Below are 57,671 nucleotides of genomic sequence, written 5' to 3' on the forward strand. Positions count from 1 at the left end.
CAAAAACCATCTTTTAAATAATCATTTTCTAAAGACGAATGCGATTGTATTTGTGAGAATCCGCAGTGATGGTTAGTTAAAATCAAGCCTTGATCGCTAATAATTTCGCTGGTACAACCACCATTAAAATGACCAATGGCATCTTTAAGGCTTGAATTATTAACATCGTAAATATCTTTTGCAGTCAATTTACTACCAAGATTTGTCATTTCTTCTTCGTTCATACCTTCTAAAAGTGAAGGGATCCACATACCACCTTGTTGAGCAGAAACGTTAATTGTAATTAAAAGTAAAATGAATTTTAAAAATTTCATAATTAATGTTTTTTTTTGAATAGTCTCAAATATAAAAAATCGAGTGCTAAAAGTTGTTAAAAAGCATCATATTTATTGATTGCTCATCGTTCTTTAATTTTCTAGCTATATTTATAAAATGAAACGCGCATTTTACAAAAGCTTATCATTTAAAGCAATGTTTAATAGCGAACAGCATGTGACCACTTAAAAAAACCACTAAAAATTAACAGATGAAACACCAGTCTAAATTACCTAACGTTGGCACGACCATTTTTTCTGTAATGAGTGCATTGGCTAATAAACACAATGCTATTAATTTATCTCAAGGGTTTCCTAATTTTAAAAGTGATCAAAAATTAATAGATTTAGTGTCTAAAGCCATGAATTCTGGTTACAACCAATATGCGCCAATGCCAGGGAATTTGGATTTAAGAGAAGCGATTGCAAAGAAAATGGAGTTGCTATACAAATCTACTTACAATCCAGAAACTGAAATCACCATAACTGCAGGTGCAACACAAGCTATTTATACTATAATTTCGACTTTTATAAGACCAAAAGACGAAGTGATAATTTTTCGCCCAGCTTACGATTGTTACGAACCTGCAATAGCAGTTAATGGCGGAAAAATCATTTCTATTCAATTAGACGCTCCAGATTATAAAGTAGATTGGGATGAAGTATCAAGTCATTTTTCAGAAAAAACAAAAATGATAATTATTAACACACCACAAAACCCAAGCGCATCTGTATTGTCTAAAATGGATCTAATTCAACTTCAAAAACTTACAGAGGATACTAATTGCATAGTGTTGAGTGATGAAGTTTACGAACATATTCTTTTCGATGGTTTAGAACACCAAAGCATTTGTAAGTTTTCTGGGTTAAAATCGAGAAGTTTTATAACAGCGTCTTTTGGGAAAACGTTTCATAATACAGGATGGAAAGTTGGTTATTGTTGTGCACCAAAAATATTGATGGACGAATTTCGAAAAGTACATCAGTTTAATGTGTTTAGCGTAAACCATCCAACACAAAAAGGATTGGCAGACTATTTAAAAGAACCGAATAACTATTTAGGACTTTCGAAATTCTATCAAGCTAAAAGGGATTTGTTTTTAAGTTTAATAAAAGATTCTCGTTTTAAATTTAAACCGGCAAAAGGCACGTATTTTCAAGTGTTAGATTTTTCGGAAATCACGCAAGAAAGTGATGTTGCTTTTGCAAAACGATTAACGATCGAACATGGATTAGCATCAATACCATTATCGGTATTTAACGATAATAATAAAGATGATAAAGTATTACGTTTTTGCTTTGCAAAAACAGACGACACTATTAAGCGAGCAGCAGTTATTTTAAATAGGATATAAATTAGTATATTGAAAAGGTATACAGTATTAAGTTGTTAGGAACAAATACTAACCAAAGAAGCAGCATTACTAAAACTAGAAAAGCGTTTATACAAACTTTAATATGTTAGAAGAATTGAAAATTGCAATAGTACAATCTAATTTGGTTTGGGAGAATGCCATACAAAACCGTATTAATTTTAGATCTAAAATTAATACTATAGTAGAGCCAGTAGATCTTATAGTTTTACCAGAAATGTTCACTACTGGTTTTAACATGAACGCTAAAGACATTGCAGAAACAATGAAAGGTGAAACTGTCGTTTGGATGCAGGATTTAGCCAAACAAAAACAAGTTGCAATTGTTGGAAGTATTGCCATTATAGAAAATTCTAAGTATTACAATAGATTGCTATTTGTGAAACCAAATGGCGAAATAATACAGTATAACAAAAGGCATGGTTTTTCGCTTGCGGGTGAGGATAAAGTCTTTACTACCGGAATTGAAAAAGTGATTATTGAGTACAATGGATGGAAAATTTGTCCGCAAATATGCTACGATCTTCGTTTTCCAGTTTGGGCAAGAAACACCGAGAATTACGATGTGTTACTTTACGTTGCCAATTGGCCAAAACCAAGAATTGCAGCTTGGGATGCTTTATTAAAAGCGCGAGCAATAGAAAACATGAGTTATTGTATTGGAGCAAACAGAGTAGGATTGGATGCTAATGGTTATGAGTATCCAGGACATTCTGCAGTTTACGATGTTTTAGGCGAAAAACTCACGTTGGACAACAGTAATAAGGAAACAATAGAAATTGTGACAATAAAGAAATCTCATATCGAAAAAAACAGAATGCATTTAGGGTTTTTAAACGATAAAGATGATTTTAATCTAATAGCTTAAGAGTTGTTATTTCGTCAAATCCAGCTGTACCTTCAATAATATCTGGGTGGTAACTTACGCGTTCTGGCTGTATCCCTTTTAGGTAATCTCCAGTATCGTATTTTCCGTTTTTATTACTATCATAAATAACACGTAAATAGAAGTTTTTAGGATCTAAAAAGTTGAAATTTACAGGTTGGGCTTTTTCAATATATTGTTCTGCAATAACTTCAAAGTTAGAATCTGTAAGTTGAACAATTACAGGATACTTTGCATTTACAAGTATAATTCTTGAGTTGAAGTAATTGTATTCGTTTTGCGTTCTAACACTATAATTAAGTGTGTCGTTGGTATTATTAAATAAATCTGTTAGTGCGTTTGGAAGTATTTCTATTGTATAGGTGTTATCTACCGTTTTATTAAACTTAACTGCATAGCTGTTTTTTAAAGTGTCGTATTCCGTTTTAAAAACGACTAAAGTAGAATCTTTATCACGAATAGCAATTTTAGTTTCATCAATAGTTTCAAATGGAATATTAGAAGTTAAAAAGAAGTCTTTTTCTACTCCAATATTACCTTTTGGGTTCGATTTTATCATAAGAGAATCACGCTCTTTATCTTTTATTCTTACTGTAAATGTATCGATTACTTTAAGATTGGTAATTTTAAAAATTAAGGAATCGACTTTTAATTTTGGATTGTAATAGTATAAAAGCGAATCGGTTTTTTCATCTTTATAATAACGCCCTTTAAAACTATCGGTCACTTTAGAAAGTAATTCTATTTTGGTATTTTTATAATCGCCTTCATAACCAAAAATAATTTTCTCACCACCAACTAAACTTGGTTTAGAAGCTCTATATGTAGGTTTTTCAGAAAATAATTCAAGCTTAAAAGTTTTAGAAGTGTCTTGAGGTAGCGTAATTGGTGTTTCAAAAAATGCTATTTTTTCAGCTTGTTGTTGAAATTTATTATCGCCATTTTTGTCTTTTAATGCACGAAGCATGTATTTACCAGCTTTAATATTTTCAATTTTAAAATTTGTAGTGCTATCTAATGTATTGGCAATATAATTTGGTTGTGTTTTATATACTAACGAATCGTTGTAAGTAGAATCTAATGTGTATAAACCAACTGAAACAAAATCATCCGCTTCAAATTTTAGAGCATCTTTTATAATTCCTTTTACAGAGAGAGAATCTATAAAATCGCCAGTTGAAAATACGTATCTGTAATACTTAAACGCATTTTCCTCGTTATTATCGACAATACTGTTCCCGAAATTAAATGCATATGTAGTGTTAGCTTGTAAAGTGTCGAAAATTTTAATGGTAATATATTTACTCGCAGAGCCAAGAGGAGTAATTTCTGGTTGCGTTTTCATTGGCGGTGAAATAACCAATTGCTGAGAAAGGTTTTTGGTTTTTATATACTCATCAAAATATATTCTAATTTCTTTACCTTTAAAGTTAGTCGTATAGTTTTCTGGCTCAGATTTTACAATAACTGGTGGTAAAATATCTTTTTCTCCACCACTAGGAGAGCCTCTATTGGCACAGCTAGCAATTATTAGTGCTATAGAAATAAAAAATAAAGTATTGTGAAATCTGTTTTTCATGCTTTAATTAATCTAAAAGAATTCCTTATTGGCTTTGTCATAAGGTTTCCGTTGAAATTGTCATTCCCGTGAAAACGGGAATCTAAAATACAGAATTTTCGTTTTTTGCCCAAAGCCCAAAGTGAAATTACAAAAATATTTCAATGGCAACACCTCGAGGAGAACTAGTTTTAAAAAATTCTTTATTTGTTCGCAAAATAACAACATATTTGTAAAGTAACATAAATAGTCCCTTTTTAAACAGTGTATTTATAAAGAATTTAACATTGTTATATTAAAAGATTTAATGATGTTAGGCAATTGCCATTGTTGCAATGCTAATTTTTATGTTTTTGGCTTTGTTTAATTCACGCATACAAGCTTCTAGAGTTGCTCCCGTAGTAATAATATCGTCTACCAAAAGAATGTGTTTTCCAGCTATTTTTTGCGTATTTGATAGCGCAAATAAATCGTTTTTACCTGTCCATCTCGAAAACCTATTTTTGCTAACTTGAGAGGTTGTGTTTGTTACCTTTATCAATACATCGTCTATATAATCGGCTTTCAAAGCGCTCGCTAGTTCTTCACCAAATTTCGAAACTTGATTGTAGCCTCGACTTCTCAATTTCTTTTTATGCAAAGGCACAGGAATAACGAGATCTATGGTAGAATAGTCTTCACAATTGTTAAGTTCTGTTCCTAACCAAGCACCTAAAAAGGTCCCAACTTGTTGTTGTTCTCTATATTTTAGTTGGTGTATTAGTTGCTGTGTAATTCCTTTTTTTTCAAATCGAAGTAAAGCTGTACCTCTTTCAATTTTGGCTCTTCCGTAGAACAATTTCGAAATAAAAGGATCTTGGGTTAAATGATAGTTTGTTAGTGGAAGCTTATGCCTACAACTTGTACAAAGGTGTTTCTCGTTATCAATTAGTTGTAATTGACACGTTAAACAAACCTCAGGGAAGAATATATTTACGAGTGCTTTAAACATGTAAGTTCTAAAATACGCTAAGTATTTGTTTTTCAGAGGTATTATATTTTTTATTAATGCAGGATAATTATACTTTTATTTAATCGTTAATACAATGCGCTTGATTATTAAGTAAAATTCTAAGGCAAGATCTCGTGTAGAACAACCATTTAATTATACTTGAAATAGTCATTCCTATTTTAGATAAACCGATCATCATTAGTTTTGTTTAATTTGTACTTAAAGTATAGCATAATCAGAAGAAATAAAATCTTATATTCGTTTAAAATATCTCTAAACCACTCCTTTTTTTGAATAAAATAATTTTTTTAAAAGAATCACTTAAAAGTTTGAAAACTTCGGGAACATTATTTCCAAGTTCGAAATTTTTAGTTTCAAAATTATTGAAAGAGATAAATTTTGAAACAGCAAAATTAATAGTAGAGTTTGGTCCAGGAAACGGTAAAATAACCCACGACATTCTAAACCGCTTACATCCAGACGGGAAACTTATAATTTTTGAAATTAATGATAGCTTTTATAACGAGTTGCTAAAAATTAACGATAGTAGATTAATTGTTGTAAAACAATCTGCTAGTACCGTTTTAGAAGTAATAAACACAAATAATTTTGAAACTGTAGATTATATTGTTTCTAGTCTTCCGCTAACTAACATTCCTAAACCTATTACAAAGTCTATTTTGGCTAATTCATATAAATGTTTGAAGTCAAAAGGGTACTTTTTTCAATACCAATATAGTTTAACTTATTATTCTGCCTTAAAAGCCACTTTTAAAGGTAAAGTTTCTTTAGGTTTCGAGTCCTTAAACCTTCCTCCAGCATTTATTTATACTTGCCAAAAAGACTAATCATTTTTGGTTGCACACTTTTATTTATCGTTTATCTTTGCGCTATTATGGCAAACAACGACGATCAATTTAAAAAAGTAATCTCTCATGCAAAAGAGTATGGTTACGTGTTCCAGAGTAGTGAAATTTACGATGGATTAAGTGCAGTTTATGATTACGCACAAAATGGTGCAGAACTAAAGAAAAACATTCGAGACTACTGGTGGAAAGCCATGGTGCAAATGCATGATAATATTGTTGGTATTGATACTGCAATTTTTATGCATCCAACCACTTGGAAAGCTTCTGGACACGTCGATGCGTTTAGCGATCCATTAATCGATAATAAAGATTCTAAAAAAAGATATCGTGCAGATGTTTTAGTTGAAGATTATTGTGCTAAAATTGAAACTAAAATTGATAAAGAAGTAAAAAAAGCAGCGAAACGTTTTGGCGATACTTTTAATAAAGACGAGTTTATTGCTACTAACGGAAGAGTGCTTGGCTACCAAGAAAAAATAGATGGTATTTTACAGCGTTTAGGAAAATCTTTAGAAGCTGAAGATTTAGCAGATGTTAAAGCATTAATAGAAGAGTTAGAAATAGCAGATCCTTTAAGCGGAAGTCGAAACTGGACAGACGTTAAGCAGTTTAACCTAATGTTTGGTACAAAGTTAGGTGCAAGTGCAGAAACTGCAATGGACTTATATTTAAGACCAGAAACAGCTCAAGGTATTTTTGTGAACTTTTTAAACGTACAGAAAACTGGACGTATGAAAATTCCTTTTGGTATTGCACAAACGGGAAAAGCATTTAGAAATGAAATTGTAGCAAGACAATTTATTTTTAGAATGCGTGAGTTTGAGCAAATGGAAATGCAATTTTTTATAAAACCAGGAACGCAAGGTAAATGGTTTGAGTATTGGAAAGAAACGAGAATGAAATGGCACTTATCTCTAGGAATGGGACCAGACAATTATCGTTTTCATGATCATGAGAAATTAGCACATTATGCAGATGCTGCAACAGACATTGAGTTTAAATTTCCTTTTGGTTTTAAAGAACTGGAAGGTATTCACTCGAGAACAGATTTCGATTTAAAAGCACATGAAAATGCTTCAGGAAAAAAACTACAATACTTCGATCACGAAGAGAATGCAAGTTATACGCCTTATGTTTTAGAAACCTCTATTGGTTTAGACCGTATGTTTTTAGCTATATTTTCTAATGCACTTGAAGAAGAAACATTAGAAAATAATACCACAAGAACCGTTTTAAAATTGCCAGCAGTTTTAGCTCCCGTAAAAGCAGCCGTTTTTCCTTTAGTAAAAAAGGATGGTTTGCCAGAAGTAGCAAAACAAATTATTGAAGATTTAAAATGGGATTTTAATGTGTTTTATGATGAAAAGGACGCCGTTGGAAAACGTTACAGAAGGCAAGATGCTAATGGTACTCCATTTTGTATAACAGTAGATCACGAAACTTTAGAAAATAACACCGTAACAATACGTCACAGAGATACAATGGAACAATCGCGTGTTAAAATTGAAGATTTAAGAGATATCATTAAAAAAGAAGTTGATGTAAAAAATTGGTTGATGAAGATGAAATAATCCAATGCCTTTAAAAAAGGAATCTTATAAATTAAAACTCTCAAGCATTAAATGTTTGAGAGTTTTTTTGTTTTCACGCATTCAAAAGTAGCATTCGCTCATTATTACTTTTAAGAATGCAATAGTTGTTTTAGTTTTGAAGAACTATTTTAACTAACTATGAAAATCATTTTAAACCTTTTTGCTGTATTTTTTGTTTTGAATTGTTACTCCCAGAAAAATATGGATACTATTTATGGGAATCCTAAGTCTGTTAAACTAGAAATTTATTTTCTTGAAAAAAGTGTGCCAAAGGTATATACAGAATATCATGGAGATATATTTCGAAATATTTCAAGGTATAGAATAATGAACATAAAAAACCTATATAGAAGGAATAAAGTAAGTTATATAAATTATCAAATGTTTTTCAATGAAAAAAAACTAAAAGAAAAAGAAATTTGGTATAATTATCCTGATGAAATTGAAAGGGGAATTTATTATTCTTATGATAAAAATGAAAACTTAATTGAAAAGAAAGAGGTTTTTTTTGATGATGTTTTTTATTTACAAAAGAAATACTATAGTAAGTCAAATAGAGTTATTGCTAGTAGCAGGTATTTTAGTGATACTCCAAATGAGTTTATTCATTGGTATTATTTCAGAAATAAAGATGGCAAATTAATCAAAATTAAAAGTATAAACGATGAAGGTAAAATTTCAACCAATAATTATGAATTAAATCAAAAGGGAGAAGTGGTAAGAGAATTTGGAATTAGACAACCAAATTGGAGATTCCCGCAAAATAAATCTAATAGTTTTAATAAAGAAATAACTAAAGTTGAATATATATATAACAAAAATGGAAACAGAATACTTCAGTTAAATTACAACACCACTTCTAATAGAATTTACTCAAAACATGTGTCTAAGTTTGATAATCAAAATAATCTAATTGAAAAAGTAATATTTGTAAAACAAAAAGATACAACTAAGCAAAAATTAAGGAGATATAAATACAATAATGATAACTATAGAGTTTATGAAGAAGACATAGATTTGGATGGTTTTATTAGTACATCAATAATGACATCTTATAACAACGAAGATTGCATTATTAAAACGATTCATTTTGAAAACGATACTACTTCTATTTTTGATTTTAAATACAAATTCGACCGCAAAGGTAACTGGACTAAAATCACAAAAATAGTAAATGGAGAACCTCTTTATATTTGGACTCGAAAAATAAAATATTATTAAAAAGCTTCCAATCTTAAATAGATTGGAAGCTTTTCTTGAAGCATTAATTTTAATAAACTAATTAATGACTATGTCCACCTTCACCATCATTTAACAACATCGTTGTTCCTTTTACAAGTATTTGCTTGTCTTTTAAAGCTTCAGAATTTAAAATTTCTACATTAGTTTCAGTTTTTTTACCAATCTCTAATTTAACCTTTTCAAGATGAAATTCATTGCCATGTTGTTCTTCTAGAACTAATACAAAAAAGTCATCTTCAACTTCAATTATAGCCTCTTTTGCTAATCCTATTCCTTGGTAACTATCAATAATAATAGTTGCCTCTACAAACATACCTACAATAAAGTTTTCTTCATCATTATCCACATGTCCATGTACTTGAACGCGTCTAGTGTCTTGGTCTATTGTAGTGCCAACTAAATGCACATCTGCTTCATAATTTTTATCTGAAGCTTCAGGGATTTTAAATATAATTTTTTGATCTTTCTTCACTTTCATAATATCCTTTTCAAAAACAGAAAGTTCTAAATGAATATGGTCTGTATCTACAATTTCTAGAATAACATTGCTAGGCGAAACATAAGTTCCATTGCTAACACTTACCTTAGTTACGTAGCCATCAATGGTTGCATATAGGTTTATGGTTGAAGATATAACACCTTCTTCTACGCGATTATGGTCAATATTAATCATCTGTAGTTTTTTACGCAATCCATTATAATGTGCAAGATTGCTTTTGTATGCGCTTTCGGCTTTTAAATAGTTTTTTTCTGAAGTGATATTTTCCTCAAACAGCGTTTTTTGTCTGTTAAATTCAGATTTTAAATAATTTAATTGCTCTGCAACTTCTAAATAGTTTTGTTGCATTTCCACAAATTCAGTATTCTTTAAGGTTACTAAAAGTTGACCTTTTTTTACTTTATCTCCAACCAATAAGGGCGTTTTAGTAATAAAACCACCAATTAAAGTGGTAATGCTAGATTTGTTGTGTGGTGGTACATCTATCATTCCATTTACTTTTACGGTTTCGTTAAAGCTGAATGTGCCTAAAGTCCCAAATGCCATTTTCTCGCCTTCAAATTGCGCTTTGGTAATAGTAATATCGTCCGAATGTGCTTTAGTTTCAGTAGTTATATTTTCTTTGTTTTCCGAATTTCCGCATGCTACTAAAACCATTGAGAATAATAATAAATATATGTTTTTCATCTTTATAATGTTAAGTAATTGATAGTGATTACAGTTTGATTGTATTGGTTTAATTGCTCTAGATAATTAAGCTGAATGTCCTTAGCCGTTTCTAAACTTTGAATGTATTGAAAGAAGTCAATTTCACCTTCTTTAAACGTTCTACTGGCTGTTTTTATAATTTCTTCGGAAAGTAGTTGACCTTGAGTTTCATAATAATTAATAGCTTCTTCATATTGCTGAAGCTTTGCCAGTAAAGAATTGTATTCTGCATTTAATTGATTTTGATAGTCTTCTTTTTGCTCCAAAATAACATCTTGTGCGATTTTAGAGGCTTTAATTTTAGAACGTTGTCCACCGTACAAAATGGGGATTTTAACACCTAATTGATAACCTTTTATATTATCGTTTAAACCATCGTTAGTCCCTTGAAAGTATTCAGCATTTATATCTGGTAACAGGCTTTGTTTTTCTAACTTAGTTTGTGCTTTCTGGTAAAGAATAGAAGCATCAAAAACAGATAATCCAGCATTATTATTTGTAGATAAACGTTCAACTTGCAGTTTTACAAGTTGACCAGTTTCAATAGTAATAGAATCCACTTGTACCACTTTTTTAAGTTGTTCTTTAGATAAATTTACTTCTTGAAGCGATTGTTTATAAAGTGTTTCTAGTTGTTTCTGTTTAGATTGCGCAGTAATCATTTCTAAATAATTAGTTTCGCCTAGCTCAAAACGCCGTTTTGATTTTTTAGCGAAATCTTGGTATAAACTATCTAAATACTTATAGCTTTCAGCTTTATTCTCAGCATAACTTAGTTGGTAATAATTAGCGTAAACTTGTTTTTTAATTTGCTGTAATTGTAAGTCATAATTAGCCTCTTGTAATTCTACTTTAGATTGATTCCGTTTTTTTTCAGCAAAATAAACCGTTGGGAATTTGAAGTTTTGCGAGATTCCAAAAACCTTAAGTGGCTTATTATTGATTGCTAAATTACTTTCGTCATAATTATAATATACATTAGTTTTATCAAAAGTAAAAGCAGAACCAATTAAAGCGCTAGATTGGTTAATTTTTAATTTTTCGGCTTTTAAACTCGCGTTATTTTCAATCGCTAATTCTAAAGTCTGGGTAATAGTTAAAGGCTTGTTTTGAGCTTGAACACTAAAAGTTAAAAGCAAAATAGCTACAGAAATTATAGTATTCTTGTTCATTTTAAGTTCTTTTTTTTCTTCAAACCAAGCATATAAAACGGGTAAAACTATTAAGGTTAGTAAAGTTGCAGTTACCAAACCACCAATAACGACAGTAGCTAAAGGACGTTGTACTTCGGCTCCAGCATTTGTTGAGATTGCCATTGGTAAAAAACCTAAAGCAGCTGCAGCTGCTGTTAGTAACACAGGGCGTAAACGTTCGCTGGTACCTTTTTTAATACGCTCATTAATATTAGAGACTCCTTCAGCCTTTAATTCTTTAAAATGCTCGATTAACACTATTCCATTTAGAACAGCAATACCAAAAAGCGCTATAAAACCAACGCCCGCCGAAATACTAAAAGGTAAGTCTCTAAACCATAATAATAGCACGCCACCAACTGCAGATAAGGGAATAGCGGAGTATACAATAAGTGCTTCTTTTATAGAATTAAATGCAAAATAAAGCAATATTAATATTAATACTAAAGCGACAGGAACAGCAACTAATAATCTGTCTTTTGCACTTTGTAAATTTTCAAATTGTCCTCCATAAGTAATGTTGTAGCCTACAGGCAGTTTTACTTTGCTTTCAATTATCTTTTGAATATCGCTTACTACAGATTGTAAATCTCTATTTCTTACGTTAATTCCAACCACAATACGGCGTTTAGTATCGTCGCGAGATATTTGAGCCGGACCAGTAGTATAGCTAATATCTGCCAATTCGCTTAGCGGAATTTTGTTTCCATTTGGAGTATCTACATATAGATTTTGAAGACTTTCTAGGTTTTTTCGTTTGTTTTCTTGAAGACGAAGGACTAAGTCAAAACGTTTTTCTCCTTCAAAAACACTACCAACACTTTCTCCTGCAAAACCCATAGAAATGATGTTGTTTAAATCGGAAATATTGAGCCCATAACGCGCAATTTTACTTCTATTGAATTTTACACTCATTTGTGGTAAGCCTTTTACTTTTTCAACCGAAATATCTGCAGCACCTTCCACAGTTTCAATTAATTCTTTTATTTCATAAGCTTTGTCTGCTAGTACAGATAAATCATCTCCAAAAATTTTAATAGCAACATCTGCACGGACACCGGTAATTAGCTCATTAAAACGCATTTCAATAGGTTGAGTAAACTCAACTTCCATACCTGGAATAACAGCTAAGGCTTCTTTAAATTTATCTGCTAGTTCATCTTTACTATTAGCAGACGTCCATTCTTTTTTAGGTTTCAGTTTTATAATGACATCACTTTCTTCCATAGACATGGGATCTGTTGGTACTTCGGCTGCTCCAATACGTGTAACCACTTGATCGACTTCTGGGAAATTATCCAATAATATTTGTTCAATTCTAGTTGTTATTTCTATAGTTTTACTTAGTGATGTTCCTGTTTTTAATACAGGCTGAATAGCAAAATCGCCTTCATCTAAAGTAGGAACAAATTCGCCTCCCATTTTACTAAAGACCCAAACACTTGAGGTTAGTAGAATAGCCGAAAGAATGACTACTATTTTTTTGTTACCTAAAGCCCAGTGAATTATTGGTTGATATTGTTTGTTTAAAAACGTCATTATCCTAACTGAAATGTTTTTAGCAGATTGTTTACCAGGTTTTAGAAACAAAGACGATACCACAGGAACATAAGTTAAACACAAAATCATAGCTCCAATTAAAGCAAAGCTAAAAGTCATTGCCATAGGCTTAAACATCTTACCTTCAATGCCACTTAAAGAGAGAATTGGGATAAATACGATTAAGATGATTAATTGCCCAAAAATGGCAGAATTCATCATTTTAGAAGCGCTTTTTAGTGTTATTTTGTCAATTTCGGCTTGTTTATCCTTTCTGTCTAATTCTAAAATATGACCAGTTTTAGACATAATTTGGAAAGCAATAAACTCTACAATTATTACAGCTCCGTCAATTATTATCCCGAAATCAATAGCACCTAAACTCATTAAGTTTGCATCAACGCCAAACTGATGCATGAGTATAATAGCAAATAATAAACTTAATGGAATAACTGAAGCGACTACCAAGCCTGAGCGCCAATTACCAAGGAGTAAAATGACAACAAAAATAACGATTAACGATCCTAGTATTAAGTTTTCGGCGACCGTAAATGTGGTTTTTGCAATAAGTTCACTACGTTCTAAAAAACCGTTAATATAAACACCTTCTGGTAAGGTGCTTTGTATGGCAGCTACACGCTCTTTTACGGTATCGATAACTTGTTTAGCGTTTCCATCTTTAAGCATCATAATTTGACCTAACACTTTTTCGCCTTCACCATTTCCAGTAATTGCTCCAAATCTAGTTGCACTGCCAAAGCCTACATTAGCAACGTCTTTAATATAAGTTGGAGAGCCATCATTTTTTACTACAATATTTTCAATATCTTGTAATGAGGTTACTAAACCTTCACCGCGAATAAAAAAGGCTTTATCATTTTTCTCGATGTAACCACCACCAGAAACACTATTGTTTTTTTCTAAAGCCTCGTAAATTTCTGCAATTGAAATATTCATTGCTGTTAATTTATTTGGGTTTATAGCGACTTCGTATTGCTTTAAAAAACCGCCCCAAGTATTAACTTCTACCACACCAGGAATTCCTGAGAGTTGACGCTTTACTATCCAATCTTGAATGGTACGTAAATCGGTTGTGGTGTATTGGTCTTCAAAACCAGGTTTTACATCTAAAATATATTGGTAAATTTCTCCCAAGCCAGTTGTTATTGGTCCCATTTCTGGTGAACCAAAACCTTCTGGGATTTGCTCTGATGCTGATTTAATTTTTTCAGCAATAAGCTGTCTTGGTAAATAGGTGCCCATATCATCTTTAAAAACGATGGTCACAACCGATAGGCCAAATTTTGAAACAGAACGGATTTCTTCAACTCCTGGTAGATTGGCCATTTCGAGCTCTACAGGATAGGTAATAAATTGCTCTACATCTTGTGTAGATAGATTTCGAGATGTTGTAATAACTTGTACTTGGTTATTAGTAATGTCTGGTACTGCGCCAATTGGTATTTGCGTTAAGGAGAAAATACCAAAACCTATAATAAAGGCTGTAAATAGGAAAATTATCAGCTTGTTATTTAAGCTGAATTTGATAATGTTTGTTAACATAATTCATGAATTTTAAGAAATAATAAAGGCCTATTTTATATAACAGGATTAAAATCTAAAATGAATTATGCGTGTTTAGGCGGCTGAAAAACAGACGTTTTTTCGGAATCTGTTATTGTTTCATTATAATGAAAATTAATAGGAATTTCGATAAACTCGTGATAGGTAAATTCGAAATTATTAGCAACGCTTATAAAAGAAGTATTAATATGCGTGCATAGGTGATGACCGTCTTTAAAAGGTAAGTCTTCATGTTCTTTGTGATCGTTTTCGTGGTTGTCTCTAGCGTCTCCATAATGTTCAGCTAAAAATTGAAAAAACGTATCTCCATACATTTCTTCATGAAATTCGGCATGTTCTAGCAATACACTAAACTTAGAAAAATCTTCTAAGTTTATGTTGAAACTCTGGATGAGAATCAAAAACGAATATGTAAATGCTAATACTTTGCTCATAATTATATGCGAATTTACAAAATTAGCTGTGCCAAAAGGTAACAAAGGTTACAAATGTCTTAAAAGTAAGCCTTCAGCTGTACATTTCCAGTATGAATAGTTTTACTAGTTTCTGTTTTTCGTCCAAAGTAGGTGAGGTTCAAATCTAAAAATTTAGTTATTTTTTGTTGCGCTAAAACACTCCAAGTTAGGTTTTTACCTGGCTGTAAACCTTCTAACATTTGATAACCAACAGGAGAATTTGCATTCCCTTCAAAAGTATTCGAAAAAATATTAAATTCACCAGAAATAGCAGATTTTACATTCTTAGTAAACGCAAAAGAGAAGCCATATTTTTGCTGGTTTAGAGTTTCTAAACTACCAATAGTATTTGCTTTGTTTGTATATTGGTAGAAAACATCGAAACGCATAGTATCGTTGAATAAATAAGATAGTTTTGGGTTGAATCGTTCTTCTTCTATTTTGAAATTTTTAGTAATAAAGTTTTCACTTTCACTTTCATTTTTATCGAAACCTGAAAGAAAGTTAACAAGCCAGCTTGTTGCAAATTTATGATTGAAATTTAATTGATGGCTACGCAAATTATTAGCAATAAAACCTACAGATAAGACATTTCGCGATTGGTTACTTAAATACGTGTAAGATGTTGTATAACGTTGTTTTCCACGATTATAAAATAATACATTTCTAAAATTAAGCTGAAGCCCTAATTGGTTATCTTCATCACTCTCAAACGGATTGATGTTAAAGGCATTGCCTTCACGTTTAATTTTTCGGTCTATTAAATAACTACTTTGGTTATAAAAATGAGACCATAATTTTTTGCTTTTACGCTCTTCATTAACCCAACTTCCTGGATTTAAAGTTACCGACTGACTTAATCTATTTTGATGAGTTTTTATAAAGACTTGATTGGGTAATAGAACACGGATATATTTACCTTGATCTTGAAATTGAGCAATTTCAAACTCCTCTAATTCTTGAATTCCATTACCATTATAGTCAATCCATATGTATGCGCCTTGACCTGGTTCTACTTCTACGTAAGTAAAATCTTGTTGAGCTAAAGTTCCAGAATTTGTTTCGAAAACCGTATTCCAATTCACTATATTTTTAAAAAATTGCTGACTGTAGATTAACCGAGAATTAATAGATTGCTCGTCTTCTATGTTTTGATCTGTATTTTTTAAAGTTCTATAATTGGCAAAAAACGAAAGATTTGTGCGCTCATTTTTTATTATGTGAGAGTTTAAATAATAGGTATTAGATTTGTTTACACGTTCTAAATTGTTATTTCGCAAACTATCGTTTACGCGATATTTATAACCAATCTCGGCAAAAACGCCAGTGCTATCACCAACACCAGTAAAAATTTCGTAAGCTTTAAAACGCTGACTTAAATCGGTAAAAGTATCGGTTTCAGTTTCTTTTTGTTCGTTGTTTTCGGCAGAAAATCTACCGCCAACCCAGCTCTTTTTAAAACTATAACGCGCTTCGTTATAAGTCCGTAAAAAAGTTGAGGTTGTTTCTGTAGCATTACTATTTAAAAGACTTGTATTAGTGGTAAGTGCTAGTTTTTTATTTAAAAATAATTTTGCGTTTACAGTATGTTTGTTTCCACTAAAATTATTGGAAAAACTAAGGTGTTCAAATAAATAATTAGCTATCCCTTTTTTATTGTGAAATGCCGTGGTGCCAGCCGAAAATAAAACCTGATTATCAAGATTAGAATTTAAACCATTAGTTGTAGTTGCGTTAATATTCCAATCGCGATTAAATTCTGGATTATACAAGCCTTGAATATTTCTAAATTCTTTCTGAATAAAATCGGTGTCTACAAAAGCATCTAAGTTCCATAAACTATCTTGTTTAATAAGCGATTGTTTTACATTTAGCTTTGCCGCAAAACCATTATTATCATTGTCGTCCAGGCTAGAAAATAAATTTAAATCGTTTTTACTTCCTGCAAATTCGAAATTTATAGCTGTTTTTTCTGAAGGTGTGTAACTTCCATTTACTACAGCAATTTGAAGTTTTACAGGCGCAACTAATTGTATAATTGGTTCAAAATCACCTTGAGGTTCACCTAAAATAGGTTCTATATATTCATAAATAGTATTAATAGCGTTAATACTGCTTATTACATAATTACCTAGATTATCTCCAACATTTGTAAAACGAACACTAAATAAAGTGTCATCTGCAGTATTAGAAAATACGAAGGCTTCTATATTATTTATAATTTCTTTTTTATAGAGAATGCGGTTTTCATTAAAGGCTTCTTCTACGCTAGAAGGTGCAACCATTTGTGTTCTATCATCACCTGCTTCGTTTAAAACATTGACTTGGCTAGTGGATAAACTTTGTTGTAGTGGGTTATTTTTTGCATCGTTTTCAGAATACACCGATGCTCCAATTTTGAGTTTTTCTGTTTGGTGATTTCCGCCTGCATAAGCTACCAGGCGAGAATAATTTCTATCGCTAAATTGGTAATCTACGGTAATTCGCATTTCGCTGGTTATCGGGAATGTAGAATTAAAAATAATTTCTCCAGCATTGTAATCGATAATATAATCTTCGTTTTCACCTCTTTCTACAACAATTCCGTTAACGTAAACGATTTCACTACCAGAAACGATGAGTACAAATAATTCACCATTTTGTCCTTGCAGTTTATAGGGGCCTTGGTTACCTTCTTGAGCTGTAAATTGGCTTGTTGTAAATTGGCCACGAACCAAAGCACCAGCTGCAAAGAGGTTTGTTTGAGTATCGTCCTCGCCTAATCTTACTTTTAATGACAGCCCTTGAACGCGTTTAGAGAACTCAGCAAAATAAGAGTCGTTATTTTCTAAATCTACATCACCAGCTCTAACGTTCCATTTGGCACCAAAAATTTCTACAAAAACCTGGTCGAATTCGTCTAATCGTTGAGAATAACCACTTTCTTGCAATGGAATATTAGCATCCTGAATAGAAGCTCGAAGCGAAACTTTATCGTTAAGTTTTCCAGTAATTTGTAGATCTAATTCACTATTCAATACCGAGTTTTGATTGTTTCCAATAGATACTCCTCTAGAAATACTACCGCTTGTGGTTAAGCCATCAAAAGGTGTAAATTCATTATTGGTATTATTCTGTTTTATTTGATACAGTTTATTGGCTTTATCACTGTTTTTAACTATAATAGCATCACTAAATTGTTGATAGGTTTTAGTAATATATTCTGGGTATTTTAAGTAGTTAATGATTATTGAATCGGCTGCAATAGATCTATTGAATGTTAAAATAGCTTTAGAAAAATCTACAGAATAATGGGTAGAATCGATAAGCGTGGAATCTTTAAGCTTTATCGAGAAATTATTAGGATTTATACTTACGCTATCAATGGCAATAGTTTCAGTTATAGCTACAGTTTTTTGCTTAAAATTATTGTTACGCTCCTGTGAGAAGGCAACAATTCCGAAGAAAAAAATAAAAAGAGTAACTGTAAACTTCATATAATAGTTAAACTAAAAAATTGACAATATATTTTGTTAATAGTTTATGTTTAATTTAAGATTAAATTGATGCTGTAAAAGTAACGCATTATTTATTTTAGCTGAAACAGAAACTAATTAATATGAAAATCATCTCTTACAACGTAAATGGTATTAGAGCCGCACTAAAAAAAGGCTTTATAGATTGGCTAATAGGCGCCAATGCGGATGTCGTGTGCTTACAAGAAATTAAGGCAATGGAAGAGCAGTTAGATTTATCGCTTTTTGAAGACGCTGGTTATAAATACAACTATTGGTACAGTGCGCAAAAAAAGGGTTATAGTGGTGTCGCGATTTTAAGTAAAACCAAGCCAAACCATATAGAATACGGAACAGGAATTGATACTATGGATTTTGAAGGGCGAAACATTCGTGCAGATTACGATGGTGTTTCTGTAATGAGTATGTATTTACCTTCTGGTAGCAATATACATAGACTTGAATTTAAACTGAATTATATGGCAGAAATTCAAGACTATATAACTAATTTAAAAACAACTATTCCTAACCTTGTCATTTGTGGAGATTATAATATTTGCCATGAAGCAATAGATATTCACAATCCTAAAATGAAAAACGTTTCTGGTTTTCTTCCAGTAGAACGCGAATGGATTGGTGATTTTATCGATAGCGGACTAATAGATTCTTTTCGATATCTAAATCCAGAAAGTGTAGAGTATAGTTGGTGGAGTTACAGAGCGAATTCAAGAGCAAATAATAAAGGTTGGCGTTTAGATTATGCGATGGTAACAAAAACATTACAAGAAAAAATAAAAAGAGCCGTTATATTAACGGAAGCGAAACATAGCGACCATTGTCCTATATTAGTAGAATTAGAAAATTTAAATTAATAATAGAGTAAGTACTGAATCCTACGATTAATAACTGAACACTAAAACATCCCTCATGAAAACCAAATTCACAATTTCAATCTTATTGTTAATTATTGCAACTTCTTGCGTTTCTCCAAAAGTGTATAAAAACTTAGAAGATAAATATGCTACATTAAAAAAGGAAAATAGAAGCTTGCAAGATGAATATAACGACCTGTTAAAAGCAAAAACTAAAGCAGAAAATGAATTAAGAGATTCTCAAGAAGAGTACGACGGTGCAATTACAGACAGAAATACATGGGAAGGAGAATACAAAGCATTGGTTAATGAATTTCAAGACTTAAAAGAGTCTTACGATGCTTTAGAGTCCAGTAGTTCTGCATCCATAGCTGCTAACTCAAAAAAGAACAGAGAATTATTAGCAAAATTGGAAGCAAAAGAACAAGCGTTAACTTCGGAAAACACGAGGTTAGAAAAACTAAAAAAAGAACTTGAATCACGATCAAATAGAGTTGCAGAGTTGGAAAGTGTTATTGCGGCTAAAGACGCAGCAATGACTAGTTTAAAAAATGCGATTTCAAATGCTTTAACAGATTTTGAAGGTAAAGGACTAACCATCGAGCAACGCAATGGGAAAGTATATGTTTCTATGGAAAATAAATTACTGTTTAAATCGGGTAGTTGGGCTGTTGGAGTAGAAGGAAAAAAAGCAGTGAAACAATTAGGAACTGTATTAGGGGATAATCCAGATATAGCAGTTTTAATTGAGGGTCATACGGATGATGAATCATTTATTGGTACAGAACAAATTAAAGGGAATTGGGATTTATCTACAAAAAGGGCAACATCTATTGTAACCATTTTGAGAGAAAACAAAAATATTAACCCTGAAAATCTAACTGCTGCAGGACGTGGTGAATTTGCGCCAATTGCAAGTAATAAGACAGCCGAAGGTAAAGCTAAAAACCGACGCATAGAAGTAATCTTAACGCCAAAGTTAGATGAGATTTCAAAGTTGTTAAATGAAATATAATTTAGGCGTGATTTTCAAACCTTAACAAACATTTAGACCTTTCTACTTTTTTGAGTAGAAAGGTCTTTTTATATTTATAAAATAATAATTAGTAACCATCATTATGAAATACACAACACTTCCATCTACAAGTATAAAAGTGAGTAAAATTTGCCTAGGTTCTATGACTTGGGGAAACCAGAATACAGAAGCCGAAGGACATTTACAATTAGATTATGCCTTAGATCAAGGTGTTAATTTTATTGATACTGCAGAATTATATCCTGTGCCTGCAACAGCAGAAAAGCAAGGAGCGACAAGCAAAATTATAGGAACCTGGTTAAAGAAATCAGGTAACAGAGATAAAGTAATTTTAGCATCTAAAATTGCAGGGCCAGGAGATTACACAGCACATATTAGAACAACAGGTTTTAGTAAGCAAAGCATTAAAGATGCTGTAGATAATGAGCTAAAAAGATTACAAACAGATTATGTAGATTTATTCCAATTACATTGGCCAGAAAGAAATACGAATACTTTTGGAATAAGAGATTACAAACACAATCCAAACCCAGCTTGGGAAGATAATTTTAATGAAGTTTTAGAAAGCTTAGATGGTATTATTAAAACAGGTAAAATTAGACATTTTGGTTTGTCTAACGAAAAAGCTTGGGGAACCATGAGGTATCTTGAAGAATCCAAAAACAATAATTTGCCAAGACCAATAACTATTCAAAATGCGTATTCTCTGATAAATCGTGTTTACGAAGGTGATATGGCAGAAATATCTATGCGAGAAAATATTGGTTTATTAGTATATTCACCAATGGCCTTTGGAGTACTTTCTGGAAAATATATAAAAAAGACTGCAGCAGCAAATTCAAGATTAAAGTTGTTTCCTCGATTTGCTAGATACAGTAGTGAACAGGCAACCAATGCGACTCAGAAATATTTAGACTTAGCAGAAGCTAACAGTATGTCTTTAGCTCAAATGGCTTTGGCTTTTGTAAACCAAAGAGAATTTGTTACTAGTAATATAATAGGAGCGACAAATTTAGAACAACTTAAAGAAAATATTAGTAGTATAGATATAGATTTGAGTGATGATATTTTGAATAGTATCAACGAAATACATACTGTAATTCCTAATCCTGCACCATAAAATGGAATTTAATGATTTAAAACCGGAGCGCTGTTAATCGGTAAAAACCGCATTTAATCTATAAAAGTAAACTTTTTCGGGTTGTAAATTTTTTTTTTCTAGCTTAGACCTCTTTTAAAAAACTAACTGAAAATAGCAACGATGAGAAAATTTACACTTCTTTTGGTCATTATAACTTTGTTCTTAAGTTATAGTGCCAATGCACAAATCACTACATATCCATACTCAGAAGATTTTGAAACTGGCGACGGAGGATGGGTTTTGGATAACACAACCAATGGGTCATGGGCCTTAGGAACACCAGCAGCAGCAGTTATTAACAGTGCTGCATCTGGTTCTAACTCTTGGGCAACAAACCTAACAGGTGATTACAATCTAGGTGATTCTTCAACTGTCACTAGTCCAATATTTGACCTTTCAGCCTTAGCTGCACCAGCTATTTCTTTTAGTATTTGGTGGGAATCAGAGTTTAGTTGGGATGGCACAGTATTACAATCTTCTATAGATGGTGGAACAACATGGGTTAATGTTGGTGCTTTTGGAGATATAGGATGGTATACTGATAATACAATAGGTGGAAACCCCGGAGGTCAGCCAGAAGGTTGGACAGGACGAAACGGAACAGGATCAAACGGCTGGATTACAGCTAATCATGCATTAACAGGTTTGGCAGGAGAGGCTAGCGTACAATTACGTTTTGCTTTTGGTTCAGATGGTTCCGTGCAAGACGAAGGAGTAGCTTTCGATGATGTTAACGTCTTTGAAGTAACATGTCCAGAGCCATCAAACGCTGCTTTTGTTAGTGCAACTGCTACAACTGCTAATCTATCATGGACAGCAGGTCCGGTAACAGCATGGGAAGTTGTTGTTCAACCTCAAGGTACAGGATTACCTTCAGTACCGGGTGTTTCAACGACAAACAATCCATATGTTGCTATGGGATTAACACCAGCAACAAATTATGAGGCTTATGTAAGATCAGATTGTGCAGGAGATTTTAGTATTTGGGTTGGCCCAATAAACTTTGCTACAGAATGTACAACATTTGTTGCCCCATATACAGAAGGTTTCGAAAACGGAGGAACTATTCCGTTATGTTGGACAATGAATGGAGGCGAAGACTGGAATTTTAATGATGTACCAGGTTTTAATCATATTGGAAATAATGGAGTTATAACAGGAAGTACTGCTACTAACGGATTTTTTGCTTGGGTAGATGCTTCAGGAGATGATGGTCCAACAACTTTAGTAACGCCTTTAGTAGATGTGTCTGGATTAACAACACCAGCGATTACCTTTTACGAAATTAGTGATAATGAAGGTAATGCTAACTCTACTTTGGATGTAGAAGTTTGGGATGGAGCTGCATGGAACCCAATGGCAACTTACAACACAAATACTAGTGGTTGGGAACAACGCACCATTAACATAAGTACACTTACAATAACAGGTGACGTTCAAGCACGTTTTATATTCTCTGAAACAGTAACAGGAGATTTCTACGATGATATTGCTATAGACGATGTTACTTTCGATGAGTTACCTACATGTGTAAACCCATCAAATCTAGCAGTTAACAGTACAACGTCTGCTACAGCAACTTTGTCTTGGGTGTCTAATGGAACAGAAACAGCATGGGAAGTAGCAATACAAGCACCAGGAACAGGAATACCAACAGGAGCAGGTGCACCGGCAGCTACTAATCCTTATGTAGCTATGGGATTAACACCAGCTACGACATATGAATATTATGTAAGATCAGATTGTGGTACAGAGTTTAGTGATTGGATAGGGCCATTAACCTTCGATACAGAATGTGTTACTTTTATAGCACCATACACTGAAGGTTTTGAAAATGCAGGAACTATTCCTTTGTGTTGGACAATGAATGGCGGAGGTGACATCTGGGAGTTTTCAGATAATGGTACAGGAAACCATATTGGAAATAATGGAGTTATAACAGGAAGTACTGCTACAAACGGATTTTTTGCTTGGGTAGACTCTTCAGGAGACGATGGGATACGACAATTAATATCTCCCCTTGTAGATGTTTCACCACTTACAACACCAGCCTTATCTTTCTTTGAGATTAGTGATAATGAAGGCAACGCAAATTCTCAATTAGATGTCGAGGTTTGGGATGGTGCAGCATGGAATCCAATGGGAACCTATAATACAAATACCGCAGGATGGGAATTAAAAATAATAGATATTAGTACGCTTACCATAACCGGTGATGTACAAGCAAGATTTACTTTTTCTGAAATTGTAACAGGAGATTTTTATGACGATATTGCTATTGATGATGTTACTTTCGATGAATTACCTACTTGTGTAATTCCTGGAGGCCTTAATGTCACCAATATCACTGGCACTACTGCAGACTTCTCTTGGATGGCTGGAGCTGGTGAATCTTCTTGGGAATATGTTCTTCAACCGACTGGTACTGGAGTGCCAACTGGTGCAGGAACAAACTCTACAACAACTACTGTTAACTTAAACGCTTTAACTTTTGAAACAACTTACGAAGTTTATGTAAGATCAGATTGTGGAGTCAATGGTTTTAGTGATTGGGCTGGACCACTAACTTTTACAACTACTGTACAACTTAACTTCAATGTTGATTGTTCCGTTGGCCCTACGACTTTTAATTATTGTTATGATAGTAACGACACTAATGTGTTTACATTTATAAGTACAGATGGTTCTCCACTAAACTTTACAATTAACTCTGGAGATGCAGAAAACAACTGGGATGAACTTATTGTTTTTGATACTGATGGCACAACAGACCTTAATGCTGCTACACCATATGGTAATGGCGGAGATCTAAGTGGTATTACATACCAATCTACAGGAGACACAATTTCTTTTCAAATTACATCAGATGGTTCAATTAGCTGTCAAAGTAGTACAAATATTAATCCTTTAGATATTACAGTATCTTGTGCAACATGTATTAACCCAATAGCAACTTATCAAGTTGTAGATGATTGTGCAAATGGAGCTCAATTTTTAGTAGATGTAAATGTTACTTCTCTAGGAGATGCAACATCACTTTCAATAGAAGATAACCAAGGTAATCCTCCTGTATCAGTTTCGACGACAGGTATTACACAATTTGGACCTTATCCATTTAATACAGATATTATTTTTACAGTAAGCAACGAGCAAGATGTAAATTGTGTTCTTACAAGTAGTGCTTATAATATTCCAACGTGTCCTCCCGCAAATGATAATTGTGATGATGCTATTTCAGTTACCGCAAATACAGATGGCAACTGTACTAGTTTTGTAAGTGGTACTTTATTTGGGGCAACAGAATCTCCTCAAGCTAATCCATGTACAGGAACAGCAGATGATGATGTTTGGTTTACCTTTACTGCAATAAACACAGATCATGCTATCAGTTTTAGCAATATTGTTGGTCCTACAACATTTTTATCTCATGGACTATACGAAGGAACTGATTGCGATAACTTAACAAATCTATATTGTAGTACTGCAGATAATAGTACTGCAAATGGGTTAATTGTTGGAAACACATACTATATAAGAGTGTTTACTTTTAACAACACTCCCTTTCAAGATGTCACTTTCGACTTATGTGTGTTTTCTATTCCACCTCCAATTACAACTAATATTACTCAATATACAGTAACTGAATTGATAGAAGATGTACTAATAAATTCTCCTTGTTCTTCAATATCTAATATAACATCATCAACAGGAACAGATTTTGGTTCAGATAATGGTATTGGTTATTTTGAAGCAAATGGATCAGGATTTCCTTTTGAAAGCGGAATTATAATGACGACTGGAAATGCTGTAAACGCTCCAGGACCAGAAACAGGAACTCTAAGTGATGGTGGAGGAGCTGGTTGGCTTGGTGATGCAGACTTAGAAGCAGAAATAAATGAAGGCGTTACTAATAACGCGTCTATTATAGAATTCGATTTTGTGCCATTTATTCAAGACATGTCTTTCGAATTTATTTTTGCTGCGGAAGAATATGGCACTTTCCAATGTGGATTCTCGGATGCGTTTGCATTCTTACTTACAGATACTGTAACTGGTATAACTACAAATATTGCTGTTATTCCAGGAACAACAACACCTGTTTCTGTATTTACAATTAGAGATGCAGCTTTTAACAATGGCTGCCCTTCCGCTAATCCAGCATTATTTGATGCGTATTACGGAGCTGGCGGATTACCTCCACTTACAAATCCAACCAATTTTATTGGTAGAACTGTACCGTTATTCGCAATGTCAACTGTTGTGCCTAATAGAACCTATCATATAAAATTAGTAATTGCAGATGATGGTGATACAGCATACGATTCTGCGGTTTTCTTAAAAGCGGGAAGTTTTGAAATTGGAGAAGTAGATTTAGGAGACGATATTCTTTTAGGTAGTGGAAATGCTAACTGTGAAGGAGATGAAGTAATTCTAGATATTGGAGTACCTGTTTCACCTTTATCCACTATTACATGGTACACTTTAGATAACGGAATCCAAGAGCCTATATTAGATGATATGGGTATGCCACAGAATGGATCAACCTTAGCAGTAACGGAAAATGGAAATTACATAGTTGAAATTGTACTCGATTCCAACGCTTCTTGTTTCGTTGTTGATGAAATAATAGTAGAATTCTTCCCTAATCCTATTGCAAATCCTGCTCCTGATATTGTTGGTTGTGACTTAGATAATTCAGGAATGGCACTATTTGATTTAACCGAAAATGATGCTATAATTATAGGTACGCAAACAGGAATGACAATTTCTTATTACACGACAGAGCAAGATGCTATTGATAGTGTAAACCCAATAGCTAATGCAACAAGTTACCAATCTGCTCCTTCAATTATATATTATAGCATTGAAGATGATACAACAGGATGTTCCAGGGTGAGTAGTTTCAACTTATTGTTAGCACCTAAGCCTATTTTAGTTCAGGCTGATAATATTCTAGGTTGTGATGATGATGAGGATGGAGTTTCTAATTACGACTTAACATCTAATGAAGATGTTATAACAAATGGTCAAACTGGATTTGTTTTTAGCTATTACACAACTTTAGTAGATGCAGAGACAAGTACGAATGTTATAACAAACCCATCAGATTTTGATGGTGGAGCACAAACGATATATGTAAGAGTTGAAGATGTTAATGGCTGTTTCGATGTTACAACATTCGATTTAGACTTTGGTATTTCTCCAATGAGCTCATTTAATACAACAATTGTTTACGAGGTTTGTCCTAATGCTACAGTACCTATTACAGTAGAAGCAATAGGTGATAACTATACAGAAGGCGAAGTAACAATTTCTTGGTATAACGAAGGTGTTTTAGTATCAGGTCAAACAGATTTAACAATAGATAACGTTTTAACAACAGGAACATACACTATAGAAGTTATGTATAATGATACTGGCTGTACAGCTAGTGAAGACATCTTTGTAGAAGAGTTAGAAACCTGTATAATCCCTCAAGGTATTTCACCAAATGGAGATGGTAAGAACGACACTTTCGATTTAAGTAGTTACGATGTTCAAAGCTTAACCATATTCAACAGAAATGGCGTTAAGGTTTATGAGAAGACAAATTATTTAGACGAGTGGCACGGACAATCATTAGATGGTGATAAGTTACCAGTAGGTACTTACTATTATGTAATGAACTATCAAGGGACAAAAACAAAAGCCGCTTGGGTATATATCAACAGAGAAAAGAACTAAACTAACTAGAAACCAATAATAATAGAAATGAAGAACATACTATATATCGTATTCCTAGTAGTTATAGGCGTACAAGCACAGCAAGATCCACAGTACACACAATACATGTACAATATGAATGTGATCAATCCTGCTTATGCAGGATCAAGCGAGAGTGTATCCATAGGCGCATTATACCGTAGCCAATGGATAGGCTTAGAAGGCTCACCAAACACAGGAACATTATCAATTCACGCACCAGTAGGTAATAGAGTAGGCTTAGGTCTTTCGTTAATTAATGACGAAGTAGGACCGGTAAGCGAGACTAATGTTTATGTAGATTTCTCATACACCTTACCAGTAGGTAGTGGCACAAAATTAGCCTTCGGTTTAAAAGCAGGAGGAACCTTCCATGATATTGGATTAAGCGGTATTGATGTTCCAGATGAAAACGATCCGTTTTTCTCACAAGATGTTAATGAGACCACAGCCAATATAGGAGCAGGATTGTATTTATACCAACCTAATCGCTGGTACGTATCTGCTTCGATGCCCAACATTTTAAATGGTACCCATTTAGATATAAACGGTACAAAAATAGGCTCAGAGACCGAGCATTTATTTGCAGCAGCAGGTTACGTGTTTAGTTTATCAGAAAACTTTAAATTAAAGCCACACGCTTTATTAAAATTAGCGTTCGATGCACCAATAAGTTATGATATTAACCTAAACCTATTCATGTACGATATCGTAGAAATAGGAGCAGGTTACAGGTTAGACGATTCCTTTAGTGGTATGGTAAACTTTATGGTTTCACCATCACTAAGAATAGGTTATGCCTACGATGCTATCCAATCTGAATTAAACGCAGTTACAGACGCCTCACACGAGATATTTATAAACTTCGACATCAGTTTGCCAAGAAAAGTATCACGTTCACCACGTTATTTCTAAACCACATAAGCTAACACAAAAGACACGACCAGATGAAACATTTAAAACTAATCATAACACTAGTCATTCTAATTAGCTTTAGTGTGACCGCACAAACCAAGGCCACAAAGAAAGCTGATAAACATTTTGCGAAATTTGAATTTGTAGAAGCCATAAAGGACTATGCGAAATTAGTAGAGAAAGGCTCTGCTGACGCCTACGTTTACGGACGTTTAGCCGAATCTAATTATAATATTTTTAATACTACAGAAGCCGAAAAATGGTATGCAAAAGCCTTAGAAACTTCTCAAGCACCAGGAATGATTTTCAAGTATTCTGAAATGCTAAAGGCTAATGGAAAGTACGAAGCATCAAACAAAGAAATGCGCAAGTTTGCTTCTATGCGTCCAGGAGATGATAGAGCCACTATGTTTATGGCAAATCCAGATTACTTACCAAAAATTTTAAAACGTGGTAAAAAGTTTAATGTTCAGAATATGGATATTAACTCTAAAGTATCAGATTTTGGAGGCACACTAAAAGACGGGAAGTTATATATCGCTTCAGCAAGAAACGATGATAGAAAAAAATATGGTTGGAATGAGCAACCGTTTTTAGATATGTATTCATTTACAAAAGCAGAAGATGGGTCGTACCAAAACGAAACTATGCTAGAGGATAAAATGAACACAAAATACCATGAAGGATTAATGTCTTTCTCTCCAGATGGAACTACAGCGTATTTCTCAAGAGAGAGTTTCTACGAAAACATTTATGAAAAAGATTCAGTATCAAACACAAAATACAGTGTATTACACTTGTTCCAAGCTACTAAAAGTGGAGATGCATTCTCTAACGTAGAAGCTTTAGCTATAAACAATAAAAACTATTCTATAAAAAATCCAAGTGTAAGTACAGATGGAAACACCTTGTACTTTGCTAGTGATATGCCAGGTGGTTTTGGAAATTATGATATCTACAAAGCAAGTATCGATGGAAATGGACAAATAGGTACACCAGTAAACATGGGACAGAAAGTAAATACGGAAAGCCATGAAATGTTTCCATACATAAGTGATAATAACACGTTATACTTCTCATCAATAGGTCATTTAGGACTTGGAGGTATGGATGTATTCTATACTAAAGAGATTGATGGTAAAATGGCACCTGTTAGAAATGTTGGAATACCAATAAACTCTAATGCAGACGATTTTGCATTCTCAATAAACGAAGAAACAGGCGAAGGTTATGTGTCTTCAAACCGAGAAGGTGGAAAAGGAGATGATGATATTTATGCGATCAAAAAAATACAACCACTATGCGATGTATTAATTGTAGCAACAGTAATAGACAACAAAACCAAAGCAGTATTAGTGGGAGCAACAGCTTCTTTAGTCGATAGCAAAGGGAATGTGTTGTCAACAAAAACAACAAATGTAGACGGTAAAGTAGAATACATTGTAGCATGTGACACCGATACAGAGTTACAGGTTACTATGGCCGATTACGAAAGTAATAGACTATCAATAAAAGGGAGTAACGAAGAAGAAACAGCAGTAGAAATAGCATTAGACCCAATCGATAAAATTGTTATTCCTCAAGAACGTGTGGTACTTAATCCAATCTATTTTGATTACGACAAGTCTAACGTAACAGCAAAAGCAGCCTTTGAGTTGGACAATATAGTACAAGTCATGACAAAGTATCCAGACATGGTAATCTATGCAACCTCACATACCGACACACGTGGTTCGGATAGTTATAACGATAAGTTATCAAACCGAAGAGCAAAAACCTCGGTACAGTATATTATATCAAAAGGTATTGATGCAACAAGAATATCAGGAGCAGGAAAAGGAGAATCGGAATTAGCAGTAGATTGTGGTGAAAATTGTAGCGAAGAACAACACCAATTAAACCGTAGATCTCAGTTTATAATTATGAGCGGTGGTCCAACTGCTAACTAAATTAACCAAAGCTTAAAACCAAAAAAAAGCCGCAACGAAAGTTGAGGCTTTTTTTATTTAATTGTGTCACCATTTACAAAATGGTACTTTACTTAACTGCGAGTTGTAATATTTACTCTCTCCTGTTACCTCTTTACCTAACCAATCTGGTTTTTTAAAGGCTTCTTGTTCTGAATTCAACTCTACCTCAGCAACAATTAAACCTTTGTTTTTTCCGGAAAATACATCAACTTCAAACGTATGATTATCCGCTTTGATTTCAAAACGCACTTTCTCAATCTTTCCTTTTTTACAAAGTTTTAACAGTGATTCTGCTTCAGGTTTTAAGATTTCTTTTTCCCATTCAAAACGTGAAAGTCCATTTTTAGAAGATTCTCCTTTTATCGTTAGATAGCCTTTATTTCCCTTCAATCTAACACGAACAGTTCTTTTTTTATCTGTACTTAAAAAGCCCTGTACAATTTTAGTTTGTTTAAATGCTTCATCCTTAAAAGCATCAGATCGTACTAAAAATTTACGTTCTATTTCTATCATATATGTAGCGTTCATTATTTTCCATAGCCCTTTAAAGTAGACAAAAGGCAATTAATGCCTAAATTTACATTATGCTAAACGATTTACCAATAAGAAAGATTATTCATGTGGATATGGATGCATTTTACGCGTCTGTTGAGCAAATGGATAATCCAGAGCTTAGAGGTAAACCTTTAGCTGTTGGAGGCAGCGGAACACGTGGCGTTGTAAGTGCTGCAAGTTACGAAGCTCGCAAATATGGTGTGCGAAGTGCAATTAGTGGTGTAAAAGCAAGACGTTTATGTCCTGAACTATTATTTGTACCTCCACGATTCGATCGTTATAAAGATATTTCTAAAAAAATTCGTAGTATTTTTCTTGATTATACCGATTTAGTTGAACCTTTATCTCTAGATGAAGCGTATTTAGATGTTACAGAAAACAAAAAAGGAAATCCTAGTGCTTCTCTTATTGCTGAAGAAATTAGAACACGCATTTTTAATGAGGTTGGCATAACAGCATCTGCAGGTATTTCGGTTAATAAATTTGTTGCGAAAATAGCGAGTGATTACAATAAACCTAACGGGCAGAAAACAGTAAATCCTGAAGAAGTTCTCGAGTTTTTAGAGCAACTAGACATCAGGAAATTTCATGGGATTGGTAAAGTTACTGCTGAAAAGATGTATCAAAAAGGTGTTTTTACAGGACTAGATTTAAAGTCTAAACCTTTAGAGTTCTTAGAGAAATACTTTGGAAAATCTGGTAAATACTATTACTACATTGTAAGAGGACTAAATAATAGTGAAGTTAAACCGAATCGTATTCGAAAAAGTTTGGCTGCAGAACGTACTTTTAGTAAAAACTTATCTTCTGAAATTTTTATGTTTGAAAAACTAAAGCACATTGCCGAAGAGGTTTCTAAGCGTTCAAACAAAAGTAACGTTGCAGGTAAAACAATAACACTTAAAATAAAATATAGCGATTTCACCTTACAAACACGTAGTAAAACTTTGCCTTATTTTATTAGTGACAAAGACATAATTCTAGAAACGGCTAAAGATTTATTGTATCAAGAAAAGATGAATAACTCGGTTCGACTTTTAGGAATTTCACTATCCAATCTAAATACAGAAAAAAAAGCTAAAAAGGTCGAAAAAAAGACTGTCTGCGTGCAGTTGAAGTTTGGGTTTTAATTATTTGAGTTTTTAATAAAAAAAGCCGAATGCAGTTTAACGATTGGTAAAAAGCATTAAAACGGCTGCTTCTCAGAGAGATTAACTAATCACCAAAATACCACACTAATCATCATCATCATATAAAACAAAAAACCAGCTACAACATTGTAACTGGTTTTAATTTATAATCACTAGCTTTCGTCTGCGTTAGCGATTGAACGGTCTGTTTGAGCTCCTTGCAGAGAGCGAGTATTGAAAGCGCGACCTTAAGGTTGCGCTCAAAAAATTATATTTCCGTAATCCTCAACGTATTTACCATTCCTTTTTCTTGAATTGGCATCGCCGCTAAGCTTACTAACATGTCGCCTTTTACTAAATAACCCATTTCTTGAGCCATTTTGTTTACGTCTTCTATGGTTTCGTCTGTGCTTACAAATTTATCGTAAAAGAAGGCCTTAACTCCCCAAAGTAAGTTTAATTGCGTTAAAATACGCCTGTTAGATGTAAATACTAAAATATGTGATTTTGGTCTCCATGCCGAAATTTGAAACGCTGTGTATCCACTATTTGTTAGCGTAGAGATGCCTTTGGCATCAATCTCATTCGCCATATTAGCTGCGTGGAAACAGATAGATTTTGTTATGTAACGCTTTGTTCTAATTGTAGGTGGCTCGTGTGGTACTTTAATTAAATCGCTATCCTCAACACTACGAATAATGCTTGACATTTGCTTAATAACTTCTATTGGGTATTTACCAACACTTGTTTCACCAGATAACATTACGGCATCTGCACCATCCATTACGGAATTTGCAACATCGTTAACTTCGGCACGCGTTGGTGTAAGGCTATCGATCATAGTCTCCATCATTTGTGTGGCGATAATTACAGGTATTCTTGCTTTTTTAGCACGTAGTACTAATTGCTTTTGTACTAATGGCACTTCTTCTGCTGGAATTTCTACTCCTAAATCACCACGTGCAACCATTAAACCATCGCAATAGGCAACAATTTTATCGATATTTGCTACACCTTCGGGTTTTTCTATTTTTGCAATAATTGGAATTTTATGATCACTATGCTCCTTTATTAGCTCTTGTAATATCATTAAATCTTCGGCATGACGCACAAATGATAAGGCTAACCAATCGACTTTTAATTCGCAAGCGAATTTTGCATCTTCAATATCTTTTTCTGTTAAAGCTGGCTGTGAAATATTTGTATTTGGAAGGTTTACTCCCTTTTTAGAACGTAATGGTCCTCCTTGAATTACTTTGGCCTTAACTTCAGATTTTTTATCTGTAGAAACAACTTCAAAAATTAGTTTTCCATCGTCCAAAAGAATGCGTTCCCCTTTTTTGGCATCTTGAGGAAACCGGTCATAGGTCATATAAACACGTTCTTTTGTGCCTTCAAATCGTTCTCCTGTGGCGAAAATAATTTCGTCTCCTGGTTTTACAAAAACCTCCCCTTTCATTACACCAACGCGTAATTTAGGACCTTGTAAATCTGCAAGAATAGAAGCGTTATAACCAAATTCTTCGTTAAGTTCACGAATCATTTGTACACGTTCTTTAACATCTTCGTAGTCTGCATGAGAAAAGTTAATTCTAAATACATTAGCACCTGCGTCTAACATCCCTTTTAAAACTTTTTTAGTGCTTGTTGCAGGACCTAAAGTCGCTACTATTTTAGTCTTTTTTATTTTTAACATTAGTTAAATATTAGTTGATCTTTAGATTTTAAGTTTTTAGAAGCAATACTGTAAGCTGTAATAACTTGGTCTATTTTAAGTATTTTTTCTAGAATGAGCTTTTCTTTTTTAGTTGGACACTCATTATTAATCTTTAACAGATAATTTGCTTTACTAAACTCAGGCACCAAATGATGCGTTTTAGTTACTGATCGATTAAAACTAAATAGTGAATCTAAATTATTATCCGTTTGGCTTGTAACTACTTTACAAGTATTAGACACTAAATTCCAAGTTTTAAATTGTGTGTCGTCTTCCCATTCGAAAATAGAAAAAGCCGTTTTGTTATTGTTATTATCTATATCATTTTCTTGTCTCACTAACTTTAATTCTAAAGTTTTATTAAGTAGATAAGCTAAACGATAATCTTCAATTGTACAATGAATACCAATAAGCGAGAAGTTTTCTTCTTCTAAAAAATCATCTAAAACGAGTTTTTTAATTGCCATATTAATACTGATTTTACGTCGACAGAATTGTAAATATAGTCTATAAAATGGTTCGAAGTGCCTTATTTTAGTCAATCTTAACAAGATACCATTACGAAAACGTTGTAGTTTTGGTGGGTTTTGTTATTAAGCTAAAAAAAAGGTGTTAATTATAAAAAAGCCTTTGAAATTTGATTTTGAAAAACAAAAATGCTCTTTTTGAAGCTTTTTCTTCTGCTTTCTTTTTTGAAGTGGCTCTACCTTTTGATACAATTTTATCATCGATAGATAGTTTTACAGAAAAATGACGAATATTATCATTACCAGTATCTTCGTAAACATTATAATCGAAAGTCTTTTTTTCTTTTTGGCACCATTCAATTAATAAAGATTTATAACTAATCACTTTTCCTTCAAGTTGTTCTATATCTACAAAAGGAGTAATAACACGTTTATAAATAAATTTCTCGCAAGCTTTATAGCCACCATCTAAGTAAATTGCTCCTACTAAAGATTCGAAAAGATTACCATGAATATTATCACCAAATTGACCTTTGGGGATTTTACTTTGTACAAGATTTATAAGTTTTAAATCACGGCCAAGTTCGTTTAAATGCTCTCTACTTACAATTTTAGAACGCATTTTAGTTAAATAGCCTTCGTCTCCACTTGGTACTTCAATATATAAGTGATTTGCTATTACTGCACTTAGCATAGCATCGCCTAAAAACTCCAACCGTTCATAATTTACAGTATTGCCTTTGCTATTTTTTATATTCATAGAACGATGTGTAAACGCTGTATTAAAGTGTTTAATCGTTTTTGGCTTGTAACCTATAATTTGTGAAATTGTGACAAAGAATTCTCCTTTTTCTTCTTTAGATTTTAAGAATATGTTTCGAATTCTTTTCATTAAAAGGTTTAATCTAACTTTTTAAATAATACACAAGCATTATGTCCGCCAAAACCAAAGGTATTACTCATTGCGACTTTTATCTCGCGCTTTTGAGGCTGGTTAAGCGTTAAGTTTAGATTAGGATCTATATTCTCGTCAATGGTTGAATGATTAATTGTTGGAGGCACAATACTATGTTCCATTGCTAATATTGATGCAATAGACTCAATAGCACCAGCAGCACCCAATAAGTGACCAGTCATTGACTTTGTAGAATTAATATTGATGTTTTTAGCATGCGCGCCAAAAACCTCAGAAATTGCTTTAAGCTCGGCAACATCACCAAGTGATGTAGATGTACCGTGTGTGTTTATATGATCGACATCTTCAGGTTTTAATCCAGCGTTTTCAAGGCAATTTCTCATAACTGCAATTACGCCTATTCCTTCGGGATGTGGAGCTGTCATATGGTAAGCGTCGCTAGACATTCCTCCACCAACTACTTCCGCATAAATTTTTGCACCTCTTGCTTTTGCGTGTTCATATTCTTCAAGAATAATTGCTCCAGCACCTTCACCTAAAACAAAACCATCTCTAGTTCCATCAAAAGGCCTTGAGGCTGTTTCTGGGCTTTCATTTCTTGTTGATAATGCGTGCATGGCATTAAACCCGCCCATTCCTGCAATGGTTACAGCGGCTTCACTTCCACCTGTAACAATAACATCGCAATGTCCTAAACGAATATAATTTAAAGCATCTATCATCGCGTTAGCAGATGATGCGCAAGCAGATACAGTTGTATAATTAGGTCCCATAAATCCATTTTTAATAGATATGTTTCCTGGTGCAATATCTGCAATCATTTTTGGGATAAAGAATGGATTAAATCTTGGTGTACCATCTCCTTCTGCAAAATTTAGCATTTCGATCTGGAATGTTTCCAAGCCTCCAATTCCTGCTCCCCAAATAACACCAACACGTAATTTATTGATGGTATCTAAATTTAGGTTCGAGTCCGCAATAGCCTCATCAGATGCGACCATTGCGTACTGCGTGAACCTGTCCATTTTTCGCGCCTCTTTTCTATCTAGAAAATCGGTTGCGACAAAGTTTTTTAACTCACAAGCGAATTTTGTTTTAAACTTTTCAGTATCAAAATAGGTTATAGGCGCGGCACCACTTTTGCCACTAATTAAGGCTTCCCAAAATTCATCTTTGGTATTACCAATTGGTGTAAGTGCTCCTAGACCTGTAACTACAACTCGCTTAAGTTCCATAAATATTAGTGCTTATTTTGCAGCTTCAATATATGATACAGCTTGACCTACTGTTGCAATGTTTTCTGCTTGATCGTCTGGAATTTGGATATCGAATTCTTTTTCGAATTCCATAATTAATTCAACAGTGTCTAATGAATCTGCTCCTAGGTCATTCGTGAAGCTAGCTTCAGTTACAACTTCGTTTTCATCAACACCCAATTTGTCTACAATTATCGCTTTTACTCTTGATGCAATGTCTGACATAATTTTTAATTTTTTAGTTTTAATTAAGAGGCAAAAATAAAAAACTTTATTTTAAAACTCATCTTTCTATTAGAAAAGACTTCGAAAGTTAATAATTTATTTCGAGGAATTTGAGTTTTAGCCCGTAATTGTTAATAATTATTCTTTTTTTTGTTTGAAGATTTAACATTGAATACTAGAAAATGAAACGTGTAGTAATTTTTGCGTCCGGAAGCGGAACTAATGCTGAAAATTTAATAAGGTTTTTCCAAAATAGCGACAATGCGTCTGTTATTCAGGTATTAACTAACAATCCGCGTGCCAAAGTATTGGATCGCTGTAAAAAACTAAAAACGAGCGCCTTATCATTCAATAAAATAGCGTTTACTGAGACAGAAGATGTGCTAAATATCTTAAAATGTGCTAATCCAGACCTCATTGTTCTTGCAGGTTTTCTTTGGAAATTCCCTGAGAATATTCTCAATCATTTTCCTAATAAGGTCATAAATGTGCATCCTGCTTTGCTCCCAAAATTTGGTGGAAAAGGCATGTATGGAATGCATGTGCATAATGCAGTGGTTCATGAAAAAGAAATTGAAACTGGCATAACAATTCACTACGTAAATGAACATTATGACGAAGGAGCGATCATTTTTCAAGGAAAATGTAAGGTTTTAGCTACGGACTCTGCCGAAGATGTGGCAGATAAAATTCATAAATTGGAGATGGAGCATTTTCCTAAGATTGTTGAAAAACTATTATCATGACAGAAATTATTGACCTAAGTCAAGAAATATATGAAGGTATGCCTGTTTACAAAGATCTACCGCAAGTAAAAATGTCTATACATAATACACATGAAGAATGGAATGGTGACTTGGATTCTAAAACAAAAACACCAGCAGTACATAAACTTGAATTAGGGGAACACACAGGAACACATGTAGACGCTATCAACCACATGGCTATACAATATAAAGGAAAATCAATAGATACCATGCCTTTAAGTATGTTCTATACCGAAGGAATCTGTCTTGATTTTTCTAATAAAGATTTCCAAGAACTAATAGATGTTGACGATATTATTGAAGCTTGCAAAAATCAAAACTTATCTGTAGAAGAAAAAGATACAGTATTACTATATACAAACCATTACAAAAATGCCTTTGGAACAGTTAATTGGAGCAAAGGCCCAGGAATTACAATTGATGCTGCAAAATGGTTGGGACATAAGAAAATTTCAGCTTTTGGAGTAGAAACCATGTCTCCTGGAGTTCCAGGGATCTCTAATAAAGAAGTACACCATATTTGTGGAGAGCTTGGTTTTACACATTACGAGAATATGATTAATTTGCATCAATTAATTGGTCGTGGAAGGTTTCGCTTTATAGCTTTTCCTTTGAAAATAAAAGGAGGAACAGGTTCTCCTGTTCGTGCTGTTGCAATTTTCGAATAGCTTAGAGAATACTTTAAAATGAGTAAAAAGAAAAAAAATACTATACCGTTTGGCAAGGTCATCATAAAGGTGTCTTTGAATCTTGGAACGATTGTAAAGCGCAAATAAAAGATTATGAAGGTGCGCAATATAAATCGTTTACAACCTTTGATGCTGCAAAAACTGCTTTAAATGGAAACTATTTCGATTATATAGGTAAGAATAAAAGCTTTAAAAGTGAATTATCTAGTGAGCAACTTAAAAAAATTGGGAAACCAAATTATAATTCAATTTCGGTAGATGCTGCTTCAAGTGGAAATCCTGGGATTATGGAATATCGTGGTGTCGATACTAAATCTAAAAAACAACTTTTTAAACAAGGTCCTTTTGCTGAAGGCACAAATAATATTGGTGAGTTTCTAGCTTTAGTTCATGGTTTAAGCTTTTTAAAAAAGCATGAAAGCGAACGTATTCTTTATACAGACTCTAGAACTGCTATGAGTTGGGTGCGTAAAAAAAAATGCAATTCTAAATTAGTACGTAATGCAAAAAACAAACCTGTTTACGATTTGGTAGAACGCGCAGTAACTTGGTTAAAGGAAAATGAATACAAAACAACCATTGTAAAATGGGAAACGAAAGCTTGGGGAGAAATACCTGCAGATTTTGGGAGGAAATAATTAACAGTCTAACCAGTTTTTAAAAGCTTTTGCGCGTTCCCTGCTTACAATAATTTCAGCCTCATCATCATTTTTTAATTCAATTTTAAATCGGCTGTTAGTATAAGCTGACACATTCTTGATTGGCTATTTCAAGAAAATATTGATACTCCCAACCTAATTTAAGCCTTCAAGTTGTTCTAATACAACATCAAAAGAATTGTTTGAGGGTCTCAAAAATTCAGAATTAACATACTTTCCTAATGGATCAATTAATATAAATCTTGGTATCCCAGATAGGTTAAAATCTTTACCAAAACCTTTTATATTCTTAACTCTTAGCTTCTGTACGATACTGTTTTTTCCTTTAACAGCAATCTTCCAAGCGTTTTCATCTTGATCAACGCTTATTGATACAAATTTTATAGATTTCCCTTTGTATTTAGATGCCTTACTTTCAAAATATGGCGCTTCCTGTTTACATGGACCACACCATGATGCCCAAACATCTATTAAAAGATAGCTACCTGCGTAATCACTTAAATTAAAATCTTCGTTTTTTATGTTATAAGCCAAAAAATTAGAAGCGTAAATTCCCGCACTAAATTTATTTAAGACCTCGTTACGTTTTACAACTAGAGCCTTATAATCTTCATTATTTATAGTATTTGCATAGCGCGTTATTAAGGAATCTCTTTCTTTAGTGTTTCCAACTTGCTCTATTACTTTCTTTAATTGAAAAAACAATATTGAGTTTTTAAATTGACTTTCTGGCAATTTTTCAATAGCATCAAAAAACTTTGTATTATCATCTAAATCCCTCTGGTCGTCTTCAATTAGCGTTTGTGATACTAAATTAAAATAGTTTGTATCTGTTAGTAAACTGTTGTCGGTTAAAGAAATACTATTTTCTAGTTCCATAATATGTTTAGTTTTTTCAAAGGGTACATTAGGAAATAAAACTTTCCGTTTTTTTGTATAACTATACCATCTTTGTAAATGTTTTGCTGAAAGTTTTTTCCTGTTTAGTGCTACAAAATCTTCTCTTGGTACTATATTATCGACAGACCTTAATAAATACATCTCAGACAATTCTTTCTGCCAATCTTTATAAATGCTTTTCATAAAAAATTGTGAATCTTCTATTCTACTATTATTTTGTAAATAATAAGAAATTGCAGTAAAGCTTCTATTCCCTTTTGGTTTAATATTTTCTGCAATACGTGTTCCTTTAACCGTAAAACTGCTTGGTCTATTAAAAACCTTAATGTTAAGATTAACACTATCGTTGTGTCCTAAAGTAACAGAAGCTAAAGCACCTCTATCTGAAAAGATTACATAATCTCCTAAACTTAGATTTTTATTTATAATAGTTTTAAAAACACCATTATTAATATTGATTTTCGCTACTGTATCTTTTGTAAAGCTTTCTAATAAAAAAGCTTCATTAATTTCAATATTTGATTCTAGTGTACCAGTAATTATAGTTTTACTATGCGAAGACAGTACATTTGGTTTTAAAACATAAACGAAAAAAACTACTAAAAGTGTTACTACACCCAAACCTTTAAATAGGTTTTTTTTAGAATTAAAAAAAGCATTACTAAAGCCTTTAAAATTGTACCAATTGTAACCTACAAACAAAAATAAGAATGCATAAATTAGGCTTAACCAATCCGAATAAGTAAACAGATTTCCAAAATCGCTGCCATAGGGATATTCTTGGATTAAATTCAAAAAGTAATACGGATACCAATTCAAAACAATGCCTTGTTCTTTTAAAAATAGTGGCAAAAGCAAACAAAAAAACCCAACAACCAATGGCCAAATAAAGCTTTTTATAATCACAGAAAATGCATATTGAAACCCAGAGATACATATTCCTACTATAAATAATCTCAACCCGATTTTAGTAACAAATAAAAATGGTAATTCGGTATTAATATATGCTGCTGGCTGATGAATTATAACAAACAGCCAACCTGAGATAATCGTAACTAAAAGAAAAGTAAGTATTGTAAGCGCATTAGACAGTAATAAAATAAAATACTTAGAAAAGTAAATAGAAAGCTTACTAACTGGCATGGTCTCCATAAACTCCCATCCTTTATTCTTGTGATCTATTTGGGTTATTCTACTTGCACTTATAACAATAACTAGAGGAAAGAAAAACAAAGCAAAGGGCAACAATAGCAACTTAAACAACTCTTCGTAGTAGTTAACGGCTAAACCTAATATTTGATTGTCAGATTCATCATAAGCAATTAACTTAATAACAAACATGAACAATGGAATAAAACTACCGATTACCAAGCTCAAATAGAAAATTCCAGAGCGCTTCTTTTTTATAAATTCTGTTAGTATTACCTTCTTAAAATCTTTAAACATGTCAGCGAGTTTTGAATTTATTTAGTTAACGACAAGAACTTATCCTCTAATTTATCTTCAATTTTCAGCTCATATAAAGGAATATTTTGATGTATTAAAAACTTGGACAATTCTGGCACCATTTCTCTGTCTTTTAACTGGACTATAAAATGTTCATCGTCTATTATAGCTATTGTTTTATTAAATTTTTTAAGAGTATTTTCATAGGTTTTTACATTTTTAGAAAAAACTCTTACACTACAACTTTCAGCTTTTTTGGATAGATTTTCCATCGTACCTTCATATTGTAATTGTCCTTTATGAATAATACCTATATGAGTACACATTTTTTCAATCTCACTTAATAAATGGCTAGAAATAAAAATTGTAATCCCTTTTTCTTTATTCAATTTAATTAACAATTTTCGTATGTATGTTATTCCCGAAGGGTCTAAACCGTTTACTGGCTCGTCTAGCAATAATAACTCTGGATCACCTAATAGAGTCATTGCTATTGCCAAACGCTGCTTCATACCTAAAGAAAATTGTTTTACCTTTTGATTGCCGTTTTCTAACAAACCAACCAGCTCTAATACCTCAGAAATTTTACTCTCTGCAACCTCTTTTAGTTTTGCTATACAGCGTAAGTTATCTATGGCGCTTAAATGCAAATAAAGATTAGGAGACTCTACTAAAGAACCTATTTTAGAAAATACGTAAGGAACTTGTTTAAATAATGATTCCCCAAATACATCAATTACACCTTGACTATTAACTAAAGTACTGGTTAATAGCTGCATAGTTGTTGATTTCCCAGCGCCCTTAGGTCCTAAAAACCCATAAATAGAACCTTTGGGCACGTTAATATTTAAATTGTCTAATGCTTTTTTATGTTTTGAATAACTATAGGTTAAATTTTTGGTTTGTATTATATACTCCATATAAACTATTTGTTTATTAAATTATTTCTCCTGTAAACTTTTAATTTTCGGACTAATTAATCTAAAGTATTGTATTAACATGGTGCTTTGAGCGTTTTTTTAAAAAAAATTATTAATTTAAGTAACAAACCAAACTTTAAAATCTCTAGATCGTTCCCTGCTTAAAATAATTTCAGCCTCATCATCATTTTTTAATTCAATTTTAAATCGGCTGTTAGAATAAGATATTACATTTACGATTGCTTCTCTATTAATAATAAATTTTCTATTAGCTTTAAAAAATTGTTTTGGATTTAATTTAGCTTCTAAATTTGAAAGCGAGTCATTTGTAATATAATTACTGCTTTCGCTTCTTAAAAATGTCGCATTATCTTCGCTATAAAAACAATCTATAGTATCGGTTTTTATTATTTTAATCCGTTTTCCTATTCGTACTGCAAACTCTGTTTTGTAAACCTGAATATTTTCATTTTCAATAACTTCTTTTAATTCAATTAACTCCTTTTCGCTTTTATAAAAGGTATTCGCTTTTTGAATTGCTTTTTCTAATTCATTATTATTGATTGGCTTTAATAGGTAAGACACACTATTATAATCGAAAGCCTTAATACTGTATTCACTAAACGCAGTTGTAAACACAATTGGACTAGTAATTTTTACCTCCTTAAAAATTTCAAAACATAAACCATCTGCTAAATGGATATCTAGAAACAACAAATTTGGATGATCGTTCTTTTGAAACCATCTTATTGCTGATTTCACTGAAACCAAACTAGCTACAACCTCGTAATTAAAAGCATTTAGCATGCGCTGCAGCCGTCGGCTAGAAGCTAATTCATCTTCAATAAGTACTACTTTCATTATGCTTCTGGTTTTAATAATGGTAATTTTATTGTGAATAGATTATCGTCTTTATTAATAATAACCTTTTCATCTGTAAAATAAGTGTATCTATTTTTTATGTTCTCTAATCCTGTTGGATTTTTTGTTTCAGTAGGTAATTTTGGAAGTAATGTATTAGAAATTACGAGAAAATCCTTTTCTATTGACATTGCTATAACAATTGGGTTTTCTACACTTAGTTCGTTATGTTTTACTACATTTTCAAACACTTGTTGTAATGTCATTGGTAAAATATAAAAAGCTCCAGTTTCTTCGAGATCATTATTGAATAGTAAAGCATCTTCGAAACGCACTTTTAATAACGCTAGATACTTATTAGCAAAAGAGATTTCGTCTTTTAAAGTCACCAAGTCTTGAGTTTCTTGCTCCAAAAAATAGCGATAAACTTTAGATAAGTCTTCAGAAAACTGCACTGCTTTTTCTTGATTCTCTTCTATCAAACCTGTTAAAACGCTAATGTTATTAAAAAGAAAATGCGGACTTATTTGTGATTTTAACTGTTGGTATTTTAAGGATGCTTCTACTCCTATTTGCTTTAAGTTTATTTTTTCTTGTTTGTTGATTAGGTAGATGAAATAAGTGTGAATCGCTACAGTTAAAATCAAGGCAAAAGGCATACAAAGTGCCAGAGAGAATAGAAAAGCTGTTTTGAAAAATTCAAATCCCATAAATGCAATTGGAAATAAAATCAGATTAACAAAATAAACCATCATTATCGCTATTATTTTTTTGGATTTAAAAAAATCTCTATAGATATAAAAAAATGATAAGCATGTAATTATGGAGGTTATCAAACGATATATTAGTTCTCTTTTCAATTGTCCCTCTGCATAAGTAAATGGATTATTTGAAATTAAAGGAATACCAATAAGTATAAATATTGTTATAATAATAATAATAATTAGTGCTATTAAGGAATTAATATTTAGCTTTTTAATTTTTTTTGATTTAGTTTTAATCTTAGTTATATAAATAATTATTGTAATAAATAGAAAAAGAAAAATAGAAAATAAAGCATTATTTAAAGCAAGTCTTGATATTCCATTATATGAAGTTTTAGCATAAGGTATCATGCTAAAATGTATTATAACATAAACAGCTACAAAAGAAATTAATGCAGGAATTATAAAATGTTCTATTCCTTTAAAACCTTTTTTAAAAACATCTTTTTTATAAAACAGTATAGACAAGAAAGTTGGAACAAAAAAGAGCGCAATTGTCATTCTAGACATTCTCTTAAAGTCTGTAATTGTTGAATCTAAGCCTGAATTATTAACAGCCGCCAAAAACCCAAAACCATTAATTACAACAGTTACAATCAACGCATAAACAAAAGCCTTTTTTAATTTTCTCATATCAAATTTTATTAATTTAAAGCAAACCTCTACCATTTAAAGCCTCAAAAAAAATAAAGAATAGTGAACCGTTCTTTTTTATAAGTGAATTCCTAATATCTATAAATTTATTTGAAAATGAATTCCATTTTATTCCGAAAGGAAATTAAAAAACAGCGACTAAAAAACCTATATTTGCACTTTAATTTAAGAACGTTTAGATGAGTAAATTAGTAATAGTTGGTACCGTAGCTTTTGATGCTATTGAAACACCATTTGGTAAAACCGATAAAATTCTTGGTGGAGCAGCAACCTATATAGGTTTATCTGCTTCAAATTTTGATAACGTAGATTCTGCTGCAGTATCTGTTGTAGGAGGCGATTTTCCGCAGGAATATTTAGATCTATTAAAAGATAGGAACGTAAATATTGAAGGGATAGAAATTGTTAAAGACGGCAAGACCTTCTTTTGGAGTGGAAAATACCATAACGATATGAATTCTCGAGATACTTTAGCCACAGAGTTAAATGTATTAGAGCATTTTAGTCCTGTAGTACCAGAGGCTTATAAGGATGCAGAAATTGTAATGCTTGGAAATTTACATCCAATGGTGCAACAAGGTGTATTAGATCAAATGTCTAAAAAACCAAAGTTAGCCATTTTAGATACTATGAATTTCTGGATGGACATTGCTCTAGATGATTTGCTTTCTGTAATTAAAAACGTAGATGTTATTACCATTAATGATGAAGAAGCAAGACAATTAACAGGAGAGTATTCTCTGGTCGTTGCTGCTAGAAAAATTCATGAAATGGGACCAAAATATGTGGTCATTAAAAAAGGAGAACATGGTGCTTTATTGTTTCATGATAACAACATGTTCTATGCACCTGCTTTACCTTTAGAAGAAGTTTTCGATCCAACAGGAGCTGGAGATACTTTTGCTGGTGGCTTTGCTGGTTACCTTGCAAAAACAGGCGATGTTTCTTTTGAAAACATGAAAAACGCTGTAATATACGGAAGTACATTAGCTTCTTTTTGTGTCGAAAAATTTGGCACAGAGCGCATGCTAACACTTACAGACGAAGAAGTCCATAAACGCTTACAGCAATTTAAAGACTTAACGCAATTCGAAATTGAATTAACATAAAAAAAACGCGCTCCAAATTAGAGCGCGTTTTTTATTTAGTATATATATTTAACTCACAACACAACAACAATGAGTGATGCTTTAAAACACGAGTGCGGAATTGCACACATTAGACTTTTAAAACCATTAGAATTCTACAAAGAAAAATACGGTAGTGCTTTTTACGGAGTAAACAAAATGTATTTATTAATGGAAAAACAGCACAATCGTGGACAAGATGGTGCTGGTTTTGCAAGTATAAAATTAGACACAAAACCTGGAGAACGTTATATAAGTAGAGTGCGTTCTATTGCTCAACAGCCAATTCAAGATATTTTTGCGCAAATTAATGAGCGTATTAATACTGAATTAGAAGCACATCCAGAGTATAACGATAATGTTGCTTTACAAAAACAACACATACCTTACATTGGCGAAGTGCTTTTAGGTCATGTACGTTATGGTACTTTTGGAAAAAATAGTGTAGAAAGTGTACATCCTTTTTTACGTCAAAATAACTGGCAACATAGAAACGTAATTCTTGCTGGTAATTTTAACATGACTAATGTTAAAGAACTATTTAGTAGTTTGATTGATCTTGGCCAGCACCCAAAAGAATATACAGATACGATTACTATTATGGAAAAAATAGGTCATTTTCTTGATGATGCTGTTAGTAAAATCTATAAAAAATTAAAGAAAGAAGGGTATAAAAAGAGCGAATGTTCTCCACTAATTGCAGAACGCTTAAATGTGGCAAAAATACTTAGAAGAGCTGCAAAAAATTGGGATGGTGGCTATGCAATGGCTGGAATGCTAGGTCATGGGGATTCTTTTGTATTAAGAGATCCATCAGGAATTCGTCCAGCTTATTATTATAAGGACGACGAGGTTGTAGTTGTAGCTTCAGAAAGACCAGTAATACAAACAGTTTTTAATGTTGAGTTCGATGATGTAAAAGAATTAGATCCTGGACATGCTATTATTACTAAAAAATCTGGTGAAGTTTCTATTGAACAAATTCTAGAACCTTTAGAACGTAAAGCTTGTTCTTTTGAACGTGTTTATTTTTCTCGTGGTAGTGATGCAGAAATATACCAAGAACGAAAAATGCTTGGAAGATTATTAATGCCAGAAGTTTTAAAAGCTATTGGGCATGATACTGCAAATTCTGTATTCTCCTATATTCCAAATACAGCAGAAACGTCATTTTATGGAATGATTGAAACGGTAGAAGAACATCTAAACGAACGTAAAACACAGGCCATTTTATCTGGTGGTGGGAAATTGTCTAAAGAAAAAGTAGTAGAAATTTTAAAGGAGCGACCGCGTATTGAAAAAATAGCAATTAAAGATGTTAAGCTTAGAACTTTTATTACTGAAGATAGTAGTCGAGACGATTTAGTAGCTCATGTTTACGATGTTACTTATGGTGTAATTAAACCAACAGACAACTTAGTTATTATAGACGATAGTATTGTTAGAGGAACAACTTTAAAAAAGAGTATTATTAAAATGATGGACAGACTACATCCTAAAAAAATAGTAGTTGTTTCTTCTGCACCACAAATTCGTTTTCCAGATTGCTATGGTATCGATATGGCAAATTTAGAAACACTTGTTGCCTTTAATGCTGCTTTAGAGCTGTTAAAAGACAATAACAAATACGATTTAGTAGAAACTGTTTACCATAAATGTAAAGCTCAAGTAAGCTTAGCCGACAAAGATGTGAAGAATTTTGTAAATGAAATTTACGATCAATTTACTCCTGAAGAAATTTCAGCCAAAATATCGCAATTATTAAGTGATGATTCTGTAAATGCGGAAGTAGAAATCATTTTTCAAACTGTAGAGAATTTACATAAGGCTTGCCCTAAAAACTTAGGAGATTGGTATTTTACAGGAGATTACCCAACGGTAGGAGGAAATAGAGTAGTAAACAGAGCTTTTATTAATTTTTTCGAAGGCAATAAAGAGCGTGCTTATTAATTGATTTATAGGTAGTTGAATCGCTTTAACGGAATTTACTGCTTTTAATCTAAAAGATTTTCTAGATAAAAATATTTTACATACATTTAAATTACCATAACATAAGTAGGTTAAGTTCATGGTAAATTTGGGACAAAAAAGGTGAACGAAAGTTCATCTTTTTTATTTGTAAAAAATTGAAATTTTTATTCTTATAAAACCTTTTTCTGTTTTTAGATTAAAAAAAAAGAGCCAGTAAAATTTACTAGCTCTCTAAATATATTTATGAATGAAGATTATTTTGCTAAAGCATAACGTCTCTCTACTTCGTTCCAGTTAATAACATTAAAAAATGCATTAATATAATCTGGTCTTCTATTTTGGTAGTTTAAATAATAAGCATGTTCCCAAACATCTAAACCTAAAATTGGTGTTCCGCCACAAGTTACACCTGGCATTAATGGATTGTCTTGATTTGGTGTAGAACAAACTTCTACCTTTCCTCCTTTATGGACACATAACCAAGCCCAACCAGAACCAAATTGTGTTGCCGCAGCTTTACTAAAAGCATCTTTAAAAACATCAACAGAGCCATAAGCTGCCTCAATTGCATCTTTTAAATCTCCAGACAAACGTCCTTTACCTTCTGGATTCATTACGTCCCAGAATAAAGAATGGTTGTAAAATCCGCCACCATTATTTCTAACACCTTTATTATCCATATCAAGATTTGTTAATATATTTTCAATAGATTTCCCAGCTAAATCTGTGCCTTCTATTGCAGCATTTAATTTAGAGGTATATCCATTGTGGTGTTTAGAGTGGTGTATTTCCATTGTACGCGCGTCGATGTTTGGTTCTAAAGCATCGTATGCGTATTTTAATTTCGGTAATTCGAAAGCCATAATTTTTTATGTTTTTGGTTAATAATTCTTTGAGTGTAAATTTAACACTTTAACAAATCAATTAAAAATTAAAGGTATGCTAAGTCTTTTGTTTTAATAATACTTTAACAACGTGATTTTGAAATAGTTTGGTTTTATTCTTAAAAAATCGAGATTTAAACACGCTTCACACGAATTGTTTTTATCTTGTACTAAAATATAATAAATGTCTGCAAACTCTTCATTTCAAGTCTATAATGCATCTGCTGGAAGTGGTAAAACCTTCACGCTGGTTAAAGAGTACCTTAAAATTTTATTTTCGGCTTCTGGTAACTTTCAATTTAAAAATATTCTCGCCATAACATTTACAAATAAAGCAGTTGGCGAAATGAAAGCCCGCATTTTAGAGATGTTAAAACACTTTTCTGAAACTGAAAATTTAAAAAACCCGCATCCAATGTTTACAAACATTGTTGAAGACTTAAAACTGAAGCCTGAAGATCTTCAAAAAAAATCTAAAGCCATTTTAAACACCATCATGCATAATTATGCAGCTTTCGATATTTCGACTATTGATGGTTTTAATCACAGATTAATTAGAACTTTTGCTCACGATTTACATTTACCAGTCAATTTTGAAGTAGAATTAGATACGGAATCTTTATTAAATGAAGCCGTAGATCGTTTAATAGCAAAAGCTGGAACCAACAAAGAATTAACAAAAGTGTTGGTGGATTTTGCTATCGAAAAAGCGGATGACGATAAAAGTTGGGATGTTGCAAGAGACTTTAATAACATCGCAAAATTACTAACTAAAGAAAGTGATTTAGACTTTGTAAGAACGTTAAACGATAAATCGCTAGACGATTTTTTAGCATTAAAAACAACTTTAAAAGAAACGATAAAAAATATAGAAAAGGAATGTTTGGCTCTTTCGGAGAAGGCTTTATCTTTAATTGAAAACCATAATATTCCTCAAAATCATTTTAGATATTCAGATTTACCTAAACATTTTATAAAACTTAAAAACCTCAAAATAAGTGAATTGAAGTTTGATGGAAGATTAGCTGATGATCTTGAAAACGAAAAATACTATACAGGAAAAGCCACAGCCGAAACCAAACAAAGTATAGAAAGTATTATTGAAGAACTGAAAGCTTTATTTTACAAATCTGCGACTTTGCCAGAACGTTATTTATTGCCAATTGCTATATATAAAAACCTAACACCTTTATCTGTTTTAACGGTTATAAACAAAGAGTTAATTGCAATTAAAGCAGAAGAAAACAAAATGTTAATTAGCGAATTTAACGCTATTATTAGTAATGAAATAAAAGACCAACCAACGCCATTTATTTATGAGCGCATGGGCGAAAAATTTAAACATTACTTTATAGACGAGTTTCAAGATACCTCACAAATGCAGTGGGAAAATTTAATTCCATTAGTCGATAACACCTTATCTGGCGAAAATGTAAAAGGCGAAAAAGGCACAGCAATGATTGTTGGTGATGCCAAACAAGCTATCTACAGATGGCGTGGCGGAAAAGCTGAACAGTTTATGGAGTTGTTTAACAAAACTTCGAAACCTTTTTATATAGATCAAGACGTTAAAAATCTAGGCTCAAATTTTAGAAGTTTCAAAACTATAGTTAATTTTAACAATGCACTATTTAAGTATATTTCTACACATGCGCTTTCAAAGGGAGATTATGCAGACCTTTATGCGCAATCACATCAAGAACCGTCTAAAGATAAAGAAGGCTATGTAAACCTAAATTTTATAGATTTTGAAAATGAAGAGAATGACAAAGATGAAGTTTATACACAACATGTTTTCAACACAATAAAAGACTGCCAGAAAAAAGGTTATGCATTAAAAGACATTTGTATTCTAGTAAGAAAGAAAAAACATGGTATTGCAATTGCTCAATTTTTAAGTACTCAAGACCTTAAAATTACCTCTAGCGAAACCATGCTCATTAATAATGCTGCAGAAGTTCAGCTCATTAACAATGTGTTAACCGTTTTAGTGAACCCAAACGATAGTGAGTGTAAAGTTAATATTTTAGATTTTTTAGCTGATAAATATGATGTTAAAGACAAACATGACTTTTTTAAAAATCATGTTTTTTTAGATCAAGAGCCCTTCTTTAAAAGTTTTGAGGCTTTCGGAATTAATATTAATCCTATCCAATTAGTACAACAAGGGTTGTTCGATTTGGCTGAAACAGTTGTTAGGAGTTTTAAATTAGTAGATGCTTCAAACGCTTATGTTCAGTTTTATTTAGATACTATTCTAGAATATTCACAGAAACACATTTCGGATTTAGCCTCGTTTCTGGAGTATTTCGACTTTAAAAAAGACAAATTAAGTATTGTTTCTCCTCAAGAACAAGATGCCATTCAAATTATGACTATTCATAAGTCTAAAGGATTGGAGTTTCCAGTTGTCATTTTTCCTTATGCGGAGATTAATATATATGAAGACATTGAACCTAAAGAATGGTACACTTTAAAACCAGAAAACTATAACGGTTTTAAATATGCTTTATTAAATTATGGAAAAACTTTCGAGTCTTATGGAGAACAAGGCAGTGCTATATATGCCAAACATCAAGCCGAATTAGAACTTGATAGTTTGAACCTATTATATGTTGCATTAACACGTCCTGTAGAGCAGCTATATATTATTGGAAAAAAAGATATCAATAAAAAAGGTGAGTTAAATTTAAAATCATACTCAGGATTACTCATCGATTATTTAATAAAAACTGGGCATTGGAATGACACTGAAACTATGTATAGTTTTGGTTCACCAGAAAAGCCGGAATCAAAAAAAGAAGAACAAAGTATTAAGACTATAGAACAGCAAGAATTTATATCTACTGCTAAAGAAGACCATAATATAAAGGTGATTGCAAATTCGGGCTATCTATGGGATACCAAACAAGAAGATGCTATAGAAAAAGGAAACTTAGTGCATGATATTATGGAGCATATAAAAGTTGAAAGCGATATAGACTTTGCTATTAACGATTTTGAGAGTTCTGGAATAATAGACAAAAGTCAAGCAAAAGCTTTAAAAAGCTCAATCCTTGAGATTATTAACCATAAAGATTTAAAACCTTATTTCTCTGAAAGCAATACCATTTATAACGAACGTGATATTATTTTAAAAACTGGAAAAATTTACAGACCAGATCGCTTAGTTATTAATAACAGAAACGAAGTTGCAATTATAGATTACAAAACAGGGTTACACAATCCTAAATACCAACATCAATTACAAGACTACCAAGATGTTTTAGAAGAAATGGATTTTAAAGTAACCAAAAAAATACTTTTATATGTTAATAAGGACATAACAATTAAAACTTATAATTAATGTTTCATAAATTTGTAGAATCAACTAACAATAAATAAGCATGTACGGTAAAATACAACAACATTTACAACAAGAAATACTAGACATTAAAGATAACGGACTTTATAAAGAAGAACGTATAATCACATCACCACAAGGTGCAGAGATTACTTTAAGCACTGGTGAAACAGTATTAAATTTTTGTGCTAATAACTATTTAGGTTTATCATCGCACCCAGAAGTAATACAGGCAGCAAAAGACGCAATGGATACTCACGGTTTTGGAATGAGTTCTGTTCGTTTTATTTGTGGAACCCAAGACATACATAAAGAACTTGAGCAAAAAATAGCAGATTTTTACGGTACAGAAGACACCATACTATACGCAGCAGCTTTTGATGCTAATGGTGGTGTTTTTGAACCTTTATTAGGAAAGGAAGATGCAATAATTTCAGATTCCTTAAATCATGCTTCCATTATTGATGGTGTTCGTTTATGTAAAGCTGCAAGATATCGTTATAAAAATAACGACATGACAGATTTAGAACAACAACTAATCGATGCAAATAAAAATGGTGCAAGACATAAAATAATTGTTACCGATGGTGTGTTCTCTATGGATGGATTAGTCGCGCCATTAGACGAAATCTGTGATTTAGCAGATAAATATGATGCTTTGGTAATGATTGATGAATGCCATGCAACTGGATTTATTGGGAAAACAGGAATTGGAACTCTAGAAGACAAAGGTGTTTTAGGAAGAATAGATATTATTACAGGAACTTTAGGTAAAGCTCTTGGTGGCGCAATGGGCGGTTACACAACGGCTAAAAAAGAAGTGATTGATATCTTACGTCAGCGTTCAAGACCATATTTATTTTCAAATTCTTTAGCTCCGGCAATTGTAGGCGCATCTATTAAGGTATTCGATATGCTTAAAAACGATACTTCATTAAGAGATAAACTTGAGCATAATACAAATTACTTTAAAAAAGGGATGAAATCGGCTGGTTTCGATATTATAGATGGAGACTCGGCTATCGTTCCTGTAATGCTATATGATGCAAAATTATCCCAAACGATGGCAAATATGCTCTTAAAAGAGGGGATTTATGTTATTGGCTTCTTTTTTCCAGTTGTGCCAAAAGAAAAAGCACGAATTAGAGTACAGTTATCTGCTGCACACGAAAAAAGCCACCTAGACAAGGCTATCGAAGCTTTTATTAGGGTGGGAAAGACACTAGAAATCATTAAATAATCATTATAAATTTTAACAATTTGCTAGAGTAAACAATATTTTTATATATTTGTCTTTGTTAATACTATTTAACAACTTATTTTTGTCTTTAATTAACACTTAAAATTAAATTTTTTGAATATGAAAAATCTTAGCAGATTATTATTCACTCTAGTACTTGTAGTAAGTTTTAGTAATGTGAATGCACAAGACCAAGACAATCCTTGGGCTATTAGTTTTGGAATGAACGCAGTAGATTTCTATCCTGTTGGAGAAGATGCTCCACAAGGAGATTTCTTTGATGAGTTTGCAAACGTGAAAGACCATTGGAATATTTTACCTTCTTTGTCTACAGTTTCTATATCTAAATTTATGGGTAACAACTTTTCATTACAAGCTCGTGGATCTATAAACAAAATTGAAAAATACGGTCAAACTACTGGTATTAATGCTAATCCTAGTGTACGTGTTGGAGATTTAAACTACTATGCACTTGATGCTAATGTAAGATATCACTTTGCAGATTTAATTAAAAGTAAAAAACTAGATCCAACAGTTGGTATAGGTGGTGGTTATACTTGGGTTGAAGAAGGTCTATATAACACTAACGGAGCTGGTGGAAATAATAATCTTGGTGCTGGAACTTTAAATGGTTCTTTAGGATTAACTTACTGGTTAACAGATAACGTAGGTTTCTCTATAGAATCTAAGTTTAAAAATTCATTTGAAGACTACGTAGATACACACTTTCAACATACTGCAGGATTTACTGTAAGATTTGGAGGAGCTGATACTGATGGTGATGGTATATTCGATAAGTATGATGCTTGTCCAGAAGTTGCAGGTTTAGAAGCTTTCAACGGTTGTCCTGATACTGATGGTGATGGAATCGAAGATTCTAAAGATGCTTGTCCTAACGAAGCTGGTTTAGCTGAGTTCAATGGTTGTCCTGATACTGATGGTGATGGCGTTGTAGACGGTAGCGATGATTGTCCTACTGTTAAAGGTCTTAAAGCTTTAAATGGTTGTCCTGATTCTGATGGTGATGGTATAACTGATGCTAAAGATAATTGTCCTAACGAAGCTGGTCCAGCTGAAAACAAAGGATGCCCATGGACTGACAAAGATGGTGATGGTGTATTAGACAAAGATGATCAATGTGTTGACGTAGCTGGTACAGTAGCAAATAATGGATGTCCTGAAATAGTTCAACCAACTCAAGCAGTAATGGAAACTTTAAATTCATATGCTAAAACAATATTATTCGCTACTGGAAAATCAACTTTCAAAGATCAAACTGTAACTGTTTTAAATAATATTGCTGCGATTTTAAAAGATTATCCTAAATCTAACTTTACAATTGAAGGACATACGGATAGTGTAGGTAGCAAAGCTACTAACCAAAAGTTATCAGAGAAAAGAGCAAAAGCAGTTATGAACTACTTATCAGAGAATGGTATCTCTTCTTCTAGATTAAATGCTTACGGTTTTGGTGAAGATTTCCCAATGTACCCTAACACTACTAAAGATGGTAGAGCAAGTAATAGACGTGTAGAGGTTAAACTTAAAAAATAAGTTTCTCAACACTTTTAAATAATTTTAAAAAAACGCTCGGTTATACCGTAAGCGATTTTTTATTTTTATACAATGAAATCTTTTATTTTCGATGTATTACAAAACCTTAAAGTCAAGGGCGAAGATTTATCCAGCCTATGCTTCATTTTACCTAGTAAACGCGCTGGTGTTTTTTTAAGACAAGAATTATCTACAGTCGTTAACAAAACTATATTTTCGCCAACTATTATTAGTATTGAAGAATTTGTTGAAGAATTAGCTCAATTAAAATCTATTCCTAATACAGAATTATTATTCGAGTTTTATAACACTTACTTAGCATTAACTCCAAAACAAGAACAGGAACCTTTTGAAACCTTTTCTAAATGGGCGCAAATATTACTTCAAGACTTTAATGAAATTGATCGTTATCTTATACCGCAAGAAAACATCTTTGGCTATTTAAGTGCAATAAAAGAAATAGACCACTGGTCTCTAGAAGATAATAAAACAAACGTTGTAAAAAACTATCTAAAATTCTGGGACAAACTAAAACTCTACTATAAACATTATACAGAAGCATTGTTAGCCAATAAAACAGGTTATCAAGGTTTAATCTATAGAGAAGCTTTAGGAAACATTGAGAACTACTGCGCGAACACTAAGCAGAAGCATGTTTTCTTAGGGTTCAATGCTTTAAATACTGCAGAAGAAAGACTAATTCAAGAATTATTAAAAAACGACTTAGCAGAAGTATTTTGGGATATAGATGAAGCCTTTATAGCAAATCCTATCCATGACGCAGGCCTATTTACAAGAGAACATAAAACACGATGGAACTATTTTACAACTCATACATTTAATTGGATAACAAGACACTATTCTAAACCTAAAAACATTGAAATATTAGGTGTTCCTAAAAATATTGGACAAGCGAAAACAATAGGTTCTATATTAAAAATAATAGAAACAAAAAACCCAAATCTAAAAAGTACAGCTGTTGTTCTTGGAGACGAGAATTTATTAATTCCAGTTTTAAATTCAATTCCTTCTACCATAGACAAGCTTAACATTACAATGGGCTTTCCGTTAAGCTCTATTCCTCTTGCGTCTCTTTTCGAACAATTATTTGCAATACACAAAAAAGGGTCTAAAAAATATTATTACAAAGATATTATTGGACTACTCTCACATCAATTTATAAGACCTTTATTTTCAAATGAAGACACTAATAATGCTACAAGTTTAATTGAAAGTATTAAAAAAAATAACCTAGTATATTTATCGCTCTCCGATTTAAAAGCCTACAGTAAGTATAATTCAGAACTATTAGAACTTCTTTTTAATAATTGGCAAAACAATGCAAATAATGCTATCCAGAATTGTTTCAAAATAATAAATAGAATAAAAGAACACCTGAACATAAAAAATGCAGACCATCTCTTGTCTCTTGAATACCTATACCGTTTTAATAAACTCTTTAATGAACTCTTTAGGTTAAATGAAAGCTATAATCACATCAATGACATTTCTGCTCTTTTTAGCATATATAAAGAGCTTTTAACGAGTGAGACTTTAGATTTCCAAGGAGAGCCTTTAGAAGGCCTACAAGTTATGGGAATGTTAGAATCCCGTGTCCTTGATTTTGAAACTATAATTATTTCAAGCGTAAATGAAGGTGTTCTGCCTTCCGGAAAAACAAACAATTCTTTTATTCCTTTTGATGTTAAAATAGAAAACGAGTTACCAACATATAAGGAAAAAGATGCCGTTTATACCTATCATTTTTATAGACTATTGCAACGCGCCAAAAACGTTTACATAATTTATAACACTGAAGCCGATGTTTTAACTGGAGGCGAAAAAAGTCGATTCATTAATCAACTAGAATTAGAAGCTATTCATACTATCAATCATCAAATTGTTACGCCTCAGGTTCCTAGTTTCAATTTTGAATTAAAAGAAATCAATAAAACCGAAGCAGTAACAAATAAGTTGAAAGCAATAGCACAACAAGGCTTCTCTCCTTCATCGTTAACAAATTATATAAGAAATCCGTTAGATTTCTATTACCAGAAAATACTTGGTATTAAAGACCTTGAAAATGTCGAGGAAACTGTTGCCGCCAATACAATGGGAACTGTTGTTCATGACACTTTAGAAGCATTATACAAACCATATATTGGGATGCATTTAAAAGTTGATGCTATCAAAAAAATGAAGCCTCAAATTGATACTAATATTTCGAGGTTTTTCCAGATAGCCTATGCAGATGGAGATATGACTAAAGGTAAAAACCTAATTGTATATGAAATTGCAAAACGTTACGTTCAAAATTTCTTAAACCTTGAAATCGCGGATTTAAAGCAAGGCAACACCATTAAAATAATAGCATTAGAAGAACGTACAGAAATACCATTAGACATTCCAGAACTAGACTTCAATGTAAAATTAAAAGGAACTGTAGATCGTGTAGACGAATATAATGGTGTAACACGGATTATTGATTATAAAACTGGTAAAGTCATAAATTCCGAAGTAACAATTACAGATTGGGAAGACTTAACCACTGATTATAAAAAGTACAGTAAAAGCTTTCAAATATTGGCTTATGCATATATGATGAATATACAAAACCCATTAAATTTCCCTATTGAAGCCGGTGTAATTTCATTTAAAAACCTCAACTCAGGCTTTTTAAAATTTAATAAAAAAGAGACTTCTAAGGCACGAAGTGGCGATACTTTTATCACTCAAGACACTTTGAATAGTTACTTTGAAGAGCTAAAAACATTAATTATTGAGATTTGTAATTCAGAAATCAATTTTGTTGAAAAAGAGGTGTAATGATAAAAAAGAATCAAATTTTAGACAGAAAAGACCAAAAACCTATTCTTTTTGATGTGTTTTTTAATAAAATCAAAGAACCAAAACCATTAGTCATCTTTTGTCATGGGTACAAAGGTTTTAAAGATTGGGGAAGTTGGAATTTACTTGCCGAAGCTTTTATGAAAGCGAATCTATTTTTTGTGAAATTCAACTTTTCTCACAATGGAGGCACCATTGAAAACCCGATAGATTTTCCAGATTTAGAAGCTTTTGCAGAAAACAATTACACTAAAGAGTTAGATGACTTAGACTTTATTCTAAATTATTTACTATCAGAAGGTTGTGAACATAAAAATGAGATAGACAGAAATAACGTCACTGTTATTGGCCATTCTCGAGGTGGCGGAATTTCTATTATTAAAGCCGCAGAGGATCCAAGAATTACTAATATTATAACCTTAGCTAGTGTCTGCGATTTCGAAAAACGCACAGCAACCGTTGGCGATTTAAAACAATGGAAAAAAGAAGGAGTTAAATATGTATTGAACGGAAGAACGAAACAGCAAATGCCTCATAACTATCAATTTTACCAAAATTTTAAAGCTAATGAGGTTCGATTAAACATAGAAAGGGCAGAAAAATCATTACAAATTCCTCATCTCATTATCCATGCAAAAGACGACCCATCAGTAAAATTCAATGAAGCAGAAGCGCTTCATCTTTGGAACGCTAAAAGTTTATTATATACTATTGAAAACAGTAATCATGTTTTTGGTGCCATGCATCCTTGGCAAGAAAAAAGTCCTCCAAAAGCATTATTGCAAGTTATAGAATACTGTATTGGA

At 32.5% G+C, this 57,671-nt stretch carries 40 protein-coding genes and 1 pseudogene (2 of these 41 running past the window's edge); 22 read left to right on the top strand and 19 right to left on the bottom strand.

Going from position 1 to position 57,671, the window contains the following annotated elements; translation table 11 throughout:
- Positions 1 to 314, bottom strand: partial view of a S46 family peptidase gene (locus tag RH82_RS09515; RefSeq protein WP_034060225.1) — the beginning only. The gene continues 1,783 nt to the left of window position 1, outside the view; only the first 314 of its 2,097 coding nucleotides appear in the window; the start codon lies at positions 312 to 314; its stop codon lies beyond the left edge, outside the window.
- Positions 315 to 526: 212 nt separating this feature from the next.
- On the opposite strand from RH82_RS09515, the gene RH82_RS09520 reads away from it, so the two are divergent.
- Both RH82_RS09520 and RH82_RS09525 read left to right on the top strand, forming a co-directional pair.
- Complete coding sequence (locus RH82_RS09520) at positions 527 to 1,669, top strand: methionine aminotransferase (protein ID WP_034060226.1); 1,143 nt, start codon at positions 527 to 529, stop codon at positions 1,667 to 1,669.
- A 103-nt stretch (positions 1,670 to 1,772) separates the two neighbouring features.
- On the top strand, positions 1,773 to 2,555 hold the full coding sequence (locus RH82_RS09525; RefSeq protein WP_034060228.1) for an amidohydrolase: 783 nt from the start codon (positions 1,773 to 1,775) through the stop codon (positions 2,553 to 2,555).
- Here the strand turns inward: RH82_RS09525 and RH82_RS09530 are convergent.
- Entirely contained in the window at positions 2,539 to 4,152 is a 1,614-nt protein-coding gene (locus RH82_RS09530) for an Ig-like domain-containing protein (RefSeq protein ID WP_034060229.1), read from the bottom strand. The genes RH82_RS09525 and RH82_RS09530 overlap by 17 nt on opposite strands.
- Positions 4,153 to 4,444: 292 nt before the next feature.
- Positions 4,445 to 5,122, bottom strand: coding sequence for a ComF family protein (locus tag RH82_RS09535; RefSeq protein WP_034060231.1), 678 nt, complete (start codon positions 5,120 to 5,122; stop codon positions 4,445 to 4,447).
- 290 nt (positions 5,123 to 5,412) lie between these two features.
- On the opposite strand from RH82_RS09535, the gene RH82_RS09540 reads away from it, so the two are divergent.
- The 3 genes from RH82_RS09540 to RH82_RS09550 all read left to right on the top strand — a co-directional run bounded on the left by RH82_RS09540 (position 5,413) and on the right by RH82_RS09550 (position 8,804).
- The gene (locus RH82_RS09540; protein WP_034060233.1) at positions 5,413 to 5,970 is read left to right on the top strand and encodes a class I SAM-dependent methyltransferase; all 558 of its coding nucleotides are present in this window, start codon (positions 5,413 to 5,415) and stop codon (positions 5,968 to 5,970) included.
- A 47-nt stretch (positions 5,971 to 6,017) separates the two neighbouring features.
- Positions 6,018 to 7,562 carry a glycine--tRNA ligase gene (locus RH82_RS09545; RefSeq protein WP_034060234.1) on the top strand — a complete coding sequence of 515 codons (1,545 nt, stop codon included), beginning with the start codon at positions 6,018 to 6,020 and terminating at the stop codon, positions 7,560 to 7,562.
- A 222-nt stretch (positions 7,563 to 7,784) separates the two neighbouring features.
- A complete protein-coding gene (locus tag RH82_RS09550; RefSeq protein ID WP_034060236.1) occupies positions 7,785 to 8,804 on the top strand; it encodes a hypothetical protein in 1,020 nt (339 codons plus the stop codon).
- A gap of 61 nt (positions 8,805 to 8,865) precedes the next feature.
- Here RH82_RS09550 and RH82_RS09555 read toward each other — a convergent pair whose 3' ends face one another.
- From RH82_RS09555 to RH82_RS09570, 4 genes are all read right to left on the bottom strand, one after another.
- Complete coding sequence (locus RH82_RS09555; protein ID WP_034060239.1) at positions 8,866 to 10,011, bottom strand: efflux RND transporter periplasmic adaptor subunit; 1,146 nt, start codon at positions 10,009 to 10,011, stop codon at positions 8,866 to 8,868.
- A gap of 2 nt (positions 10,012 to 10,013) precedes the next feature.
- The gene (locus RH82_RS09560; protein ID WP_034060241.1) at positions 10,014 to 14,327 is read right to left on the bottom strand and encodes a CusA/CzcA family heavy metal efflux RND transporter; all 4,314 of its coding nucleotides are present in this window, start codon (positions 14,325 to 14,327) and stop codon (positions 10,014 to 10,016) included.
- Positions 14,328 to 14,392: 65 nt separating this feature from the next.
- A complete protein-coding gene (locus RH82_RS09565) occupies positions 14,393 to 14,782 on the bottom strand; it encodes a hypothetical protein (protein ID WP_034060564.1) in 390 nt (129 codons plus the stop codon).
- A gap of 59 nt (positions 14,783 to 14,841) precedes the next feature.
- Positions 14,842 to 18,279: a hypothetical protein gene (locus RH82_RS09570; protein ID WP_034060242.1), complete on the bottom strand. Its 3,438-nt coding sequence runs from the start codon at positions 18,277 to 18,279 to the stop codon at positions 14,842 to 14,844.
- Positions 18,280 to 18,401: 122 nt separating this feature from the next.
- Here RH82_RS09570 and RH82_RS09575 point away from each other — a divergent pair, with 122 nt between their 5' ends.
- The 6 genes from RH82_RS09575 to RH82_RS09600 all read left to right on the top strand — a co-directional run bounded on the left by RH82_RS09575 (position 18,402) and on the right by RH82_RS09600 (position 29,952).
- A complete protein-coding gene (locus RH82_RS09575) occupies positions 18,402 to 19,169 on the top strand; it encodes an exodeoxyribonuclease III (protein WP_034060243.1) in 768 nt (255 codons plus the stop codon).
- A 55-nt stretch (positions 19,170 to 19,224) separates the two neighbouring features.
- Positions 19,225 to 20,184, top strand: a complete 960-nt coding sequence (locus tag RH82_RS09580) for an OmpA family protein (protein ID WP_034060245.1) — start codon at positions 19,225 to 19,227, stop codon at positions 20,182 to 20,184.
- Positions 20,185 to 20,287: 103 nt separating this feature from the next.
- Complete coding sequence (locus RH82_RS09585) at positions 20,288 to 21,325, top strand: aldo/keto reductase (RefSeq protein WP_034060248.1); 1,038 nt, start codon at positions 20,288 to 20,290, stop codon at positions 21,323 to 21,325.
- Between the two features lie 141 nt (positions 21,326 to 21,466).
- Entirely contained in the window at positions 21,467 to 27,070 is a 5,604-nt protein-coding gene (locus RH82_RS17840) for a choice-of-anchor L domain-containing protein (protein WP_052158291.1), read from the top strand.
- A 27-nt stretch (positions 27,071 to 27,097) separates the two neighbouring features.
- On the top strand, positions 27,098 to 28,003 hold the full coding sequence (locus RH82_RS09595; RefSeq protein ID WP_034060250.1) for a PorP/SprF family type IX secretion system membrane protein: 906 nt from the start codon (positions 27,098 to 27,100) through the stop codon (positions 28,001 to 28,003).
- A 32-nt stretch (positions 28,004 to 28,035) separates the two neighbouring features.
- Complete coding sequence (locus RH82_RS09600; RefSeq protein ID WP_034060253.1) at positions 28,036 to 29,952, top strand: OmpA family protein; 1,917 nt, start codon at positions 28,036 to 28,038, stop codon at positions 29,950 to 29,952.
- Between the two features lie 66 nt (positions 29,953 to 30,018).
- On the opposite strand, the gene RH82_RS09605 is transcribed toward RH82_RS09600, so the two are convergent.
- Positions 30,019 to 30,486: a CYTH domain-containing protein gene (locus RH82_RS09605; protein WP_034060568.1), complete on the bottom strand. Its 468-nt coding sequence runs from the start codon at positions 30,484 to 30,486 to the stop codon at positions 30,019 to 30,021.
- 71 nt (positions 30,487 to 30,557) lie between these two features.
- Between RH82_RS09605 and dinB the strand changes: the two genes are divergently transcribed.
- Complete coding sequence (dinB, locus tag RH82_RS09610; RefSeq protein WP_034060254.1) at positions 30,558 to 31,658, top strand: DNA polymerase IV; 1,101 nt, start codon at positions 30,558 to 30,560, stop codon at positions 31,656 to 31,658.
- A 268-nt stretch (positions 31,659 to 31,926) separates the two neighbouring features.
- Here the strand turns inward: dinB and pyk are convergent, their stop codons facing one another.
- From pyk to RH82_RS09635, 5 genes are all read right to left on the bottom strand, one after another.
- Positions 31,927 to 33,354 carry a pyruvate kinase gene (gene pyk / locus RH82_RS09615; RefSeq protein ID WP_034060255.1) on the bottom strand — a complete coding sequence of 476 codons (1,428 nt, stop codon included), beginning with the start codon at positions 33,352 to 33,354 and terminating at the stop codon, positions 31,927 to 31,929.
- Positions 33,354 to 33,842 carry an IPExxxVDY family protein gene (locus RH82_RS09620; protein ID WP_034060257.1) on the bottom strand — a complete coding sequence of 163 codons (489 nt, stop codon included), beginning with the start codon at positions 33,840 to 33,842 and terminating at the stop codon, positions 33,354 to 33,356. Before RH82_RS09620 ends, pyk begins: the two co-directional genes overlap by 1 nt.
- Positions 33,843 to 33,987: 145 nt before the next feature.
- Entirely contained in the window at positions 33,988 to 34,734 is a 747-nt protein-coding gene (gene rnc, locus RH82_RS09625; RefSeq protein ID WP_034060259.1) for a ribonuclease III, read from the bottom strand.
- Positions 34,735 to 34,742: 8 nt separating this feature from the next.
- A complete protein-coding gene (fabF, locus tag RH82_RS09630; RefSeq protein ID WP_034060261.1) occupies positions 34,743 to 35,993 on the bottom strand; it encodes a beta-ketoacyl-ACP synthase II in 1,251 nt (416 codons plus the stop codon).
- 12 nt (positions 35,994 to 36,005) lie between these two features.
- Positions 36,006 to 36,239: an acyl carrier protein gene (locus tag RH82_RS09635; protein ID WP_013869581.1), complete on the bottom strand. Its 234-nt coding sequence runs from the start codon at positions 36,237 to 36,239 to the stop codon at positions 36,006 to 36,008.
- 182 nt (positions 36,240 to 36,421) lie between these two features.
- On the opposite strand from RH82_RS09635, the gene purN reads away from it, so the two are divergent.
- The 3 genes and pseudogenes from purN to RH82_RS09650 form a co-directional block, all read left to right on the top strand.
- Positions 36,422 to 36,985 (top strand): phosphoribosylglycinamide formyltransferase, encoded by a 564-nt coding sequence (gene purN / locus RH82_RS09640; RefSeq protein ID WP_034060264.1) that lies wholly within the window; start codon positions 36,422 to 36,424, stop codon positions 36,983 to 36,985.
- On the top strand, positions 36,982 to 37,674 hold the full coding sequence (locus RH82_RS09645) for a cyclase family protein (protein WP_034060267.1): 693 nt from the start codon (positions 36,982 to 36,984) through the stop codon (positions 37,672 to 37,674). Before purN ends, RH82_RS09645 begins: the two co-directional genes overlap by 4 nt.
- Positions 37,675 to 37,700: 26 nt before the next feature.
- Positions 37,701 to 38,333: pseudogene (locus RH82_RS09650) on the top strand (ribonuclease H1 domain-containing protein); the annotation flags it as partial.
- On the opposite strand, the gene RH82_RS18400 reads toward RH82_RS09650, so the two are convergent.
- From RH82_RS18400 to RH82_RS17845, 5 genes are all read right to left on the bottom strand, one after another.
- Positions 38,334 to 38,447 carry a hypothetical protein gene (locus tag RH82_RS18400; RefSeq protein ID WP_241148035.1) on the bottom strand — a complete coding sequence of 38 codons (114 nt, stop codon included), beginning with the start codon at positions 38,445 to 38,447 and terminating at the stop codon, positions 38,334 to 38,336.
- Positions 38,448 to 38,489: 42 nt separating this feature from the next.
- On the bottom strand, positions 38,490 to 40,700 hold the full coding sequence (locus RH82_RS09655; protein ID WP_034060269.1) for a thioredoxin-like domain-containing protein: 2,211 nt from the start codon (positions 40,698 to 40,700) through the stop codon (positions 38,490 to 38,492).
- A gap of 17 nt (positions 40,701 to 40,717) precedes the next feature.
- Positions 40,718 to 41,620, bottom strand: a complete 903-nt coding sequence (locus RH82_RS09660; RefSeq protein WP_034060271.1) for an ATP-binding cassette domain-containing protein — start codon at positions 41,618 to 41,620, stop codon at positions 40,718 to 40,720.
- Between the two features lie 117 nt (positions 41,621 to 41,737).
- Complete coding sequence (locus tag RH82_RS09665) at positions 41,738 to 42,481, bottom strand: LytR/AlgR family response regulator transcription factor (protein ID WP_034060274.1); 744 nt, start codon at positions 42,479 to 42,481, stop codon at positions 41,738 to 41,740.
- Entirely contained in the window at positions 42,481 to 43,878 is a 1,398-nt protein-coding gene (locus tag RH82_RS17845; protein ID WP_052158293.1) for a sensor histidine kinase, read from the bottom strand. The genes RH82_RS09665 and RH82_RS17845 overlap by 1 nt, the downstream gene beginning before the upstream one ends.
- Before the next feature lie 200 nt (positions 43,879 to 44,078).
- Here RH82_RS17845 and RH82_RS09675 point away from each other — a divergent pair, with 200 nt between their 5' ends.
- Positions 44,079 to 45,008 carry a PfkB family carbohydrate kinase gene (locus RH82_RS09675; protein WP_034060277.1) on the top strand — a complete coding sequence of 310 codons (930 nt, stop codon included), beginning with the start codon at positions 44,079 to 44,081 and terminating at the stop codon, positions 45,006 to 45,008.
- Positions 45,009 to 45,077: 69 nt separating this feature from the next.
- Positions 45,078 to 46,976, top strand: a complete 1,899-nt coding sequence (locus RH82_RS09680; protein WP_034060280.1) for an amidophosphoribosyltransferase — start codon at positions 45,078 to 45,080, stop codon at positions 46,974 to 46,976.
- A 275-nt stretch (positions 46,977 to 47,251) separates the two neighbouring features.
- Here RH82_RS09680 and RH82_RS09685 read toward each other — a convergent pair whose 3' ends face one another.
- The gene (locus RH82_RS09685) at positions 47,252 to 47,860 is read right to left on the bottom strand and encodes a superoxide dismutase (RefSeq protein ID WP_034060282.1); all 609 of its coding nucleotides are present in this window, start codon (positions 47,858 to 47,860) and stop codon (positions 47,252 to 47,254) included.
- A 205-nt stretch (positions 47,861 to 48,065) separates the two neighbouring features.
- Between RH82_RS09685 and RH82_RS09690 the strand changes: the two genes are divergently transcribed.
- From RH82_RS09690 to RH82_RS09710, 5 genes are all read left to right on the top strand, one after another.
- Positions 48,066 to 51,227: a UvrD-helicase domain-containing protein gene (locus RH82_RS09690; protein ID WP_034060285.1), complete on the top strand. Its 3,162-nt coding sequence runs from the start codon at positions 48,066 to 48,068 to the stop codon at positions 51,225 to 51,227.
- Between the two features lie 40 nt (positions 51,228 to 51,267).
- Positions 51,268 to 52,464: a glycine C-acetyltransferase gene (kbl, locus tag RH82_RS09695; protein WP_034060288.1), complete on the top strand. Its 1,197-nt coding sequence runs from the start codon at positions 51,268 to 51,270 to the stop codon at positions 52,462 to 52,464.
- A 120-nt stretch (positions 52,465 to 52,584) separates the two neighbouring features.
- The gene (locus RH82_RS09700) at positions 52,585 to 54,018 is read left to right on the top strand and encodes an OmpA family protein (RefSeq protein ID WP_034060291.1); all 1,434 of its coding nucleotides are present in this window, start codon (positions 52,585 to 52,587) and stop codon (positions 54,016 to 54,018) included.
- Positions 54,019 to 54,090: 72 nt separating this feature from the next.
- On the top strand, positions 54,091 to 56,844 hold the full coding sequence (locus RH82_RS09705; RefSeq protein ID WP_034060293.1) for a PD-(D/E)XK nuclease family protein: 2,754 nt from the start codon (positions 54,091 to 54,093) through the stop codon (positions 56,842 to 56,844).
- On the top strand, positions 56,844 to 57,671 hold the 5' portion of the coding sequence (locus RH82_RS09710) for an alpha/beta hydrolase family protein (RefSeq protein ID WP_034060296.1). Its footprint extends 12 nt past the window's final position; only the first 828 of its 840 coding nucleotides appear in the window; its start codon is at positions 56,844 to 56,846; the stop codon falls past the right edge of the window. Before RH82_RS09705 ends, RH82_RS09710 begins: the two co-directional genes overlap by 1 nt.

This window comes from Lacinutrix jangbogonensis (assembly GCF_000797445.1).
Taxonomy (GTDB): Bacteria; Bacteroidota; Bacteroidia; order Flavobacteriales; family Flavobacteriaceae; genus Lacinutrix; species Lacinutrix jangbogonensis.

What these genes read in the sequence shown, in the direction of transcription:
- pyk (WP_034060255.1), bottom strand. Translation starts at nt 33,354, where the DNA reads ATGTTAAAAATAAAAAAGACTAAAATAGTAGCGACTTTAGGTCCTGCA.
- RH82_RS09705 (WP_034060293.1), top strand. Translation starts at nt 54,091, where the DNA reads ATGAAATCTTTTATTTTCGATGTATTACAAAACCTTAAAGTCAAGGGC.
- RH82_RS09605 (WP_034060568.1), bottom strand. Translation starts at nt 30,486, where the DNA reads ATGATAGAAATAGAACGTAAATTTTTAGTACGATCTGATGCTTTTAAG.
- purN (WP_034060264.1), top strand. Translation starts at nt 36,422, where the DNA reads ATGAAACGTGTAGTAATTTTTGCGTCCGGAAGCGGAACTAATGCTGAA.
- RH82_RS17845 (WP_052158293.1), bottom strand. Translation starts at nt 43,878, where the DNA reads ATGAGAAAATTAAAAAAGGCTTTTGTTTATGCGTTGATTGTAACTGTT.
- RH82_RS09690 (WP_034060285.1), top strand. Translation starts at nt 48,066, where the DNA reads ATGTCTGCAAACTCTTCATTTCAAGTCTATAATGCATCTGCTGGAAGT.
- RH82_RS09675 (WP_034060277.1), top strand. Translation starts at nt 44,079, where the DNA reads ATGAGTAAATTAGTAATAGTTGGTACCGTAGCTTTTGATGCTATTGAA.
- RH82_RS09555 (WP_034060239.1), bottom strand. Translation starts at nt 10,011, where the DNA reads ATGAAAAACATATATTTATTATTATTCTCAATGGTTTTAGTAGCATGC.
- RH82_RS09560 (WP_034060241.1), bottom strand. Translation starts at nt 14,327, where the DNA reads ATGTTAACAAACATTATCAAATTCAGCTTAAATAACAAGCTGATAATT.
- RH82_RS09685 (WP_034060282.1), bottom strand. Translation starts at nt 47,860, where the DNA reads ATGGCTTTCGAATTACCGAAATTAAAATACGCATACGATGCTTTAGAA.
- RH82_RS09550 (WP_034060236.1), top strand. Translation starts at nt 7,785, where the DNA reads ATGGATACTATTTATGGGAATCCTAAGTCTGTTAAACTAGAAATTTAT.
- RH82_RS09570 (WP_034060242.1), bottom strand. Translation starts at nt 18,279, where the DNA reads ATGAAGTTTACAGTTACTCTTTTTATTTTTTTCTTCGGAATTGTTGCC.
- RH82_RS09600 (WP_034060253.1), top strand. Translation starts at nt 28,036, where the DNA reads ATGAAACATTTAAAACTAATCATAACACTAGTCATTCTAATTAGCTTT.
- dinB (WP_034060254.1), top strand. Translation starts at nt 30,558, where the DNA reads ATGCTAAACGATTTACCAATAAGAAAGATTATTCATGTGGATATGGAT.
- kbl (WP_034060288.1), top strand. Translation starts at nt 51,268, where the DNA reads ATGTACGGTAAAATACAACAACATTTACAACAAGAAATACTAGACATT.
- RH82_RS09645 (WP_034060267.1), top strand. Translation starts at nt 36,982, where the DNA reads ATGACAGAAATTATTGACCTAAGTCAAGAAATATATGAAGGTATGCCT.
- RH82_RS09575 (WP_034060243.1), top strand. Translation starts at nt 18,402, where the DNA reads ATGAAAATCATCTCTTACAACGTAAATGGTATTAGAGCCGCACTAAAA.
- RH82_RS09595 (WP_034060250.1), top strand. Translation starts at nt 27,098, where the DNA reads ATGAAGAACATACTATATATCGTATTCCTAGTAGTTATAGGCGTACAA.
- RH82_RS09635 (WP_013869581.1), bottom strand. Translation starts at nt 36,239, where the DNA reads ATGTCAGACATTGCATCAAGAGTAAAAGCGATAATTGTAGACAAATTG.
- RH82_RS09700 (WP_034060291.1), top strand. Translation starts at nt 52,585, where the DNA reads ATGAAAAATCTTAGCAGATTATTATTCACTCTAGTACTTGTAGTAAGT.
- RH82_RS09545 (WP_034060234.1), top strand. Translation starts at nt 6,018, where the DNA reads ATGGCAAACAACGACGATCAATTTAAAAAAGTAATCTCTCATGCAAAA.
- fabF (WP_034060261.1), bottom strand. Translation starts at nt 35,993, where the DNA reads ATGGAACTTAAGCGAGTTGTAGTTACAGGTCTAGGAGCACTTACACCA.
- RH82_RS09660 (WP_034060271.1), bottom strand. Translation starts at nt 41,620, where the DNA reads ATGGAGTATATAATACAAACCAAAAATTTAACCTATAGTTATTCAAAA.
- RH82_RS09565 (WP_034060564.1), bottom strand. Translation starts at nt 14,782, where the DNA reads ATGAGCAAAGTATTAGCATTTACATATTCGTTTTTGATTCTCATCCAG.
- RH82_RS09655 (WP_034060269.1), bottom strand. Translation starts at nt 40,700, where the DNA reads ATGTTTAAAGATTTTAAGAAGGTAATACTAACAGAATTTATAAAAAAG.
- RH82_RS09520 (WP_034060226.1), top strand. Translation starts at nt 527, where the DNA reads ATGAAACACCAGTCTAAATTACCTAACGTTGGCACGACCATTTTTTCT.
- RH82_RS09525 (WP_034060228.1), top strand. Translation starts at nt 1,773, where the DNA reads ATGTTAGAAGAATTGAAAATTGCAATAGTACAATCTAATTTGGTTTGG.
- RH82_RS09680 (WP_034060280.1), top strand. Translation starts at nt 45,078, where the DNA reads ATGAGTGATGCTTTAAAACACGAGTGCGGAATTGCACACATTAGACTT.
- RH82_RS09530 (WP_034060229.1), bottom strand. Translation starts at nt 4,152, where the DNA reads ATGAAAAACAGATTTCACAATACTTTATTTTTTATTTCTATAGCACTA.
- RH82_RS09535 (WP_034060231.1), bottom strand. Translation starts at nt 5,122, where the DNA reads ATGTTTAAAGCACTCGTAAATATATTCTTCCCTGAGGTTTGTTTAACG.
- RH82_RS17840 (WP_052158291.1), top strand. Translation starts at nt 21,467, where the DNA reads ATGAGAAAATTTACACTTCTTTTGGTCATTATAACTTTGTTCTTAAGT.
- RH82_RS09585 (WP_034060248.1), top strand. Translation starts at nt 20,288, where the DNA reads ATGAAATACACAACACTTCCATCTACAAGTATAAAAGTGAGTAAAATT.
- RH82_RS09580 (WP_034060245.1), top strand. Translation starts at nt 19,225, where the DNA reads ATGAAAACCAAATTCACAATTTCAATCTTATTGTTAATTATTGCAACT.
- RH82_RS09620 (WP_034060257.1), bottom strand. Translation starts at nt 33,842, where the DNA reads ATGGCAATTAAAAAACTCGTTTTAGATGATTTTTTAGAAGAAGAAAAC.
- RH82_RS09665 (WP_034060274.1), bottom strand. Translation starts at nt 42,481, where the DNA reads ATGAAAGTAGTACTTATTGAAGATGAATTAGCTTCTAGCCGACGGCTG.
- rnc (WP_034060259.1), bottom strand. Translation starts at nt 34,734, where the DNA reads ATGAAAAGAATTCGAAACATATTCTTAAAATCTAAAGAAGAAAAAGGA.